Genomic DNA, 56653 nt, shown 5'->3' with positions numbered 1-56653 from the left:
GGTCGGGACGACGATGATCCGGCCGCTGTGCCCTCCGACGCCGGCGCCGCCGCCGTTGGGCAGGATCAGCTCGCGGCGCCCGTCGCCGTCGAGGTCGCCGGGCCTGGCGGGACGGTGGCCGGTGGCGGCCGTGACCTCCGCCGCCGACACATGGGACCCGTCCAGGGCGGCGAGCGTGACGGCGGATCCCGCCACCAGGGCTCCCGCGGCCAGCGAACCGGCCGCGGCGAGCGTGCGTCTTCTCATGCGGAACTCCTGTCTCCGGGGTGGGACGGGGGTCGCACACCACCCCCGCGTATGTGGTCGCGCGAAGATCGACTCCGGTTCGCGCCGTGGCCGTTTCGTGATCGCGACGCGGACTCCCCACCCGGACGGCTCCGGCGGATTACGGTGGTCGGGTGAGCATGCCGAGCGCACCCGACCGCCGCCCCTCGCTGCCGACCCGACTGGCCCGGCTCGGCTTCGGCGACGCGGCAGGGGCCGAGCGGCTGCTGGCCGAGGCGGGGCCCGCGGTCACGGCCGAACTGCTCGATGACCTGGGCACCACGTCCGATCCGGACCTCGCGCTGCGCGGCCTGCTGCCGCTCCTCGCGGGCGCCGAGCGGGCCGGGGAGGCCGCGGCCCTGGCGACCGCGCTCGCCACCGAACCGGCCGTCCGGGAGCGGCTGCTGGCCGTCCTCGGCGTGTCGTCCGCCCTGGCCGACCACCTCGCCCGGCACCCGTCCCATTGGCGCGTCCTCCGAACCCCAAAAGGCCCGCCCGAAACCCCCACCCCAACCGCCCCCGCCACCCCGAGCGACGCCGCCACGGATCCCGCCCCTCCGGACGAGGCCGCTGCGGACGCCGCCGCTCCGGACGAGGCCGATGCGGACGCCGCCGCTCGCAGCGATGCCGCCGAGGCCGCCGCGGCTCCGGGTGCGCCCGCCGAGAGCGTCGCCGACCCGAGCATGAACGCGGACGCGACCGCCAACGCGGACGCGGACGCCTCCGCCAACGCCAACGCGACCGCCAAGGCGGACGCGCACGCGGGCGCGGGCGCGGGGGGCGTGGTTGCGCTGGACGTGCCGGTCCCGGCCGTCCCTGGTGCGGGTGAGCAGGACGAGACTTCGGCCGAGGGGTTGGAGGCGCGGCGGGAGTTCCTGGTCGCCGTGGGGGCGGATCCGGACGCGGCCGAGCCCGTCGCCCGGGACGCGTCCACGGACACGCTGGTGGACCTTCGGGTCGCCTACCGGAGGCGGGTGCTCATGCTCGCCGGATGCGACCTCACCGGCAGGCTGGACGTCGCGCAGGTCGCGGCCGAGCTCGCCGACCTGGCGTCCGCCGCGCTCACGGCGGGGATGGCGATCGCCCGCGCGGAGGTTCCCGAGTACGCGGACTGCCGCCTCGCGGTGATCGGGATGGGCAAGTGCGGCGCGCGCGAGCTGAACTACGTCAGCGACGTGGACGTGATCTTCGTCGCGGAGGCGCGCGAGGGCCGTCCGGAGGACGCCGCGCTGCGCACCGCCACCCGTCTCGCCGCCGCGACCATGCGGGCGTGCTCGGCCAGCACCCCCGAGGGCGCGCTGTGGGAGGTGGACGCGGCGCTGCGGCCCGAGGGCAAGTCCGGCCCGCTGGTCCGGACGCTCGCCAGCCACCGCGCCTACTACGAGCGCTGGGCCAAGACCTGGGAGTTCCAGGCGCTACTGAAGGCACGTCCGGTCGCGGGGGACGCCGAGCTGGGCGCGCAGTACGCCGAGGCGATCGGCCCGATCGTGTGGCGGGCCGCCGAGGGCGAGAGCTTCGTCGAGGACGTCCAGGCGATGCGCCGCCGCGTCGAGGCCGACCTGAACCAGCGGACCGCCGAGGCGGAGCGGCAGCTCAAGCTGGGGCCGGGCGGGCTGCGCGACGTCGAGTTCGCCGTCCAGCTGCTCCAGCTCGTCCACGGGCGGTCGGACGAGTCGCTGCGCGCCCGCGACACGCTGACCGCGCTCGCCGAGCTGTCCGAGGGCGGCTACGTCGGACGCGACGACGCCGCCGCGCTGGCCGCTGCGTACCGGTTCCTGCGCCGCGTCGAGCACCTGGTGCAGCTGCACCGCCTGCGCCGCACCCACCTGGTCCCGGACGACCCGGCCGACCTGCGCCGCCTCGGCCGCGCCCTGGGCCTGCGCACCGACCCGGTGGGGGAGTTCACCGCGCTGTGGCGGCGGCACGCCCGCGAGGTCCGGCGCATCCACGAGAAGCTGTTCTACCGGCCACTGCTGCGCGCGGTGGCGCGGCTGCCCGAGGAGGAGGTCCGCCTCACGCCGGACGCCGCGCGCGCCCGCCTGGAGGCCCTCGGCTACCGCGACCCGGCTGGAGCGCTCCGGCACATCCAGGCGCTGACGTCCGGCGTGTCCCGGCGCGCCGCGATCCAGCGGACGCTGCTTCCGGTCATGCTCGGCTGGTTCGCCGACGCGCCCGACCCGGACGCGGCGCTCCTCGGCTTCCGGCAGGTCAGCGACGCGCTCGGCACGACCCCCTGGTACCTGCGGCTGCTTCGGGACGACGTGACCGTGGCCGAGCGCATGGCACACGTCCTCGGCTCCAGCCGGTACGCCACCGACCTCCTCCTGCGCGCCCCCGAAGCCGTCGCCATGCTGGGCCGCGAACCCGAACCAAGACCGCGCCCCGCCCTCTCCCTCCGCACCGAAGCCCTAGCCGCCGTCCGCCGCCACACCGCCCCCCCACCAAACCCCACCCCCTCCCCAACCACCACACCGTCCCCGGATGCCGCGCGGCCGCCGGGCGCCGCGCCGTCGCCGGGCGCTGCGTCCTCACCGGGTGCTGCGCCGTCCCCAGGTGCCGCGTCCGCGCGGGGCCCTGCTCCGTCGCCGGGCGCTGCGTCCTCATCGGGCGCTGCTCCGTCGCCGAATGCTGCGCCGTCCCCGAGCACCGCGTCCTCGCCGCCCGCCGCGCCGCCGCCGAGCGCCGCGCCGTCCCCACAGACCGCACCCTCGCCGGATGCCGCGCCGTCCCCGAACGCCGCGCCGTCGCCGGGCGCCGCGCCGTCGCCGCGCACCGCGCCCTCGCCGAACGCCTCGCCGTCGCCTGACACGACGGCCTCACCGAACACCGCGTCCTCGCCCAACGCCGCGCCATCCCCGAACGCCGCGCCATCCCCGAACACCGGGGCTTCACCGCGCACCACGGGCTCGCAGCGCACCGCGTCCTCGCCGCGCCCCGCCGCCTCACCGCGCCCCGCCGCCTCACCGCGCCCCGCGGCCGTCGCCGTCTCTGCCGAGGACGCGGTGACGGCGGTTCGGGCCGTCCGGCGGCGGGAGCTGTTCCGCGTGTCGGTCGCCGACCTGCTGGGGCACCTCGACCCGGTCGCGGTCGGGGAGGCGCTGACCGACATCGCCGCGGTGACGCTGGAGGCCGCGCTCCAGGCCGCGATCGGCAAGATCGAGGTGGAGCGGCGCGGGCCGCTGCCGACCGCCATGGCGATCGTCGCGATGGGCCGGTTCGGCGGGCACGAGCTCGGCTACGGCAGCGACGCGGACGTGATGTTCGTGCACGACCCCCGTCCCGGCGCGGACGACCGGGACGCCGCGTCCGCCGCGCACGCCGTCGCCGAGGAGCTGAGGCGGCTGCTCGCGCTGCCCGCCCCGGACCCGCCGCTCAAGATCGACCCGGACCTGCGGCCCGAGGGCAAGGCCGGGCCACTCGTGCGCAGCCTGGCGTCCTACGCGGCCTACTACGGCCGCTGGTCGGAGCCTTGGGAGAGCCAGGCTCTGCTCCGCGCCGACCCGCTGATCGGCGACCCGGCGCTGTGCGAGCGGTTCCGCGCGGTCATCGACCCCGTCCGCTGGCCCGAGGACGGCGTCAACGACGACGCGGTCCGGCAGATCCGGCGGCTCAAGGCCCGGATGGAGTCCGAGCGGCTGCCGCGCGGCGTGGACCGCCGCCAGCACCTCAAACTCGGCCCCGGCGGGCTCTCCGACGTGGAATGGGTGGCCCAGCTCGTCCAGCTCCGGCACGCGCACGAGACGCCCGCGCTGCGCACCACCCGCACCCTCGCCGCGCTGGACGCCGCCGTCGCCGCCCGCCTGCTGGACGCCGACGACGCCGTCGAACTCGCCGCCGCCTGGCGCCTGGCCACCCGCATCCGGTCCGCGATCGTGCTGGTCAGGGGCCGTCCGTCCGACCTGCTGCCGACCGACCACCACCTGGAGCGCAGCGCCGTCTCGCAGGTGCTCGGCTACCCCACCGCCGGCGACATGCTGGAGGACTACCGCCGCCACGCCCGCCGCGCCCGCACAGTAGTGGAACGTACCTTCTACGGCGAACCAGAAGGCTTCTCCCACCTCCCATAGCCCCAAACAGGCGCGCCCACTACGTCCGAGCCCGGCCGCGCCCGGACGCGCTGACACCCGGGCGCACCCGACGCGCAAACCCCGTGTCGCCCACGCCCCGCTGAGCCAGGACGCGTCCGTCGCGCTGGCGCCGGGGCGCGTACAGCGCAGCGGGCTAACGCCAGGACGCGTCCGGCGCGAACGCCAGGGCGCGCACAGACGCGCTGATGCCAGGGCATGGCCGTCGCGCTGGCGCCGGGGTGTGTGCGGCGTGCTGGCGCCAGGGTGGGCTGCGGGTGCAGGCAGGGGTTAGCCGCAGGCTTCTCGGCCGGGGGAGCGGCGGAACCAGAGGACCAGGACGCGGGCGCCGCCGTAGGCGAGGACGAGGCCGAGCGCGCAGGCCGTCGCGCCGCCCACGGCGTCCAGGAGGTAGTGGTTGGCGGTGCCCATGATCACCAGGACCGTGGCGACCGGGTAGAGCGCGGCCAGGACGACGGCCCAGCGGCGCCGGGTGATCAGGATGATGGAGGCCGCGCACCACATCGACCAGGCGGTGTGCATGGACGGCATCGCCGCGTACTGGTTCGACACCGATGCGGTAGGCCCGGAGTCGTAGATGCCCCACGTGTGGAAGCTGATCACGGTGTCGTTGAAGCCCGCCAGCATGCGTGGCGGGGCCAGCGGGTACAGCCAGAAGCCGGCCAGGCCGATCAGCGTCATGATGAACAGCGCGCTGCGGCTCACCCGGTAGGCCTCGGGATGTCGCCAGTACAGCCACACCAGGACGCCGATGGTCATGATGAAGTGCATCGTCGAGTAGAAGTAGTTCGCCGGGACCGCGATCCACGCGTGGTCGACGAACAGCCGGTTCAGCGAGTACTCGACGTCGAAGCCGATCTTGGTCTCGGCGTTCAGCAGGTCGTGGCCGTGCTGGAGCGCCAGCGCCCGCTCGGTCGGCACCAGGTTGCGGATGAACTCGTAGGCGAAGTAGCAGATCAGGACGATCGCGAGCTCGGACCACAGGCGCGGCCTGGCGACCGTCCCCGCCGGGCCGCCCGGCCGGGCCGGGCCCGGTCCGGTCCCCGCTCGGTCCGCCGTCCTGGCCATGATCCCAGCATCTCAGACACGATCCGCGGACCCGGCACCGGCCACCGTCCGAAGTCGAACCATTACCCTCGTTCGACCCGTTCGCACCCTGGACCCCACCCGCGCGCGGGCCCGGACCAGGACCTCCGGCGTCCGCCGGTACAGCACCCAGGACACGGCGAGCGAGCCCACGATGAGCGCGATCCCGATCACCGCGTCCAGGATGTAGTGGTTCGCGGTCGAGAGGATCACCAGCACGGTGGTGACCGGGTAGACCACGCCGAGCGCCTTGACCCACTTCTGCGTGCCCAGCCGGACCAGGACGAACCCGCACCAGAGCGACCAGCCCGCGTGCATCGACGGCATCGCCGCGTACTGGTTGGTCATCGTGCCCGCGGAGTCGCCGGAGTACAGGCCGAAGGTGTGCAGCGCGGTCACCGGGTCGACGAACCCGGCGCCGCCGAGGAAGCGCGGCGGGGCCAGCGGGTACAGCCAGAATCCGATCAGCGCCAGCCCGGTCGCGATCATCACCGCCGCGCGCAGCCACCGGTACTCCGACGGCCGGTACCGGTACAGCCAGACCACCAGGCTCAGCGTCACCACGAAGTGCATGCTCGCGTAGAACAGGTTCGCGGCCTTGGCCAGCCAGTGGACGTCCAGCAGCCACCGGTTGAGGTCGAGCTCCATGTCTATGCCGAGCGTCCGCTCCAGATTGAGGATGTCGTGCGCGTGCTGGAACGCCGGGCCCGTGCCGTCCTGGGTGAGGACGATGCGGGTCAGCGTGTAGGCCGAGTAGAACAGGGCGATCAGCACGAACTCGCGCCAGAGCGGGGGCGCGGTGGAGTAGCCGGTGCGCAGGACGCGCGCGAACCGGGTGAGGCGGCCGGCGGACGGAGGGGTTTCCGCCGTGTCCCGGCGCGGCCTGGGCACGCGCCCGGTCGGGGCGGCGGCCTCCTCGGTCTGGCCGCGGGGAGCTGCTGGGGCGGTTTGGGCCATGCTACCTATCTTTGCCGCGCGGCCACCTGTTTGAGATCACCGCGACGAATGGTCTTCATCTCAGCCTTGAGTAGTACGTCCCGGCGGGCGATTCCGGACTTCAGGGTGAGGGGCCCTGGCACCCGCAGGCGGCGCGAACTCGACCTGATCGGGAGTCAGCATAGGAGCCCAGGGGTAGATCATGGATCGCCCCCCGCGGAACCACTGGGGGGACGAATGTTGCAGAAGGTGCCACTGAGGCAGGCCGGGGCGGTTATCACCCTCGTCCTGGCGGGTTTCGGCCTGTCCGGATGCAAGGGAGGGAAGGACGCCGCTACACCGTCCGGCAGCGGGCGCGCCTCGTCCGCTGAGGGGAGTTCCGCCGGGAGTTCCATGCCGTCCCCGTCCAGTCCGTCCGGCGGCGGCACCGCGGCCGCGCTGCCCGCCTCGATCACCGGGCAGCGCCCGGCCTGGGCGCCCTGCACCGGGATGCCCGCCGACGCGCCCGCCAGCAGCGGCCAGAAGGGCGCGCCGAGCTGCGCCAAGATCAAGGTGCCGCTCGACTACGCGCACCCCGGCGGCGGAACCGTCGACCTCGCCCTGCTCCGCTTCCCCGCGACCGACCCCGCCCACCGCATCGGCTCCCTGCTGTTCAACTTCGGCGGCCCCGGCGCGAGCGGCACCGACACCCTCGGCCAGGCCGCCGGCCAGTTCCAGAACCTCGGCAAGCGCTACGACCTGGTCGGGTTCGACCCGCGCGGCGTCGGCCGCAGCACCGCCGTCCGCTGCCTGGACGACCGGGCCCTGGACAAGTTCACCTCGTCCGACTCCACCCCGGACGACGCGTCCGAGGAGAAGGCCCTCACCGACGAGGATGCCGCCTACGTGCGGAGCTGCGCCAGCAACTCCGGCACACTTCTTCCGCACGTTGGAACATTGACGGCGGCCCGCGACATGGACGTCATCCGGTCCGTCCTGGGCGACGCGAAGCTGCACTACTTCGGCATCTCCTACGGCACCTGGCTCGGCGCGAACAACGCCCACCAGCTGCCCGGGAACGTCGGGCGGGCCGTCCTGGACGGCGCCGTCGACACCAAGATCAGCGGGATCGACCTCGCGCTGCAGCAGTCCGCCGCGTTCCAGCGCGCCCTGGGCAACTTCGCCGCGTACTGCGCCGGCCTCGGCCGGGCGCAATGCCCGATGGGTACCGACAAGAACGCGGTCGTCGCGTCCGTCCAGAAACTCCTGGACGGCCTGGACGCGCACCCCGTGAACACCCAGCAGCGGCGGCCGCTCACCCAGTCCCTCGGCGAGACCGGCGTCTCGGCGGCGCTCTACGACCAGACGTCCTGGAAGATCCTCGCGGCCGGGCTCGACCGCGCGGCCAAGGGCGACGGCACCCTTTTGCTCACGCTCGCCGACCTTCAGAACGGCCGCGACGAGAACGGGCACTACTCCAACCTCCTGGCCGCCTACACGGCCATCAGCTGCGCCGACACCACCGAGCGCTACACCGTCCAGGACGTCAAGCGCGAGCTGCCCCGGTTCCGCAACGCCTCGCCTATCTTCGGGCCGTCCGCCGCGTGGGGCCTGCTGAGCTGCAGCGGCTGGCCGTACAAGGGGGACGACGCGGCGAAGGAGGTCTCCGCGCCGTCCGCCGCGCCCATCGTCGTCGTCGGCAACGAGGGCGACCCGGCCACCCCGTACGCCTGGGCCCCGGCGCTCACCAGGGAGATCGGCGGCCGGGCCGTCCTGCTCACCCTCAAGGGCCAGGGCCACGGCGCCTACCTCACCGGCGACCGCTGCATCGTGAACGCCGTCGACTCCTACTTCCTCGACGGCAAGGTCCCGCCCCCCAACACCACCTGCACCTGACCACACCCGGGGTGAGTGAACACTCACAACCAACAAGTGTTCACTCACCCCACCTGTCCGCACTCCCAAACGAGCACCCACCCACCACAAGTGAGCATTCACCCACCACAAGTGAACACACTCACCCCAGCGCTTCACCTCGGCCCGGTGTCTCATCGGGGCCTGGCGCCTCACGGCGGCTCGGTGTCTCACGGCGGCTGGGTGTCTGACCGCGGCTGAGTGCCTCACCTCAGCTGAGGGGAGGCGCTGCTACCTGGTGCCTCACCGCGGCTCGGCGTGGCAACCTGCCCCGGTGCCTCACCGCGGTTGGTCAGTCGACGGGGACGATCTGCTCTACGGTCATCGGCTCCTTGAGGGCGTTCCCGACCGTGCAGTACTTCTCGTGCACGCGCTTGGCGACGGCCTGCAGCACCTCGGCGGCCTTCTCGTCGCCCTCGGGCAGCTCCACGTCGTACGTGATGGTGATCGTGCCCAGCTTGCTGGTCTCGATCTTCTCCGCCTTGACGTCCGCGGCGAGGCGCACCATCTGATGCCCGCGCTTGGCGGTCAGCGGCTCCACGGTCACCAGCTCGCACCCGGCCAGCGCCGTCAGCAGCAGCTCGACCGGTGTGAACACGCCGTCCTCGTCGCCGCTCCCGATCGCCACGGACGCACCGCGCCCGTTCGTCCCGACGAACCCGCCGTCCGCAGTCCGCTCGACCCGCACCTCGGCCATGGCGTTCTCCTTGATCGTTCCAATATCCGTCCCATCCCAACACGAAGCGCCCCCGAGAAGTTCCCGGGGGCGCTCCAAGCAGACGAACCACGCCACTTCAACGCCCGGATCGACCACCCTGACCCGTGCGCCGGGCGGCCCTCGCCGTCCGGCGGCCGGGTGGCCAAGCCGTTCCGGTGGCCGGATGGGTCTCGCCGTCCAGCGGCCGGGCAGGCAGCAGGCCAGCCCGTTCCAGCGGCCGGGCGGGCCAGCCCGGGTTCAGCGGTCGGATCGGTCTCGCCGGTCCGGACGGGTGGGGCGGTTCTTAGACGTCGTAGTAGAGCTCGAACTCGTGGGGGTGGGGGCGGAGGCGGATGGGGTCGATCTCGAAGTCGTGCTTCATCGAGATGTAGGTCTCGATGAGGTCCGGGGTGAAGACGCCGCCTTCCAGGAGGTAGTCGTGGTCGGATTCCAGGGCGGACAGGACGGCCTCCAGCGAGCCCGGGACCTGCGGGATGGCGCGGGCCTCCTCCGGCGGGAGCTCGTAGAGGTCCTTGTCCACCGGCTCGGCCGGCTCGATCTTGTTCTTGATGCCGTCCAGGCCGGCCATCAGCATGGCGGAGAAGGCCAGGTACGGGTTGCAGGACGGGTCCGGGACGCGGAACTCGATGCGCTTGGCCTTCGGGTTCGAGCCGGTGATCGGCACGCGGATGCAGGCGGACCGGTTGCGCTGCGAGTAGACCAGGTTCACCGGGGCCTCGAAGCCCGGCACCAGGCGGTGGTAGGAGTTCACCGTCGGGTTGGTGAAGGCCAGCAGGGACGGCGCGTGCCGGAGCAGGCCGCCGATGTAGTAGCGGGCGTTGTCGGACAGGCCCGCGTAGCCGACCTCGTCGTAGAACAGCGGCGAGCCGTCCTTCCACAGCGACTGGTGGCAGTGCATGCCCGAGCCGTTGTCGCCGAAGATGGGCTTCGGCATGAAGGTCACCGTCTTGCCCGCGGCGCGCGCGACGTTCTTGACGATGTACTTGTAGAGCATCAGGTTGTCGGCGGTCTTCAGCAGCGTGTCGAAGCGGAAGTCGATCTCTGCCTGGCCCGCCGTGCCGACCTCGTGGTGCTGCATCTCGACGTGGATGCCGGACCGGAGCAGCTGCTCGACCATCTCCGACCGCAGGTCGGTGTAGTGGTCCATCGGCGGGACGGGGAAGTACCCGCCCTTGTACGGGGGCTTGGCGCCGAGGTTGCCCTCGGCCTCCTCGCGGCCGGTGTTCCACGCGCCCTCGACCGAGTCGAGGTAGTAGTAGCCCGCGTTCTGCTTGGTCTCGAACCGGACGTCGTCGAAGATGTAGAACTCGGCCTCGGGGCCGAAGTAGCACGTGTCGGCGAGGCCGGTGCCGCGCAGGTAGTCCTGCGCCTTCTTCGCGACGTTGCGCGGGTCGCGGCTGTACGGCTCGCCGGTGAGCGGGTCGTGCACGAAGAAGTTCAGGATGAGCGTCTTGTGCTGGCGGAACGGGTCGAGCACGGCCGTCCCCGGGTCGGGGAGCAGCAGCATGTCGGACTCGTGGATCTCCTGGAACCCGCGCACCGACGAGCCGTCGAACATCAGCCCCTCGGTGAAGACGCCCTCCCCGAAGCTCTCCACGGGGAAGGTGAAGTGCTGCATCTTGCCGGGCAGGTCCACGAACCGGCAGTCCACGAAGCGGACGCCCTCGTGGTCGATAAAGTCCAGGACCTCTTTGGCGCTGCTGAACATTCAGCCTCCTTCGGGGCGCTCTTGGCTTCCGCACCATCCCAGGGAGCCGTTACCCGTCCATGTCCCATGTGTTTCAGCTGTGTTAAGCGTCACTCGGTGATGTCGGTCACATCCGGTCAGAACGCCCGTGCCGACCCGCATCCGGACGGCTCCGGGGACCGGATAGCGTAGGGGCATGGCAAGCGGTAAGCAGCGGGAGGCCACCGGCACGCGGTGGACCCAGACGTGGCTCGGCGGCGCGGCGTCCGCCGGGGTCGACCTCGGCACCCCGGGGGCCCGGCTCGGGCTGCCCAAGGAGGGGCCCGGGGCCGTCGCGACCTACGGGCGCCGGATCGTCGCGCTGCTCGTCGACCTGCTCGTCGCCGCGCTCGTCGGCGCCCTTTTCGCCAAGGCGCTGCACTGGAGCCCCGCGACCCGCTCGATCGCCAACACCGGCGTGTTCGCCGCCATGGTCTGGCTCCTCACCGCCACCCTCGGCGTCACCATCGGCAAGCGCCTCTGCGGCCTGCGCGTCGTCCGGCTGGACGGCCGCCCGGTCGGCTTCCTGTGGGGCCTCGTCCGGACGTTCCTGCTCGTCCTGGTCGTCCCCGCCCTCATCTGGGACCGCGACTACCGCGGCCTCCACGACCGCGCCGCCAACACCGTCGTCGTCCGCGCCAAGTAGCCGCCCATCGTCCGCACCAACCGGTCGGACGGCGTGCGCGCCAACCGGTCGGACGGCGTGCGCGCCAACCGGTCGGACGGCGTGCGCACCGACCGGCGTGCGCGGCAACCGGTCGGACGGCGTGCGCACCGACCGGCGTGCGCGGCAACCGGTCGGACCGCGTGCACGGCAACCGGTCGGGCAGCGTGCGCGCTGAGTGGACGATCGTCACCCGCGCCGAGTGATCGGTCCTGCGTGCGCCGAGCGGGTGGGCGTCGTCCGCGGCAGTGGTCGGTCTCGTCTGCGGCGAGTGGTCCGGGCGGTGCGCACCAACCGGCATGCGAAAACGGGAGGGCTCCCCGAGTGGGGAGCCCTCCCGTTCGGTTGGTGCAGGGGCTCAGCGGGTTTTGGGCTTGGGGCCGCGGGGCATGCGGGCGCCCTTGGGCATGGGGCCCTTCGGCATCTGCATCGCGCGGGGGAGCGCGGACAGGCGGCTGTTGACGTCCGAGACCTGCGCCTTGGTCAGGTTGCGGGGGAGCTTCATCAGGTGCCGCTGGAGCTTGTCCACCGGGATCTGGCCCTCCTCGTCCCCGACCTGGATGTCATAGATCGGGACGGACGGGACGGCGCGCGAGATGCGCTTCTTCTCCGCGCCGAGCAGCGGCCCGACCCGGCTGCGCGGGCCCTCGGAGACGATCACGACGCCGGGGCGGCCGACCGCGCGGTGCACCATGTCCAGGTTGCGGTTGCCGGAGACGGCCTCGGTGACCGTCCAGCCGCCGCGGGTGTTCTTCAGCACCGCCGCGGCCGCGCCCGGCTGCCCGGCGATCACCGAGTACTGGGCGCGCTGCGCGAGCTGGCCGAACACGATCATGCCGACCGCGACCGCCGCGAGCACGCCCAGCGGGATGAAGAACCACAGGCTGCCGACGAACAGCCCGATGGCGACGACGACGACCAGGGTCCCGAGCGCGGCGGCGAACACGATCGGGAGGGCCTTGGGGTTCGCCTGGTGGAGCACCTGGGCGACCATGCGGATCTGCTTGAGGCGGCCCGGACGCTCCTGGGCCCCGTCCGTGGGCTTGTTCGACATGTCTCTAAGGATAGTGCTCGTGCTCAGCGCTCTCGCGCCTCGACGGCCTGCTTGTAGAGCCGTCCGGCCCGGTAGCTGGACCGGACGAGCGGGCCCGACATGACCCCGGCGAACCCGATCTCCTCGGCCTCGGCCGACAGCTCGACGAACTCCTCCGGCTTGACCCAGCGCTCGACCGGGTGGTGCCGCGGCGACGGGCGCAGGTACTGCGTGATCGTGATCAGCTCGCAACCCGCCTCGTGCAGGTCGCGCAGCGCTTCGGAGACCTCCTCGCGGGTCTCGCCCATGCCGAGGATGAGGTTGGACTTGGTGACCAGGCCGTCCTCGCGCGCCCGCGTGATCACTTCGAGCGACCGCTCGTACCGGAAGCCGGGCCGGATCCGCTTGAAGATCCGCGGGACGGTCTCGACATTGTGCGCCAGCACCTCGGGCCGCGAGGAGAACACCTCGGCGAGCTGGTCCGGGTCGGCGTTGAAGTCGGGGATCAGCAGCTCGACTCCGCAGCCGGGCACGGCCGCGTGGATCTGCCGGACGGTCTCGGCGTACAGCCAGGCCCCGCCGTCCTCCAGGTCGTCGCGGGCGACGCCGGTGACGGTCGCGTACCGCAGGCCCATCGTCGCGACGGACTCGGCGACCCGGCGCGGCTCGTCCCGGTCGAACTCGGCGGGCTTGCCGGTGTCGATCTGGCAGAAGTCGCAGCGCCGCGTGCACTGGTCGCCGCCGATGAGGAAGGTGGCCTCGCGGTCCTCCCAGCATTCGAAGATGTTGGGACAGCCCGCCTCCTGGCAGACCGTGTGCAGACCCTCGGATTTCACCAGCTGGGTCAGCTCGCGGTACTGCGGGCCCATCTTCAGCCGGGTCTTGATCCAGTCCGGCTTGCGCTCGATGGGGGTCTGGCTGTTCCGTACCTCGATGCGGAGGAGCTTGCGCCCCTCGGGTGTCGCCGTCGTCACCCCCACAGGGTACGTCCCGATCTCCAAGCCCCGCACCTCGCCCGTCCCGCCGGGGGTTGCGGGCGGGGCCGCGGCGGGTAGGAGGGGGGCGCGGCGGCGGACGGAAGGGGAGCCATGCTGATCAGCACGATGAACGACCTGCCGGGCTACGAGGTGACCGAGGTGCTCGGGGAGGTGTTCGGGCTGACCGTCCGCAGCCGGCACCTGGGGTCGCAGATCGGCGCGGGCCTGAAGTCGATGTTCGGCGGCGAGCTCAAGGGCATGACCAAGATGCTCGCGGAGAGCCGGATCGAGGCCCAGAACAGGCTCATCGAGGCCGCGCAGGAGCGCGGCGCGGACGCCGTCCTGGCGATGCGGTTCGACGCGAACGACCTCGGCGACCTCGGCCAGGAGATGGCCGCGTACGGCACCGCCGTCAAGGTGCGCAAGCTCACCTGACCCCCGCCGCCGAAACCGCCCGGTTTCCGCGCCGAAGCCCGCCCAGGGGTGCGCACCGAAGCCCGCCCGACGCCCGGTGCCGAGCCCGCCCGACGCCCGGTGCCGAAGCCTGCCCGATGCTCGGTGCCGAACCCGTCCGAGGCTGGGCGCCGAGGGGCGGCCGAGGTTCCGTGCCATAGCCCATTCGCGCTTCTGCCGAAGCGGATTCGCGCGTTTCCACCCTGTGTAGCCGTGGATCTCTTAAGGTGACAGCCTGTCGCCGCACGCAGTCGCAAGTGGAGAGTAGGGCCGTGGTGGGTCTCGCGTTGTCGTATCTGAGGGTGCCGCCCGTGCTGGAGGGGGAGACCGACCCCGCGCGGATGGCGGCCGCGTCGGTCGCCGGGGACGGCCCCGGCGACGGTCACGACGGCCGCGCCCTCGATCTCGGCGGCGACTGGCAGGTGCTGCACTGGCTGCTCACCGGGGACGCCTGGGACGGCCGCCAGCCCGAGGCGGACGTGGTCTGCGGCGGCCGCCTGCTCACCGAGGACGGCGCGGACGCGACCGGCGCCGATGTGATCTACCTCGCGCCCGAGCGGGTCAAGGCCGCCGCGGCGCACCTGGACGCGACGCCCTTCGCGTCCCTCGCCGAGCGCATGGACGCCGCTGCGATGATCGCCGCGGGCGTCCAGGACGCCGAGGTTCCGGACCCGGCGGCCCGCCTGCGCCCCGCCTACGCCCGCCTGACGGCGTTCTTCCGCGCGGCGGCGGGCGAGGGCCAAGCCGTCCTCAAGGTCCTCCGCCAACCCTGACACCGGAGCGCGCAGACCCGGCAACCCTGACACCGGAGCGCGCGGATCCGCCAACCCTGACGCCAAGCGAACCCTGGCAACAGGACGTGCGGACCCGGCTGCTCTGTCCGAATTCGCGCGTCCGGGGACGTCCAAGAGGCTGAACGGTGTCCGGGCGGGCATGCGGCCCGGCCCGGACGGGGGTTCAGACGGAGAGCTGGGCCGTGGTGCGGTGCAGGACCTCGGTGGCGCCCAGGAGCGTGCCGAGGTGGCGCTCGACCTGCGGGACGACCTCGGCGACCGTCACCGGGCGGCCGAGCTCGGCGCTGAGGCTGGTGGAGCCGGCGTCCCGGATCCCGCACGGGACGATCCGGTCGAACCACGACATGTCGCAGTCGCAGTTGAGCATGAAGCCGTGCATGGTGACGCCGCGCGAGACCCGGATGCCGATCGAGCCGATCTTGCGGTCCGGGGCGCCGGGCACCCAGAGGCCGCTGCGTCCCTCGACGGTGGTCGTCTCCAGGCCGAAGTCGGCGCAGACGTCCATCATCATGCGCTCCAGCAGCCGGACGTAGGCGACCACGTCCACCGGGTCGGGCAGCCGCAGGATCGGGTAGCCGGTCAGCTGGCCCGGACCGTGCCAGGTGATCTTGCCGCCGCGGTCCACCTCGACGACCGGCGCGCCGGGGTCGCCGAACGGGCGGTCCAGCGGCTCGGTGCGCTTGCCCGCCGTGTAGACCGGCCGGTGCTCCAGCAGGAGCACGGTGTCGCCGATCTCGCCGTCGGCGCGGCGCGCGTGGGTGCGGCGCTGGAGCTCCCAGCCCGCCTCGTAGTCCACCGCCGCGGTGCCGAACCCGGCGTGGACGACGGTCAGCGCGTCGATGTCGAAGCTCGGCAGCGACGGCGCGGGCCGTTCGCCCTCGGGAGCGGCCCCCCGCCCGGCCCCGCGCCCGGCGTCGGCGGGCGTCGCGCGGTCGGTCGCGGGGGCGGCCACCGAGATGACCTCGGGAGCGGCCGCCGGGGCGGCTTCGGGAGCGGCCGCCTGGGCGGTCACGGGAGCAGCGGCACGTACGTCAACATCGCTCACGCCGCCAGCCTATGTCGTTACTCGCGGGTCAGGAGCCGGGGCTCGATCCGGCTCTCCTTGACCCGGCCGGGGCCGTCCGCGTCGATCCGGTAGGCGCCCTTGCCGTCGGTGAACGTCACGGCCTGGACGAACTCGGTGCCGACGTAGTGCAGCGCGGTGTCCTCGTCCGCCGCGAAGCCGCCCGGCAGGACGCCCTCGCCGACGAGCTTCTGCAGCAGCGGGCGGCGCTGCGGCTCGCTGTCGTAGTGCACGCCGCAGGAGTAGGGCAGCAGCCCGAGGCCGCCCGCGAACGGCACGAGCTGCGGCCCGAACGAGTCGGTGTTGCCGCCCATGTGCCAGCACAGCGCCCCGGCGCTCTGCCCGGACAGCACCACGCCCTCGTGCCACGCCTCGCGCATGATCTCGTCCAGGCCGTGCAGCCGCCACAGCGCCATCAGGTTCGCGACGCTGCCGCCGCCGACGTAGACCAGGTCCTGGGAGAGCAGGTGCTCGCGCATGTTCGCGACGTTCGGCATCGGGAACAGCGCGAGGTGGCTGACCTCGGCGTCCAGCATGCCGAACGCGGCGTAGGAGCGCGCGACGACCTCCGGGCGGTCGCCCATGGCCGTCGCGAGGAAGCAGATCCGCGGCCGGTCCTGCCCGGTCAGGTCGCAGGCGTAGCGGAGCAGCGGGCTCGGCCTGACGCCGTCGCGGCCGTCCCGGATGTAGCTTCCGCCGCCGATCGCGAGGATGTGCGGCTGGCCGTCCGTGCTCATCTGCTCCCCCTCCTCATGGACGCGCTTCCCGGACGTCGTGGATCGCGTTCACCGATCACGGTACGGGTCGCTATGGCCGCGATCCCCGTTTTTGAAGATTCTTGGCAAGGCCGCGCCCAGTTCGGGGTCGGCGAACCGGAAACCGGCCTCCGCCAGCCGCCGCGGGACGACCCGTTGCCCCGGCAGGATCGCCTCCCGCGCGAACCCCGGCAGCGCCATGCGCAGGGCGAACGCCGGGACGGGCAGGGGAGTGGGCCGGTGCACCGCGCCGCCCAGCTCGCGGGTGAACTCGGCGTTCGTCACCGGGTTCGGGGCCGCCAGGTTCACCGGCCCGGACAGCTCGTGGTCGATCAGGAAGCGCAGCGCGGCGACCTCGTCCGCGAGGGTGATCCAGGACCAGTACTGGTGGCCGGATCCGAGCCGTCCGCCCAGGCCGAGCCGGTAGAGCGGCAGGAGTTTGGCGAGCAGGCCCCCGCCCGCGCCCAGGACGTTCGAGGTGCGCGCGAACGCCACTCGCGCGCCCGCGTGGGAGGCGGGCGCCGCCGCGTCCTCCCAGGCCTGGACGAGGTTGGCGAGGAAGCCCGTGCCGTTCGGCGCGTCCTCGTCCACCTCGCGGTCGCCCGTGTCGCCGTAGAAGCCGATCGCCGACCCCGACACCAGCACCGGGACGCCCGCGTCGGCGACCGCCTGCGCGATCGTCGAGGTGCCCTGGACGCGGCTCAGCAGCAGCGTCCGGCGGTAGCGCGGCGTCCAGGGCCGGTCGCCGATGCCCGCGCCCGCGAGGTGGACGACCGCGCCGACCCCGTCAAGATCGACAGGCCCGCCCGACGGCTCCCAGCGCCGCTCGTCCGGCCCGGACGGCTCGCGCCGCACCAGCCGGACCACCTCGTGCCCGTCGTCCGCCAGCGAGGCGGTGAGGGCCGAACCGATGAATCCCGAAGCTCCCGTGACCGCGACCTTCATAGAGCCCACCCTAGGTCCCGGCCCGTCCCGGCCCGGCGATAGCCTCCGGGACATGGCAAAGATCCCCACCGCGGCCGTGGCCGCCACCGGTCTCGTCGGCGGTTACGCCGCCGCCCGCTTCACCCGCCGCCGTCCGCTCGGCGGCGCCGTCCTGGCGGCCGCCGGGGCGTACTGCGCCCGCGAGTGGCGCAAGACCGCGGGCCCCAAGGGCACGGCCGCGCTGCTCACCGTCTACGTCGCGGGCTTCGGCGGCTCCCACCCGCTCGCGAAGAAGATCGGCGCCTGGCCGTCCGTCCTGAGCGTCGCGGCCCTGTCGGCAGGCACCGCCTACGTCCTCTCCGACCGCAAAAGCTGACCGCAGGGACGCGTGGCTGACGAAACGGCCGAGGTGGTCGACTCGCTCGATCTCCCAGCCCTGCGCGCCGAAGCGGTTCATCATCGCCTCGTCGACCGACGCGTCCGCCGACCACACCCAGCGTTCCGCGCCCGGTTCCGGCCCGGGCGCGCCCTCGGCCTCCGCGCTCTCGGCGAACTCGGCGGCGAAGCGCACCGCCGGGCCGAACTCGTCCTCCGGATCCGCGCCGGACTCGGCCACGTGGCCCGACAGCTCGGCGATCAGCAGCCCGATCCGGTCCTCGGCGACGCCGAGTCGCCGCAGCGCTTCTGCCGGCTCGTCGAAGTAGCGCTCGCTCATGCCTCGCCCCCGGTCAGCAGCCCCCGGACGGCCGCGTGGAACTCCAGCCAGGACGCGCCCTGCTCGTCCAGGGCCGTCCGCCCCGCGTCCGTGAGGCGGTAGTAGCGGCGTCCGGGGCCGCGCTCGGCTGCCCGGAACTCGGCCTGGACGAGTCCGGCCGCCTCCAGCCGGTTCAGGACCGGGTAGAGGGTGCCGCCCTTGATCTGCCCGAGGCCCGCCTGGTCCAGCGCCTTGGCGAGCTCGTAGCCGTAGCTCTCGCCGGGCCGCAGGCTCGCCAGGACGGCCAGGTCGAGCACCCCCTTGAGCCAGTTCGTGCGCGGGTCGGCCGCCATCAGCGGCGCCCGCCGCGAGAGGCCGCCGCGAGGACGGCCGCGACGGCCAGCACGACCGCGCCGACCCCAGCGATGACCCCGGAGGCCGTGGTGGACGCGTCGCCTCCGCCGGTGGACGCGCCGACCGCGTAGACGGCTCCGGAGACCGCGAGCGCGCCGAGGCCGGCCAGCGCGGCGCGGAAGGCGGCACGACGGGCCGAGTGGCGCTGCGGCGCGTCCGCCTTCCAAGTCGTCCGGTAGGCCACGACCGCGCCCAGCAGCACCCCGGTCCCCGAGACGGCCGCGGCGAGCGGCCCGTGGAACAGGACGACACCGAGGGCGGTCCACATGCCCGCGAGCGGCAGCAGCGCGATCGCGGCCTGCGGGCGGGGGCCGGCGGCGGACGGTCCGTTCAAGGTCGCTCCCTAGGTGGTGCTCGATGCCACCTAGACGATAAGGCCACCTAGTTAGGAATACAACCTAGGTAGGGACGGAGAAACGGTGAAACCCGCCGCCGCGGAACGCGGACGGCGGGTTTCGGCTGCCGAAGGGCTGCCCGGAGGCTGCCGGAGGGCTGTGCCTCCTGGCGTGCCCGGAGGCGGAGGTCAGAGGCCGAGCTCGGCCTCGAAGTTGCCCTCCTCCAGGCGGTGCTTGACGGTTCCCAGGAAGCGGGCCGCGTCCGCGCCGTCGATGAGGCGGTGGTCGTAGGTCAGCGCCAGGTAGGCGATGGACCGGACGGCGATGACCTCGCCCAGCTCCGGGTCGTCGATGACGGCCGGGCGCTTCACGACGGCGCCGGTGCCGAGCATGCCGACCTGCGGCTGGTTCAGGATCGGGGTGTCGAACAGCGCGCCGCGGCTGCCGGTGTTCGTCAGCGTGAAGGTGCCGCCGGACAGCTCGTCCGGGCTGACGCGGTTGGTCCGGGTGCGGTCGGCGAGGTCGGCGATCCGCTGCGCGAGGCCGCCGAGGTTCAGCTGGCCCGCGTTGTGGATGACCGGGACCATCAGGCCGCGCTCGGGCACGTCCACGGCGAAGCCGAGGTTCTCCACGTCGTGGTAGGTGACCTCGTCGCCGTTGATGACCGCGTTCAGCTTCGGGTGCTGCTTGAGCGCCTCGATCGCCGCGACCGCGAAGAACGGCATGAAGGACAGCTTCACGCCCTCGCGGGCCTCGAAGTCGGCCTTCGCCCGCTCGCGCAGCCGCGCGACCTTGGTGACGTCGACCTCGACGACCGTGGTGAGCTGCGCCGAGACCTGGAGCGACTCGACCATGCGGCGGGCGATGGTCTGCCGGATCCGGGACATCTTCTCGGTCTTGCCGCGCAGCGCGAGCTGCTCGGCGGGCGCGGCGAACGACACCGGGGCCGGGGGCGCCGGGCGGGCCTGGCCGGACGGCGCGGCGGCGGGCGCGGCCGGAGCCGGGGCGGCGGCGGCCTCGCGGGCGGCGCGGGCGGCCTCCAGGACGTCCTGCTTGCGGATCCGGCCACCGACGCCGGTGCCCTTCACCGCGTTCAGGTCGACGCCGTGCTCGGCGGCGAGCTTGCGCACCAGCGGCGTGACGTACGGGCCCTCGCCGGTGCCCTGGCCGTCCTGGGACGGGGCGGGCGCGGACGGCGCGGACGGCGCGGACGGCGCCTGCGCGGCCGGGGCGGGCTCGGGCGCGGACGGCGCGGGAGCCGGAGCCGGAGCGGCGGGCTGCTGCGGCGCGGGCGGCGGCCAGGACGACGGCGGCGGGCCCTGCGGGGCCTGCGCCTGCGGCTGGGACTGCGGCTGCGCCGGGGTGGCCGGCTCCTCGGCCTTCGGCTCCGGCTCGGGCGCGGCCTTGGCCTCGGGCTCCGGCGCGGGCTTGGCCGCCGGGGCGTCGCCCTCGTCGCCGATGACGGCGAGCTCGGCGCCGACCTCGACGGTCTCGTCCTCGGCGACGGTGATGCTGGTCAGGATGCCGGACGCGGGAGAGGGGATCTCGGTGTCGACCTTGTCGGTCGAGACTTCGAGAAGCGGCTCGTCGGTCTCGACGCGCTCGCCCTCCTTCTTCAGCCAGCGGGTGACGGTGCCCTCGGTGACGCTCTCGCCGAGCTGGGGCATGGTGACGGAGACCGGCATGGCTCTCAGATACTCCTTCGAGATCTCAAATTCCCGGCGCGGCGGTTCAGCCGTGCACGTGCAGTGGCTTGCCGGCGAGCATCAGGTGCGCCTCGCCGACCGCCTCGGACTGGGTCGGATGCGGATGGATGAGCTGGGCGACCTCGCTCGGCAGGGCCTCCCAGTTGTAGATCAGCTGACCCTCGGTGACCAGCTCGCCGACCCGCGCGCCGACCATGGACAGGCCCAGCACGCGGCCGCCGCGCTCGGCGATCACCCGCACCTCGCCCTGCGTTCCGAGGATCTTGCTCTTGGGGTTGCCGGCCAGGTCGTAGACCGCGGTGTCGATCTCGTACCCGCGCTCGGCGGCGACCTTCGAGGTGATGCCGACGGAGGCCACCTCGGGGTCGGAGTAGGTGATCCGGGGGACGCCCTCGTAGTCGATCGGCGCCGGGTCGAGCCCGCCCAGCCGCTCGGCGACCAGGATGCCCTCGGCGAAGCCGACGTGCGCGAGCTGCGGGGTGTCGACCAGGTCGCCGACGGCGGAGACGGTCGGGACGGCGGTGCGGCACAGCTCGTCCACCTTGACGAAGCCGCGCTCCAGCGCGATCCCGGCCTCCTCGAACCCGAGCCCGGACGAGACCGGACCGCGGCCGACCGCGACGAGCAGCAGCTCCGCGTCGAGGGTCTTGCCGTTCTCCAGCGTGACCGAGACACCGGCGTCGGTGGTCTTGACGCCCTGGAACCGGACGCCCAGCTCGTACTTGATGCCGCGCTTGCGGAAGGCGCGCTCCAACCGCTTGGAGCTGCTCTCCTCCTCCAGCGGCAGCAGGTGGGGGAGCGCCTCCACGATCGTGACCTCGGCGCCGAACGAGCGCCACACGCTCGCGAACTCGACGCCGATGACGCCGCCGCCGAGGATCACCACGGACAACGGGACGCGGCCCAGCGTGAGCGCGTGGTCGCTGAAGATGACCTTGTCGCCGTCCACGTCCAGGCCGGGCAGGGTGCGCGGGACGGACCCGGTGGCGAGCACGATGTGCCGCCCCTCCAGCGTCCGGGTGGAGCCGTCGGCGGCGCGGACCTCGACCGACGTCGGGGACGCGAGCCGCCCGTCGCCCTCGACGACCTCGATGCCGCGCGACCTGATCAGCCCGGACAGGCCCTTGACGGTGCCGGTGACGATCTTGTCCTTGTAGGCCTGGACGCCGTCGATGTCGATGCCGTCGAAGGTGGCCTTGATGCCGAACGTCGCCGCCTCGCGCGTCTGGTCGGCGACCTCCGCCGCGTGCAGCAGCGCCTTGGTGGGGATGCAGCCGCGGTTCAGGCAGGTGCCGCCGAGCTTGTCGCGCTCGACCAGCGCCACGCGCATGCCGAGCTCGGACGCGCGCAGCGCGCAGGCGTACCCGCCGCTCCCGCCGCCCAGGACCACGATGTCGAAGGGGCCGCTGTCAGCCAATGTCGCTCCCTTTCCGCCTTCCGCGCCTACGGCAGGTGTGCCCGGCGCCCTCGCGGACGCGGCTGGTGCGCCGCCCGCGATCACCCGGCGGCGGGACGGGGTGACGGCCCGCCGTCAGGGAAAACCTATTCCCTTGTACGCCGGGCGGGACCGCTCGGGGTCCCGCCCGGCGGAAAAAACGTCAGAGCTCGCCGGCCGCCAGCGCCTCGGCGACCGCGACCAGCGTGCGCACGGCGGCGCCGGTGCCGGCCTTCGGCGTGTAGCCGTACGGCTCGCCCTTGTTGTAGGACGGGCCGGCGATGTCGAGGTGCGCCCAGCGGACGCCGTCCGGCACGAACTCCTTCAGGAACACGCCCGCGACGAGCATGCCGCCCCAGCGCTCGCCGCTGATGTTGGCGATGTCGGCGACGGCCGAGTCCAGGCCCTTGCGCAGCTCCTCCGGCAGCGGCATGCCCCAGGACGGCTCGCCCGCGGCGACGGCCGCCGCGACGACCTTCTCGCGGACGTCGTCGTCGTTGGCCATCACGCCGGTGGTGCGGGTGCCGAGCGCGACCAGCTGGGCGCCGGTCAGCGTGGCGACGTCGATGAGCAGGTCCGGAGCGTCCTCACCGGAGCGGACGATCGCGTCGGCCATGACCAGCCGGCCCTCGGCGTCGGTGTTCAGCACCTCGACGGTCTTGCCGCCGTAGACGCGCAGCACGTCGGACGGGCGCTGGGCGGTGCCGGACGGCATGTTCTCGGCGAGCGCCAGGTAGCCGACGACGTTCACGGCGGGCTTCAGCGCGGCGATCGCGGCGAGCGCGCCGAGCACGGCACCGGCGCCGCCCATGTCGGACTTCATCCAGTCCATGCCCTCGGCGGGCTTCAGCGAGAGGCCGCCCGAGTCGAACGTGATGCCCTTGCCCACGAGCGCGAGCGTCTTGGCCGCCTCGGGGTGGGTGTAGGAGAGGCGGACCAGCCGCGGCGGGTTCGCCGAGCCCTGGCCGACGCCGACGATGCCGCCGTAGCCGCCGTCCACCAGCTCCTTCTCGTCCAGCACCTCGATGGCGAGGCCGCCGTCGGCGGCGACCTTGGTGGCCACCTCGGCGAAGTCCTCGGGGGACAGGTCGGACGGCGGGGTGTTCACCAGGTCGCGGACCAGGGTGATCGCGGACGAGAGCGTCTCGGCGCGGCGCACCGCGGCCTCGTCGCCGGCGCCGACGAGCACGATCTCCTCGACCGGGCCGGGCTTCTCGGAGGTGCGGTAGGCGGCGAAGCCGTAGTTGCCGAGCAGCGCGCCCAGCGCGACGGCCTCCAGGTCCGCGGCGGACGCGGCGGGCAGCGCCACCGCGACCTTGGTCTTGCCCGCGAGCGCGCGCAGCGCGGCGCCGGCGGCGCGGCGCAGGCCCTCGGCGTCCAGGTCGGCGGCGTCGCCGAGGCCGACCGCGACGATCAGGGCGGCGGGCAGGGCGCCCAGCGTGGGCAGCTTGACGACCTCGCCGGCCTTGCCGGTGGCGCCCAGCGCCGTCAGGGAACCGGCCAGCCGGCCGGAGAGGGCGGCGTCGATGTCGTCGGCCCCGGCGGGACGGACGCCGTCCTCGGCCGGGTGGACGCCGACGACGATCGCGTCGGCGTCGAGGGCGGTCAGGACTGCGCTGTCAAGACTGATGGTCGTCACGTCCTCCGATGTTAGTCCTACGAGTGACCGGTTTCGCCCTTATCGATCAAGCTCGGGCCGGGCGCCGCCCTCAGCGGACGGCCTGCGCGAGCAGGGCGGCCGCCGTCGCGGCCTCCACGAGCGCGCCCAGCACGTCCCCGGTGACCCCGCCGAGCCGCCGGACGGCGTGACGCAGCGTCGCGAGCGCCGTCCCGAGCGCCACCACGACCGCCGCGCCCGCCCGCGCGAGCCCGCCGGGCCCGTCGGTCGCGAAACCGAACGCGGCGGCGGCCACCAGGACCGCCACCGACACGACCGCGACCGCTCTGACCGGCACGGATCCGGCGACGAGCGCCCCCAACCCGCCCGGACGCGCCGACGGGACCCCGGCCCGGCACGCCCACGGCAGCGCGAGCCGCCCGGCCACCGCCGCCACCAGCACGGACACGGCCGGCGCCGGGGCCGACGCCAGCGCCGCCACCTGGATCAGGAGCGTTAGCACCAGCGTCGCCACGCCGAACGGCCCGATGTCCGACTTCTTCATGATGTCCAGCGCGCCCTCGGCGGGCTTGCGGCTGCCGAGCCCGTCCGCGAGGTCGGCCAGGCCGTCCAGGTGCAGCGCCCGCGTCAGCGCCGCGCCGACCGCGACCGCCAGCGCCGCGCCCAGCAGCCGGCTGAACCCGAGCCACCCCGCGACCAGCAGGACGACCGAGCCTGCGCCCCCGACTATGAGCCCCACCGCCGGCGCGAGGACCATCGCCCGCCGCGCCGCCTCCCGGTCGACCCGCTCGGCCCGCACCGGCACGACGCTGAGCAGCGTCACGCCCAGCCGGGCCCCGGCCTCCCAATCCCGCAGGCTCACGGGAGGTCCAGGACGCGGCCGGCGACGACCAGGGCGACGTCCTCCGACTCGGCGGCGAGGCGCTGGTTCAGGGTGCCGAGGACGTCGCGGAAGGCCCGTCCCACCCGTGTCGTCGGCACCAGCGACATCCCGACCTCGTCGCTGACCGCGACCACGCGGGCGGACGTCGACCGCCACGCCTCGACAAGCTCGTCCAAGCGGCCCTGGACGCGCGACGGGTCGTCCCAGGCGTCCGCCTGCTCCATGGCCGCCGCGACCCACGAGCCGATGCCGTCCACCAGGACGGAGCCCGAGGCGGAGCCGAGCGCCTCCGCCAGATCGGTCGTCTCCAGCGTTTGCCACCAGGCCGGGCGCCGTTCCCTGTGGGCGTCGATCCGGGCCGTCCACTCGGCGTCGGACGGGTCGCCGACACCGGTCGCCACGTACGTCACGTACGGCTGGGCGACCAGACGCATCTCGGCCTCGGCCGACTTGCCCGACCGCGACCCGCCGAGGACCAGCGACCGGTGCGGCCCGTCGAACGGCTCCGTCCAGTACCGCAGCCGCCGCTCAAGCTCGGCGGGCGAACCCACCCGGTGATCCACGTGGACGGCCCGCACGTCGGTCTCGTCCGACACGGCGCCCTCGCGCCGCAGCCGTCCCAGGTGCTCGGGCGCGCCGACCAGGTCCAGCAGCACCGCGTCGTACACGACCCCGCCCGCGGGCTCCGGCCGCTGCCCGACACCCGCCGCGACCAGCACGCGGTGCCCGAACGGCACGTGGACGTCCCATCCGCCCGGCACGTCCAGCCGGGGGCAGTCCTCCAGGGGCACCCCGTTGATCAGCACCACGGTCGGCTCCAGCGACACCCCCGCGGCCCGGGCCCGGGCGCACGACGCGCACCGGCACCCCGCCGCGGGCCATCCCGCGGGGCCGCCGCTCCCCATGACTTCGATCTCCATCCCACCCCGACCCTATTGGCCGCCTCTCACCGGCGTCGCCCGAGTCCGACGGGTTACCCTCACGGCTACGGGGCTGGTCGATGCGGCGGAAGGGCAGTGGCGATGACGTGGAGCTGGCGACTGGAGAAGGACGACGGCCGGGAGGCCGGGACGTCCGGGCAGAGCGAGGAGGAGACGTTCGGGACGCAGGCCGCCGCCGAGACGTGGCTCGGCGAGCACTGGCGCGAGCTGCGCGAGAGCGGCGTCGGCCAGGTCGTCCTCCTGGACGGCGAGAACACCGTCTACAAGATGAGCCTGCTCGACCCCGAGTGACCCCCGGGCCGGCCCTGCGCCCCGAACCGCAGGGCCGTCCCCGCCTACGGCGCGCGCGCCCGCTCCGACCCCGGCTTCGCGCGCGAGGCCGCGTTACGGGCGTGAGGCGGCGCTACGGGCGTGAGGCGGGGCTCACGGTGCGGGAGGGGTCGCGTTCCACGACGGGGGCGATGATCTCGTCGATGCGCGCGAGGACGTCCGGTTCGAGCTTCACCCCCGCCGCCTTCACGTTGTCGCGGACCTGCTCGGGACGCGACGCGCCGACGATGGCGGCCGAGACGTTCGGGTTCTGGAGCGTCCAGGCGATGGCGAGCTGCGCCATGGACAGGCCCAGTTCGTCCGCGATCGGGCGGAGCTCCTGGACGCGGCGCAGCACCTCGTCGTCCAGGTAGCGGGCGATCATGTTCGCGCCGCCCTTCTCGTCGGTGGCGCGCGAGCCCGCCGGGGCGGCCTGGCCGGGCAGGTACTTGCCGGTCAGCGCGCCCTGCGCGATCGGCGACCAGACGATCTGGCCGATCCCCTCGCGCTCGCACAGCGGGACGACCTCGGACTCGATGACCCGCCACAGCATGTTGTACTGCGGCTGGCTCGACACGATCCGGTCGAGGCCCATCTCGTCCGCGATCTTGAGCGCGCGCTCGATCTCCTCCGCGCGCCACTCCGAGACGCCGATGTACAGCACCTTGCCCTGCCGGACGAGGTCGTCGAACGCGCGGAGGGTCTCCTCCAGCGGCGTCTCGTAGTCGAACCGGTGGGCCTGGTAGAGGTCCACGTAGTCGGTCTGGAGCCGCTTGAGCGAGCCGTGGATCGACTCGAAGATGTGCTTGCGCGACAGGCCCCGGTCGTTCTGCCCGGGGCCTGTCGGCCAGTACACCTTCGTGAAGATCTCCAGGCCCTCGCGCCGCTGCCCCTTGAGGGCGCGGCCCAGCACGTCCTCCGCCCGCGTCCCGGCGTAGACGTCGGCGGTGTCGAACGTGGTGACGCCCTCGTCGAGGGCCGCCGCGACGCAGGCGCGCGCGGCGTCCTCCTCGACCTGGGAGCCGTGGGTGAGCCAGTTGCCGTAGGCGATCTCGCTGATCTTCAGGCCGCTGCGGCCGAGCCGTCGGAATTCCATGATCCCGACTTTAGGGGCCCGGACGGACGGCCCGGGGACTCCAGGGGCCCGGGGACTCCCGGGACTCCAGGGGCCCCGGGGCGGCTCAGGGCTTCCAGTCCTTCTGGCCGATGCGGACCTGCGGGGCCGGGACGCGGAGCCGGCGGATCTGCATGGCGCGCATGGCGGCGTAGAGCCCGAGGCCCTTGCGGTCCTCGTCCGGGTGGTGCTCGGCGGCGAGCTTGTTCACCCCGCGGGCGAGCAGCAGGCCCTCGACGAACACCACGAGCAGCAGCACCGGCGGCGCGAACAGCATCGCCAGCCGGACGGCCGGGATCGGCATGAAGTTCAGCACGACCAGCGCCAGCAGCAGGTACATCAGGTACGAGCCGACCGTGCGGCGCGAGTCGACGTAGTCGCGGGCCATCCGCCGGACGGGGCCCTTGTCGCGCTTGAGGAGGTACCGCTCGTCGCCCTTGGCCATGCCGTCGCGGGCCTTGGCGCGGTCGGTCGCCTGCTTGTCGCGCAGCCGCTTGTACGCCTCCTTGCGGTTCTGCGGCGCGGTGATGGGCTGGCGCCGCCGCTTCTCGGCGTCCTTGCGCTTGGGCGTAGGACGGCCCTTGCCCCCCGGCTTGGCCACAACTTCCGGAGGAGCCTCGGGGGCTTCTGAAGTACGACGTCGGAACACGTGGTTCACCCTACCGGCTGCGAACATCGTGGCTGCCTCGCGCGTTAACGCGTAGGGTGATAAGAACCCCAGCAGTGGTCATTGGGCCCAGCATTGACTGGGCCAGCCAGCAGGAAGGGACCGGCGCCGCGCGATGAGCGTGATGAAGCGAATGTCGATGATCTTCAAGTCCAAGGCGAACAAAGCCCTGGACAGGATGGAAGATCCTCGGGAGACCCTGGACTACTCCTACCAGCGCCAGCTGGAGATGCTGCAGAAGGTCCGGCGGGGCGTGGCGGACGTCGCGACCTCGCGCAAGCGCCTGGAGCTCCAGATCAACCAGCTGGAGCAGCAGCAGAGCAAGCTGACCGACCAGGGCCGCAAGGCCCTCCAGGTCGGCCGCGAGGACCTGGCCCGCGAGGCGCTCACCCGGCGCTCCGGCCTGGACTCCCAGCTGAACGACCTGCGCGCGCAGTACCAGCAGCTCCAGGGCGAGGAGGAGAAGCTCACCCTCGCCTCGCAGCGGCTGCAGGCCAAGGTCGACTCGTTCCGCACCCGCAAGGAGACCATCAAGGCCACCTACACGGCGGCCGAGGCGCAGACCAAGATCAACGAGGCGTTCTCCGGCATCTCCGAGGAGATGGGCGACGTCGGCCTCGCGATCCAGCGCGCCGAGGAGAAGACCGAGAACATGAAGGCCCGCGCCGGGGCGATCGACGAGCTCCTGGCGTCCGGCGCCCTGGAGGACTTCTCCGGCCCGCGCGACGACATCCAGGCCGAGCTCGACCGGATGGGCTCCGGCCCCGGTGTCGACGCCGAGCTGGAGGCGCTGAAGGCCGAGCTGGGCCAGGGCACGCCGCAGAAGGAGCTGAACCCCGGCAACCAGCAGCAGGGCGCCCCGGCCCCGCAGCAGCACCAGCAGGGCCAGCCGCAGGGCGGGTTCCCGCAGCAGCCGGGAGGCCACCAGTGATCGTCCGGATCATGGGCGAGGGCCAGCTCGACGTCGCCGACGCCGACCTGGCCGTGCTGAACACGCTCGACGACGCCCTGGAGGCGGCGATCGAGTCGGGGGACGAGGACACCTTCCGCCAGGCGCTGCACAGCCTGCTGGAGAGCGTCCGCAAGGTCGGCAAGACGCTGCCCGAGGACAGCCTGGAGCCGTCGGAGCTGATCCTGCCTCCGGCCGACGCCAGCATCGACGAGGTGAGCGCCATGCTCGGCGACGAGGGGCTCATCCCCGACTAGGGCGGCGTCCCGGTCCCGGCACGAATGCCGGGGCCAGGACGTTGTACCGATGAGTACGACTGGGGACGGGAGAGAAGAGATGGCCCGCACGCGTTACGCCTCCGACCGGGGTCTGACGTCGCGCATGCTCGTGACGATGTTCCTGCTGGGGCTGGTCTACGTCGCGTTCGTGACGGCGTTCTTCGTGATCTCCCCGAAGCTCGGCGCGATCGGCCTCGCCGTCGCGCTGGTCTTCCTGTTCGTGCAGTACTTCTTCTCCGACAAGATCACCAAGTTCGCGATGCACGCCCGCGAGGTCTCCCCCGAGGAGGCCCCGGAGCTGCACGGGGTGGTCGACCGGATCTGCGCCATGTCGGACGCGCCCAAGCCGCGGGTCGCGATCGCCGACACCGACGTGCCGAACGCCTTCGCGACCGGACGCAACCAGAAGAACTCGGTCGTCTGCGTCACCACCGGGCTGCTGCGCCGGCTCGACCCGGTGGAGCTCGAAGGCGTCCTCGCGCACGAGATGGCGCACGTCGCGCACCGGGACGTCGCGGTCATGACGATCGCGTCGTTCCTCGGCATCTGCGCCGGGCTGCTGACCCGGATCGGGCTGGAGTTCGGCCTGTGGGGCGGCTTCAACCGGCGCAACAACGACAACAACATGGCGCTGATGGTGATGGCGGTCGTGGCGGTCAGCGCCGTCGCGTACGCGATCAGCTTCCTGCTCACCCGCGCCCTGTCGCGGTACCGCGAGCTGTCGGCCGACCGCGCCGCCGCGCTGCTGACCGGCCGGCCGTCCGCGCTGGCCAGCGCCCTCACCAAGGTCACCGGCGAGATCGCGCGGATCCCGACCAACGACCTGCGCGCCGCCCAGCCGTTCAACGCCTTCTTCTTCACCCCGGCGTTCGGCAAGGGCTTCAGCGTCTCGCAGCTGTTCTCCACGCACCCGACGCTGGAGAAGCGGCTCGACCAGCTCAACAAGATCTCCGGTGAGCTCAGCAGGGGAGTGTGATGGGGTTCCTGGACGCCCTGCTCGGCCGGTCCAAGCCGGTCAAGCCGGACCTGGACGCGCTGTTCGGCCTCACCACCGCGGCCGTCACGCTGGAGGCCGCCGCCGGGTTCACCCCGACCGGCCTCGGCTCGGTCTGCTTCCGCGCCGCCGAGGGCGGCGCGTTCGCCCAGCTCCAGAAGGACGCCGTGGAGCTGCTGAACTCGGGCGACACGCCGAAGGTCGAGGTCAGCCAGGATTCCTACGGCTACACCTGGCTGCTGTCGCGGCACGACCCGGACGACGTCGCCGGCCTGGTCACCGACCTGCACGCGGTGAACGCCACGCTGGAGGCGGGCGGCTTCGGCCCGCACCTGCTGTGCTCCCTGGTCGGCTTCAAGGGCCCGGACGGGCAGCGCCTCGCGCTGGTCTACCTGTACAAGCGCGGCACGTTCTACCCGTTCGCGCCGCTGCCCGGCGACCGCCGCGACAACGCCCTGGAGATCCAGGCGCGCGGCTCGGTGGGCGCCGACCTGAAGTTCGAGGACGACCTGGGCCGCTGGTTCCCGGTCTGGGGCGCCCCCGGCCTCTGAACCCGCCTGACCCGCTTGATCCCCGCCTGACCTGCCTGACCCCGCCTGAACCCGTCTGATCCGATCCGCCGGCCCGGAGGACGCCTCATGTGGACGCACGAGCGGTACTGCGACGAGACCGAGCGGGAGGTCGCCGCGTTCGCGGCGGGGCTGGAGGAGGCCGAGCTGGGCGCGCCCGTGCCGTCCTGCCCGGGCTGGACGGTCCGGGACCTGCTGCGGCACCTCTCCACCACGCACCGCTGGGCCGAGGGCCTGGTCCGCACGGCGGCGGCGCGTCCGCGCAGCCCCCGGCACTTCGCGGGGGAGCCACCCCAGGCGGACGGCGAGCAGCACGCGTGGTTCACCGAGGGCGGCGCGGCGCTGATCGAGACGCTCCGCAACGCCGACCCGGACGCGGAGATGTGGTCCTGGGGCGGCGACCAGCATGCCCGGTTCTGGTCGCGCCGCATGCTGTACGAGACGATCGTCCACCGCGCCGACCTGGACATCACGCTCGGCCGCGACGTCGCGCTGGACGCCGAGACCGCCGCCGACGGCATGGACGAGATGCTCGTCAACCTCCCGTACGCGGCGCCGTTCGCGCCCAACGTGGAGAACCTGCGCGGCGACGGCGAGACGCTCGCGTTCACCGCCGCCGACACCGGCGACCGCTGGACGGTCGAGCTGGACAAGGACCGCTTCGGCTGGCGCCGGTCCAGCGCCGCCGACGACGTCCACGCGGACGCCGCCGTCCGGGCGCCCGCGTCCGACCTGTACCTGTTCCTCTGGGGCCGCCGCAAGATCGACGACCCCGCCGTGGCCGTGGCCGGCGACCACGGCCTGCTCGTCCGCTGGGTCGAGAACTCCGCCCTCTGACCGCCCGCCCGAGGACCCCCGGCTCCGGACCGTCCGCCCGAGGCTCCGGCCCCGGACCGTCCGGCCCGGGGGCGGGCGACCGGCCAGAGGGCCGGTCGGCTAGGGGAGGGCGAGCATCTGGTCGAGGGCGGCGCGGGCGTAGTGCGCGGTCTCCGCGTCCACCTCGATCCGGTTGACGACCTCGCCGCGCACCAGGGACTCCAGCGACCAGACCAGGTGCGGCAGGTCGATCCGGTTCATGGTCGAGCAGAAGCAGACCGTCTTGTCGAGGAACATCACGTTCTTGTCCGGATGCGCGTTCGCCAGCCGCCGGACGAGGTTCAGCTCGGTCCCGACCGCCCAGGACGACCCGGACGGGGCGTTCTCGATCGTCTTGATGATGTACTCGGTCGAGCCGATCTGGTCGGCGTTGGTGACGACCTCGTGCTTGCACTCGGGGTGGACGAGCACGTTCACGCCGGGGACGCGCCGCCGGACGTCCTCCACCGAGTCCAGGCTGAACCGGCCGTGCACCGAGCAGTGCCCGCGCCACAGGATCATCCGGGCGTCGCGGAGCTGCTGCCCGCTCAGCCCGCCCTCGGGCCGGTGCGGGCTGTAGACGACGCAGTCGTCCAGCGAGAGGCCCATCTCCAGGACGGCGGTGTTGCGGCCGAGGTGCTGGTCGGGCAGGAACAGCACCTTCGAGCCCTTGGCGTAGGCCCAGTCCAGCGCGCGCTTGGCGTTGGACGAGGTGCAGACCACGCCGCCGTGCCGTCCCACGAACGCCTTGATGTCGGCGGAGGAGTTCATGTAGGTCACCGGGACGACGTCATCGGCGATCCCGGCGTCCTCCAGCACCTCCCAGCACTCCTCGACCTGGTCGAAGGTGGCCATGTCGGCCATGGAGCAGCCCGCCGCCAGGTCCGGCAGGATCACCTGCTGGTGGGCCGCGGTGAGGATGTCGGCGGACTCGGCCATGAAGTGCACGCCGCAGAACACGATGTGGGGCGCCTCGGGGCGGGCGGCCGCCTGCTGGGCGAGCTTGAACGAGTCGCCGGTGACGTCCGCGAACTCGATCACCTCGTCCCGCTGGTAGTGGTGGCCGAGCACGAAGACGCCGTCGCCCAGCGCGGCCTTGGCGGCGCGGGCGCGCTCCACCAGCTCCGGGTCGGACGCGGGCGGCAGCTCGCCGGGACAGTCCACACCGCGCTCGCTGGACGGGTCGGAACCGGTGCCGAGCAGCAGCAATGGAAGATCGCGTACTGGGGTGGTCACGGGGATGCTCCCTCCTGCGACGGAGCCTTATCGTCGCTCTGACGACTAATCCTCGCACATCCGCGGCCCGGCGGACCCGGGGTGTGAGCGAGGTCTCCCCGGGAATGACCTGCCGGGCAAGGAATGGGCATGAGCCGAGGTACGTTGTCCTACGAACAGGAGACTGCGGAAACGCCGGGAGCGGATCCGCCGGCCGTCCTTCAGGACAGGTGAAGACAACGTCGCCACGGCGGCGCAGTGAGACCCGGGAGCTGACCACATGACGGTTTCAGGCGAGACCACGCAGGAGACCACGCAGCAGGGCGTGGTGCTGACCGACGCCGCCGCCGAGAAGGCGAAGGGCCTGCTGGAGCAGGAGGGCCGCGACGACCTCGCGCTGCGTGTCGCCGTGCAGCCGGGCGGCTGCTCGGGCCTGATCTACCAGCTGTTCTTCGACGAGCGCGAGATGGACGGCGACCAGGTCCAGGACTTCGACGGCCTCTCGGTCCGCGTGGACCGGATGAGCGCCCCGTACCTGGGCGGCGCCACCATCGACTTCGTCGACACCATCGAGAAGCAGGGCTTCACGATCGACAACCCCAACGCCTCGGGCTCCTGCGCCTGCGGCGACTCGTTCAACTAGGACGATCCGGAGAGGGCCGGTACGGGCGGTGAGCCCGCACCGGCCCTTTTCGCGTGCCCGGATGTCCCGAGACGGACGTGCCGCGCCGGTTGCGCGCGCGGCCGTCCCGGGAAGTAGCCTCTTGGGGTTCCTACAGCCGGTGACAAGCCGGACGCCACACCACGAGGAGAGCGACGCCGTGCGCATCGCCGTAACTGGCTCCATCGCGACCGACCATCTGATGACCTTCCCGGGCCGCTTCACCGACCAGCTGATGCCCGACCAGCTCGACAGCGTGTCGCTCTCGTTCCTGGTGGACGAGCTGGAGATCCGCCGCGGCGGCGTCGCCGCGAACATCTGCTTCGGCATGGGCAGCCTCGGCCTGACGTCCTACCTGGTCGGCTCGGTGGGCGACGACTTCGCCGACTACCGCTCGTGGCTGGAGCGGCACGGCGTCGACTGCGCCTCGGTGCACATCTCCGAGCTGCACCACACCGCGCGGTTCCTGTGCACCACCGACCAGGACCAGAACCAGATCGCCAGCTTCTACACCGGCGCCATGAGCGAGGCCCGCGTGATCGAGCTGCAGCCGGTCGCCGACCGCGTCGGCGGGCTGGACCTCGTCCTGGTCAGCCCGAACGACCCGGAGGCCATGCTCCGGCACAGCGACGAGTGCCGCACCCGCGGCATCCCCTTCGCCGCCGACCCGTCCCAGCAGCTCGCCCGGATGGACGGCGCGGACGTCCGCCGCCTCCTCGACGGCGCCGCGTACCTGTTCACCAACGAGTACGAGAAGGCCCTCTGCGAGGAGAAGACCGGCTGGTCCGACGCCGAGATCCTGGCCCGCGTCGGCGTCCGCATCACCACCCTCGGCGCCAAGGGCACCGTCATCGACCGCAAGGGCGAGGAGGGCCTGCACGTCCCCGGCGTCGCCGTGGACAAGGTCGTCGACCCCACCGGCGGCGGCGACGCGTTCCGCGCCGGCTTCCTCACCGCCACCGCCTGGGGCCTCCCGCTGGAGCGCGCCGCCCAGGTCGGCAACCTCGTCGCCGCGCACGCCCTGGAGGTCCCCGGCGGGCAGGAGTACACCATCGCCAAGGACCGCTTCCTCACCCGCCTCACCACCGCCTACGGCGAAGCCGCCACCGCCGACGTAACCCCCCACCTCACCTAACCCCAACCCCCGCCCAGGGCAACGCGTGAGGTGCTTGGTTACGCGCTGCGCCGCGGCCCCCTGGGCCGCGGCGCAGCGCTTTGTAGTGGGGGCCGCTTTTAGTAGGAGCGGCGGATGTGGAAGCCCCAGCCGCCTGCGGGGAGGGTTTCCTCCCAGACGAACTCTTGGGACTTCATGCGGCACCAGGCGGGGACGTCGGTGTGGGCGGCGGGGTCGTCGGCGAGGACGGCGACGATCTGGCCGACGGGGATCTCGCGGATGCGCTCGGCCAGCATGATGATCGGGATGGGGCACTTGCGGCCCAGCGCGTCGATGACCAGCAGCGGGGGAGCGGCTCCGGGCGGGGCGGCCGGGGGCGGCGGGGCGTCCTGCGGGGGCGCGTCGTCCTTGCGCGAACGACCTCGGAACCTCATGGGAGCGGCCGCCTTCCCGTCCTCGCGGTGAACTTCGGTGTCATGCGCCGGTCACCCCGGCGGCGGCGCGCAGCCGCGCCACGGCGTCCGGCAGGACGGCGAGGAACCGCGCCACCGCGGACGGCTCCGCGTCCCGCGGCAGCGATACCCGCACGTTCCCGTGGGTAATCACGCCCATCGCCTCCAGCACATGGCTCGGACGCAGCGTATCGGCCGTGCAGGAGCTGCCGGACGAGACCGCGAAACCCAGCCTGTCCAGTTCGGTCAGCAGCGCCTCGCCCTCCACGTAGAGGCACGAGAAGGTGACCAGGTGCGGCAGCCGCCGCTCAGGGTCGCCGACGACCTGGACGTCGGGCACCAGCTCCGGCACCCGGGTCCTGATCATGCCGACCAGGTCCGACAGTTCCGGGGCCGCGGTGGCCATGTCGGCGGCGAACGCCTCCAGCGCGGCGGCCGCCGCGACGATCGCGGGGACGTTCTCGAAGCCGGGGACGCGCCGCCCCTCCCGCTCGTCCTCGGGCAGCGGGGAGCGCCAGCGGGTGCCCTTCCGGACGACCAGGACCCCCACGCCGGCCGGCCCGCCCCACTTGTGCGCGGACGCCGTCAGCAGCGACCACCCGGACGGGACGGGCATCCGGCCGACCGACTGCGCCGCGTCCACCAGCAGCGGGACGCGGGCCGCACGGCACGCCTCGGCGGCCTCGGCCACCGGCTGCACCGTTCCGACCTCGTGGTTCGCCGACTGGAGGCAGGCGAGCGCGGTGTCCGGACGCAGCGCCGCCGCGAACTCGCCCGGATCGACCCGCCCGGTCTCGTCCACCCCGACGATCGTGACCTCGCCGCCGTCCCGCTCGTGTGCCTCGGCGGCGTGCAGGACGCTGGAGTGCTCCACCGCGCTCACCACCAGGTGCCGCCCGACACGCCGACGGGACCGGAGCGTGCCGAGGATTCCCAGCTGCACCGCCTGCGTCCCGGACGTGGTGAACGCGACCTCGTCGGGCCGGACGCCCAGCACGGCGGCCACCCGGGCGCGGGCGCGGTCGAGCTCCACCCGGGCCGAGCGCGCCGCGCCGTACAGCCGCGCCGGGTCGGCCCACGCCGAGTCCAGGGCGCTGACCAGGGCGGACCTGGCGGCCGGATGGAGCGGCTCGGTGGACGCCGCGTCGAAGTACCCGCTCATCGCGTCCCGCCCCCGCCGGAACACGCCGGAACCCTTGCGCAGGCGAAACTCGTCCGGCCGGGCGGGACGGCGGGACGGACGGCGCGAACTGGAGCCACGCCAGAAGGCTAACCGGGCACCCCGGCGGGGGAGTCGCGGACCCTCGCGCTAATGTGTCCCCCAAACGTGTGACAACTGATCTCACCGCCCGGGAGTTCCCTGGGCTCTCATCCGTGGGGAAGGCATTCCGTGAGTCCGACCCGCTCTGGGGAGCGGCGTACGCCTGTGCGCAGTCGCCGCGCAATCAAAAGCGCCGGCGCGCTAGGTCTGCTGGCGCTGTCCGCGACCGCGTGCAGCGGTCGAGCGTCCCGCCTGGGCATGCCCGAGCCGATCAGCGACCAGGCCGAGCGCATGCTGAAGCTCTGGCAGGGCTCCTGGATCGCCGCGTTCGCGGTCGGGGCCGTCGTCTGGGGACTGATCATCTGGGCGGTGCTGTTCCACCGCAAGCGCTCCGACGACCTGCCGCCGCAGGTCCGCTACAACATGCCGATCGAAATCCTGTACACGGCCGTGCCGTTCGTGATCATCGGCGTGCTCTTCTACTTCACCGCGCGGGACGAGTCCTACGTCGAGAAGACCACCAAGAACCCGGCGGTCACCGTTGACGTGACGGGCTTCCAGTGGAGCTGGCAGTTCGACTACAAGGAGAAGCAGGGCGGTCAGGAGCAGACCGTCGCCTCCGTGGTCGGCACCCCGGTCGCGCCGAACGCCCCGGCGGGCGCCAAGCCCGTCATGGTGATCCCCTCGGACCGGACGATCCGCGTGCGGCTGCACGCCAACGACGTCATCCACTCGTTCTGGGTGCCGGCGCTCCTCTACAAGAAGGACGTCATGCCGGGCTACACCAACGAGTTCGAGTTCACGGCGCGCAAGCAGGGCCTCTACGAGGGCCGCTGCGCCGAGCTCTGCGGTGTGGACCACAGCCGGATGCTGTTCCAGCTCCGGGTGGTCTCGCCCGACCAGTACAACACGTGGCTGGCCGACCAGAAGGCCAAGGCGGCGGGGGGTGTCAAGTGACCGCGATCAGCCACGCGCCGACCGCGACGGTCGCCGCGTCCAGGACCCGCAAGGGCCGGATCATCGCCGACTGGATGTCGACGACGGACCACAAGAAGATCGGGTACCTGTACCTGATCACGTCGTTCATCATGTTCCTGTTCGGCGGCCTGCTGGCGCTGGTCATGCGGGCCGAGCTGTTCAAGCCGGGCCTGCAGATCACCAGCAACGAGCAGTTCAACCAGCTGTTCACCATGCACGGCACGATCATGCTGCTGATGTTCGCGACCCCGCTGTTCGCGGGCTTCGCCAACGTCATCATGCCGCTGCAGATCGGCGCGCCGGACGTGGCGTTCCCGCGCATGAACATGCTGGCCTACTGGCTGTTCCTGTTCGGCTCGCTGATCGCCGTCGCGGGCTTCCTGACCCCGGGCGGCGCGGCCAGCTTCGGCTGGTTCGCCTACTCCCCGCTGTCGGACGCGGTCCGCTCGCCGGGCATCGGCGGTGACATGTGGGTGATGGGCCTGGCCATGTCGGGCTTCGGCACGATCATGGGTGCGGTCAACTTCATCACCACCGTGCTGTGCATGCGGGCGCCGGGCATGACGATGTTCCGGATGCCGATCTTCGTGTGGAACGTCCTGCTGACCTCGATCCTGGTCCTGCTGGCGTTCCCGGTCCTCGCCGCCGCGCTGCTGGCGCTGGAGGCCGACCGCAAGTTCGGCGCGCACGTCTTCGACGCCTCGCACGGCGGCGCGCTGCTCTGGCAGCACCTGTTCTGGTTCTTCGGGCATCCCGAGGTGTACATCATCGCGTTGCCCTTCTTCGGCATCGTGACCGAGATCCTCCCGGTGTTCAGCCGCAAGCCGGTCTTCGGCTATATCGGCCTGGTCTTCGCGACGATCTCCATCGCGGGCCTGTCCATCACGGTGTGGGCGCACCACATGTTCGTGACCGGCCAGGTGCTGCTGCCGTTCTTCTCGTTCATGACGTTCCTCATCGCGGTCCCGACCGGTGTGAAGTTCTTCAACTGGGTCGGCACGATCTGGCGGGGGCAGCTCACGTTCGAGACGCCGATGCTGTGGTCGCTGGGCTTCCTGGTCACCTTCCTGTTCGGCGGCCTGACCGGCGTCATCCTGGCGTCCCCGCCGATGGACTTCCAGCTGTCGGACTCCTACTTCGTGGTGGCGCACTTCCACTACGTCGTGTTCGGCACCGTGGTGTTCGCGATGTTCGCGGGCTTCTACTTCTGGTGGCCGAAGTTCACCGGCAAGATGCTGAACGAGCGGCTCGGCAAGGTCCACTTCTGGCTGCTGTTCATCGGCTTCCACGGCACCTTCCTGGTGCAGCACTGGCTGGGCGCCGAGGGCATGCCGCGCCGGTACGCCGACTACGCCAGCGAGTTCACCGGGCTGAACCAGGTCTCCTCGATCTTCTCGTTCATCCTCGGCGCCTCGATGCTGCCGTTCTTCTACAACGTGTACATCACGTGGAAGAAGGGCAAGCGCGTCGAGGTGGACGACCCGTGGGGCTACGGCTCCTCGCTGGAGTGGGCGACCTCGTGCCCGCCGCCGCGGCACAACTTCAACTCGATCCCCAAGATCCGTTCCGAGCGTCCGGCGTTCGACCTGCACCACCCGCACGTCGGCGCCAAGGGCGAGCCGATCAACATGTCGAACCGCGCCCAGCTGGTCGCGGAGGCGCCGGCCGGCGACCACGCCAAGGAAACGGAGGAGTAGCCGATGCGCGTTCAGGCGTTCATGTTCTACGGGTGCGCGGTCTTCTTCCTCGCCACCGACGTCGTGTACTGGCTCTGGTCGAAGGACTGGACCGGCACCACGGCGCTGGCCCTGGCCATCGGCCTGGCCGGCCTGATCGGGTTCTACATCCACTTCACGATCCGCCGCCTCGAAGGCGCCAACGGCGGCCCGCTGTACGAGGACGACCCGGAGGGCGAGGTCGCGGACGCCGCGGGCGAGCTGGGCTTCTTCAGCCCGCACTCCTGGTGGCCGCTGTACATCGGCGGCTCGGCCGCGGCCGTGTCGCTCGGCATGGTGTTCGGCTGGTGGATGGTGCTGCTCGGCGGCGCCGGGCTGCTGCTCTCCACGATCGGCCTGGTCTTCGAGTACTACCGGGGCCACTTCGCGCACTGAGCGGGGTGAATCGCGGCCGGACTCCGGCCGGACTCCGGCCGGACTGTGGCTGATTCCCGGCTGGTTCCCGGTTGATTTCGAGGGCGGCTGAGCCGTCCGCGCCGTCCGGATTAGTGATCCGGTAAAGCGATCTTCAAAGGGGCCTGTGCCCGCGTCATGCGGGCACAGGCCCTTACATAATTGGGCGTCGTCCGGGGTACGGCACTCAGCGGACAAGATCGTATACGGACGGTGACATGCGGGGGTTCAGACGGTGCGGGTCGGCATTGCTGTGAGAACGGGCCGGCGCCGCCCGGCCACATGGGGGCTGGTCGGGCGGACGGCGGCGTGCGGCGCGCTGGTCGCCGCGGGGCTGGCGGGCTGCGGGGACGGCGCGACGGACCTGAGCAGGAACGCGGTGCGGCTGAACGTGTCGCCGGGGGACGGCGGGGACCGGCTGCGGCCGGACTCGGCGATCCAGGTCGCCGCGGAGAAGGGGACGGTCGAGAACGTGACCGTCACGCACAAGGGGCAACCGGTCGAAGGCGAGCTGAGCGCCGACCGGACCCACTGGAAGTCCCGCTGGACGCTCGATCCGGGCACCGACTACTCGGTCACCGCGACGGCGCTAGGCCGGGACGGCAGGACCAGGACGGTCACCAGCGGTTTCAGTACCGCGAAGGTGAGCAAGACGATCGACGGGTCGCTGGAGGGGCCGTTCGACAAGGAGACGGTCGGCGTCGGCATCCCCATCGTGGTCAAGTTCGAGCAGAACGTCGGCGACCGCGCGGCCGTCGAGCGCGCGATGGACGTCAAGGCGGACAAGCCGGTCCAGGGGGCCTGGCACTGGTTCGACAACCAGACCCTCGTGTTCCGGACGCGGGAGTACTGGCCGGCCCACACGAAGGTGTCGTTCCAGGCGCACCTGAGCGGCGTCCACGCTGGCAAGGGCCTGTGGGGCGCGAGAGACGTCAAGGCCGACTTCCGCGTCGGGGACTCGCACATCACCAAGGCGTCCGCCACGACGCACATGATGTACGTGCGGCGGAACGGGAAGCTCGTCCGGACGATCCCGGTGAGCATGGGGCGCGGTGGCGAGGAGAAGTACACCACCACCAACGGCGCGCACCTGACCATGGAGAAGGAGGACCCGGTCATCATGGACTCGTCCACGACCGGGTGCGGGCCGGGCTGCCCCGGCTACTACCGGGAGACGGTCTACGCGGCCGTCCGGATCTCCAACAGCGGCGAGTACGTGCACAGCGCGCCATGGTCGGTGGGCGACCAGGGCAACAGCAACGTCAGCCACGGCTGCGTGAACGCCAGCCCGGAGGACGCGCGCTGGTTCTACAACTTCTCCTACCGCGGCGACCCGGTGCGCATCACCGGCACGTCCCGCGAGCTGGAGCCCGACAACGGCTGGGGCTTCTGGCAGCTGCCATGGGACAAGTGGGTCGCCGGCAGCGCGCTGAAGCAGGCGGTGAGCGTCTCGCCGCAGGGGAGCTCGCCCGTGGCGCCGGACAGCGCGCCGCCCTCGACCCAGGCGGGGCCGAGCCAGGCGCCGCCTACGCCGAGCGCCGCGCCGACCGCCCAGGGAGCGGCCCGTCCAGGCCACTGACCTGCGGAGACATCGGAACAGCGGAAGGGCCGCCCGGACATCCGGGCGGCCCTTCCGCTGTTCTACAGGCGTCCTCAGTGGTGGACGAGCGGGGGCGGCGCCGGGACGTGGTGCATCCGTGCCCAGTCCCGCGCCATCGCGATCCGCTCGGGCCCTGTGGGGTGGTCGGACCAGAGCTGCGTCTCCAGGACGTCCGGTGTGAGCGTCGAGATGTTCCGCACGGACAGCTCGTGCTGCATCGTCGCGAACGTCATCGGGTCGCGGGTGAGGTTCAGCGCGTGCGCGTCGGCGCGGGCCTCGATGTGGCGGCTCACCAGGTTCTGCACCGGCCCCTCGACCTGCGTCGCCACCGCGATCAGCGCGAGGACGAGCGCCAGCGCGCGCGGGTCGGCCGCTCCCCGGTTCCGGACGGACGGGTCGCGCGCGGCCTCGTCCTTCGACGGACGGCGCGCGGCGGGCGGGCCGACCCCGGCTCGGCGCAGCAGCCAGGGCGAGGTGAGCAGCAGGTACAGCAGGCAGATGCCGCCCGCCGCGCCGAGCGCCCCGATCAGCGTCCCGTGCAGCACGTCGTCGTTCTTGGCGTGGCCGAGCTCGTGCGCGACGATCGACTCGATACGCGGCGTGGACATCGAGGTCAGCAGCGTGTCGTAGACGACGATCCGGCGGGTGGAGCCGAACCCGGACACGTAGGCGTTCAGGGAGGTCGTCCGGCGGGACGCGTCGGCGACCAGCACGTCCGACACCGGGACGCCGTCGTTGCGGGCCATGTCGAGCAGGTCGGTGCGCAGCTTCCCGGCGGGCAGCGAGTGGAACTTGTTGAAGAGCGGCTCGACCATGACCGGGTAGGCGAACGAGGCGGCGACGACGAGCACGCATGCTCCGGCCGCAGCGCCCGTCCACCAGTAGCGCGGGAAGCGGCGGACCAGCCCGACGAGCAGCAGCAGCGCCACGGTGTAGGTGATCCAGGTGACGCCGAGGGTCTTGAGCTGGTCGACCAGCCAGCTGGGCCAGCTCTGCGTGGACAGGCCGTAGTCGGTGAGGATCGACTCGCCCCAGGCGGCGAACGGCATCGAGACCAGCCAGGTCAGCGAGGTGAGCGCGACCGCGCCGATCAGCACGTCCAGCGGCCACCGGCGCGTCCGGGCCGTGAGCCGGCCGAGCAGCCGCGCGCCGAGCGGGCTGAACCCCAGGCCGAGGATCACCACGAGGACGGCGACCAGCCGCGCGTAGGCGGGCCAGTTGAGCGCGTGGTCGAACGCGGCGGCCCGGTGGATCTCGGCGGGCGTGAAGTCCGGCGCCGGGTCGGCGGCGACCCGTCCGCCGGGAACGTTCCCGGGCAGCGGGTTCCAGGGCGTCGTCACGGCGATCACCACCGCGACGGCCGCGAACAGCACCACCGCGGCGATCGCGGCCGCCACCCGGGGCCTCCGGTAGGCGGCCCGCACCCTGTCCCCGTCGCCTTCCGGGCCGTCCTGGGCAGGGGCCTGGGCCGGCACGGGTTCTGCCGGCACGGGCTCCGGAGGCACGGGTTCCGGAGGCGGCGGGACGGGTTCGGACGGGTCCCGCGGGTCGGCGGTGGCGTCGGTCATGAGAGCTCCTTGCGGAGGTAGTCGCGCCAGTCGGCGGTGAAGGCGTCCGGGGAGAGGCCCAGGGTCCGGCGCAGCGCGGCGGCCTCGGGCTCGCGCCCGGCCGCCCGGTAGAGCCGGACGAGGGTCGCTTCACCGTATCGGTCGGCGACCATCCGGCAGGCGAGCCACGCCTCCTGGTAGGCCTGGGAGAGCCGTCCGGACGCGCCGTCGAAGTCGGCCCGGGACGGCAGCGCGTCCGGGAGGCGCCCGGCGGACGCGTCGGCGGCCAGTTCGCGCGCGGCCGACTTCACCGCGACCTTGGCGCCGCGGTAGCCGACGTAGTCGGCGAAGCCCTCGATGAGCCAGATCGGGGTGCGGCCGTCGCGCGCGCCGCCGGTGGCGACGTGCGTCAGCTCGTGGGTGAGGACGACGTCGCGCCCGAGCGCGTTGAGGCGCCCGAACGTGGGGGAGACGACGATGCGGTCCTGGCCGGGGGAGCCGTCCGGGCCGGGGGCGACGACGGCGAGGGCGGCGAACTGGGCGACGTCCTGGCCGCCTCCGGCGATGCGTCCGGCGAGGGCGGCGTCCGCGGGGGCCAGGGCGACGGCCCGGCGGGCCCAGGACGTCCCGACGACGCCTGTGACGGCGGGGACGGCCGAGGCGAGCCGCCGGGCGATCTCGTCCAGCCCGGACGCGTCGCCGACGACCAGTGCGGGGCCCTTCCGGACGACCGTGAGCGGGCCCGCGTCGAGGATGTCGGCGTCGTCGGCGAGCCGGGCGGACGAGCCGTCCCCGGTGATCGTCCAGGAGCCGGAGCGGGGCGCGAAGGCCAGGTAACGGGTGCGGGCGACCGGACCGCCGTCGAAGCCCGCGATCCGGTACCGCATCGTGACCTGCACCACACCGGACGAGCCGTGCGGCTGCCCGGGGCGTTCCTCCCAGCCGTCCAGGGGGATCTTGAGCAGGTTGTCGAAAAGGCGCGCCTGGGCCTGCTGGAACGCGGCCGGGGCGTCGGCGACGGTGGCGAGGAAGGCGATCCGGTTCCGCTCCCGGACGGCCCGGGCCCGGTTGGCCAGCACGGCCGCCACAGCCTGCGGGTCGGGCGTCCCCACGGGCGAGGCCGAAGGCTCGTCCGGCGACGAGCCACCCTGGTCCCGCGTCAGGGCGTAGATCCCGCCTCCGGCGGCGAGGAGCGCCGCGCCACCGGCCGCGAGCAGCCCGAGAGCCCGCCTCCGCGATGCGGAAGCGGGCTCTCGGGGCGGTCCGCCGCCCTCGGCGGCGGGGCTGCCGCCGTCAGGCGCGGACGGTGTCTCCTCGGCCCGCTGGTCGCTCATGCGGCGATCCTAGGGCGCGGCCGGGAGTGGACGTCACTTGGAGTAGTCGGGGTACCCGTAGCCGACGACCGTGCTGGACGGGCGGGTCTTGACCTCGACGGCGCCGCCGCCGGTGTTGCCCTCGACGGTCTTGATCGTGCCGTCGCCGTTGTCCTGGATGACCATGCCGACGTGCTGGATGTCGTCCAGGCTCTTGCCGCCGCCCCAGGAGAAGAAGACGATCGCGCCGGGCTTGGGCGCGGTGCCCCAGCGGCCCTGCTGCTGGAACCACTTGGCGTGCGCGACGGTCCAGGCGTCCGAGCCGAACTGGTCGGTGAAGCCGACCTGCTGGCCGACCCAGGAGACGAACATGTCGCACCACTCGGCGGCGGCGTACTCGCCGAGCGAGCCGCCGTCGCGGGCGAGGGTCTGCTTGGCGCGGTCGGTGCCCATGTACCACTGCTGGAACTTGGTCCGGCCGCCGCCGTCCTCGCTGACGCCGACCTGGGACGTGGCCATCTTGATCGCCTGCGCGGCGGTGGGGACCTTGGTCCGCGCGGCGGGCTTCTCGGCGCCCTTGGCCTGCGCGGCCTCGGGCTTGTTCGCGACCTCGCGCGGCGCGGCCTTCTTGGCGAACGACAGGGTGTTCTCGGCCTTGGCGGCGTCCGCGAGGCGCATGGACGCGGCGGACGGCTTGGCCGCGGTCGGCTCGCCGGTGGAGGCGTGCGCGGCGGTCGCGGCGATCGTCCCGACGACGGCGGCGCCGGCGACGAGGCCGCCGGTGGTGCGCAGGGACAGGAACAGCGGGTTCTTGCGGTGCTTGCCAGTCAAGACTGTTTCTCCTCGGCTTCCATGCCGCCTACCGGGTTAGCTGTCGGGTTCGGGCGTGGAAGCTGCCCTACGACCTGGCCGGTCGATTCACCCCGGTGAAAGTGGGTCCCCGGCTCCCTCCGGGCATGCCGCGGACGGCGTGCGAGGGAGAGGACTCGGCGGCGAACGCCCTCAGACGAGGCGCGTTCGGTACTGGATGGACTGTCCCTTGACGGGACGGCTCGCGCTGGAAGGGCGAGCGGGGAAGGAAGGCCCGGCGGCGGCGGGGGACCACCGCCGGGCCCTGCGGACGGCCGTCCTAGTAGGGACGGACGGCGCCCGCGAAGGTCTTCTTGCGGTAGCTGTCGAGCTTGACCACGCGCACGTGGTCGCCGGTGTGCGGGGCGTGGATCATGTAGAGCGTCCGCCCCTTCTTCTTGTAGACGATGCCCACATGGCCCTTGCCGTTGAAGAACACCAGGTCACCGGGTGCGAGGTTCTTCCAGGCGATCTTGTTGTGCACGGCGCGGTACTGCGCGGTGGTGACGCGGGGCAGCTGCACCCCGGCCTTGCGGTAGGCCCACTGGACGAGCCCGGAGCAGTCGAAGGCGTTCGGGCCGGCCGCGCCGTAGCGGTACGGCTTGCCCTTCTTGGACGCCGCGTACTTCAGCGCCTTCTGGGCGAGCACCTCGCGCTGGGCCCAGGTCTTGTGCTTGGCCTGCTTGACCACGGTGGCCACAGGCCTGGCGGTCGAGGCGTGCGCCGGGGTCGGACCGGCCATGACGACCGGGGTCGCGACGGCGGTGGCGACGGTGAGGCCGCCGATCACCCGCACGCATCGGGCTCTGCTGCTGACAGCGTTGCTGGACAGGGGTTTCTCCTTCTTCCAGACGCCTACCGGGTTAGCTGTCGGGTTCGGGCGTGGAAGCTGCCCTACGGAGGTCCCTTGCCAAGGCCCTTGCGGGCCGTGTCTGGGGGCGAGACCGCCGATTCACCCCTGCGCCGCCAAGCTCGTCCGGACATGTTCGGGACGGCTGTGCGCTGGTGGGTCCCCGGCTCCGCGCTCAGCGCGGACTCGGCGCTGCCGACTCGTCCCGAGGCGCGATGGGGCCGGACGACGGGACCCTGATGTCCCGCGTGCGGACGAGCGGCGTGAATTGTGGGAAAAGCGGGCCCGGTATGACGGGCCTCACTGGGGCAGGGGCCGGGTTCTGGATCCGCCGTGGCGCGCGTTCAGCGCCATGCACGCTGCTCTGCGTGCGCACGGGCGGGCCGGGCCTGCCGGGGGACGCGGCGCGTGGGATGCGTCGCGCTGAGGGCGGCGGCGCCTGGACGGCGTCCCCGCCGGGTCCGCGGCACGTGGAGGGCGCCGCGGCTGGGACGGCGCCTGGAGAGCGCCGCGAGTGCCCACAAGGTAGCAAACTTCAATCAGAAGGCAAATCATTCCAAAAACGCCATCGGCCCAGGTCAGGAACCTGGACCGATGGCGTCAGCGGCGTCAAACCGCCTGAAAGGCCTTGCTGCTGGGGCCTGCGGCCCCGTCTGCCGGGGGCGTGCGGCCCCGGCAGCTACGGGCGGGCGGCCCCGTAGAAGTTGGACTGGTAGTAGCCCGAGGAGATGTCGGCGATCTGGACCACGGTGCCGGTGTGCGGCGCGTGGATCATCTTGCCGTTGCCGATGTACAGGCCCACGTGGCCGAGGCTGTTGAAGAACACCAGGTCGCCCGGCTGCAGGTCGCTCCGGCTGACGTGCTTCAGGTTGCCCCACTGGGCGTAGGTGTCGCGGCCGATGTCGACGCCCGCCGCCGCCCACGACTTCTCGGTCAGGCCGGAGCAGTCGAAGGAGTTCGGCCCGTCGGCGCCGTACACGTACGGGCTGCCGAGCTTGGAGTAGGCGTAGTTGATCGCCGTGCGGGCGTTGCCGCTGGCGGGGCCGTTGTAGGTGCCGCCGCCGCCCTTGTTGTTGTCGGTCGGGTCCTGCCCGCCGAGCTTGGCAAGGAGCTTGCGCTGCTCCTTGACCTGCTTGTCCAGGTCGGCCTTCTGGCTCTTGAGCTGGTTCAGCTTGCCGGTCACGTCGTCCAGCGTCTGCTGCGCCTGGGCCTTCTCCCGCGCCACGCGCTGGGCGGCGGCGAGGAACTGGGCGAGGGCGCCGGTGCGGTTGCGCGACAGCTGCGCGATCACCGCGGCCTGGTCCAGGACGACCTGCGGGTTGCCCGCGGAGACGAACCCGGTGACCGAGTCGGTGTCCCCGTTCTTGTAGGCGGTGGCGGCCATCTGCGCGATCTGCTTGCGCTGGCCCTCGTAGCTCTTCTGCTGGTCGTCGGCCGCCTTCTTGGCCGCCGCCAGCTTCTTCTTCGCCGCCTTCAGGGCGCCCTGGGTCTTGTTGTACTGCTGGACCGCCTGGTCGACCTGCTCGTTCAGCTTGGTGAGCTTCTTCTTGACCTCGTCGGCGCTGGGCTTGGCAGGGGCGGCGCTGACGAAGGCCGGGGGGAGGGTGAGCGAGGTCGCCACGGCGAGGCAGGCTGTCGCCAGCACACGGCGCGTCGTGGTGCCACGCTTGGGAACACTGGCCACGTTCGATATGCCCCTCTCGTCCAAGACGTCAGCGGACGACATTAGCGAGGGGCCACACCAGTCACAACCGATTCCTAACTATCTGAACTAGTTGCGCCCGTTTTGCACACCAAGAGTCACTGCATGATCACGATGCGCGCGGGATGCGCCCCCGGCGCAGCGGCGCCACCAGGCCCAGCTCCGCGAGGAGCAGCAGGGCCCGCCGCTCCAGGGCGTCCAGCGGGACGCGCTCCTCGACGATGCCGTCCGACACGTACGCCACGACCTGCTCCGGAGCCTGGTCCGGGCTTTCTTCCAGCAGGGCCGACACGACGCATTCCTCGCAGCCGCTCGCACGCCCCCGGCATTCCCCGCACTCGATCAACACCACGCCACTCCCTTCCGAAATTCGGACGATTCCGACGTCAATCGACGCTACGCCGGGGGTGTGACAGAACTCTCCGGAACGATCACGCGCTGTCGGGCGTGTCGGACGAGTGCCCAGGTCGGCCGCGGTGGGGCTAGGAGCGGCCCAGGCGGCGGAGGAGGAGCTGGGACGGCACCGGGCGGGCGCCGGCGCGGCGGGCGGCGTCCTGGACCTCCCGGTCGGACGAGACGACCACCACGGCCCGGCCGCCCGGCTCGGCCCGGACGATCTCGCCGATCAGCTCGTCCGCGGTCTGGCCGGGCTGGCTGAACAGCACCCGGACGCCCCGCGGCGCGACGGTGGCGACCGGCGCGTCCAGCTCGGCGCCGTCGAAGACGCAGGTGACCTCGGCGCGGGTCTGGGCCGCCAGGCCGCCGAGCCCGGACAGGATCCGGGACCGCTGGTCGGCCAGCGGCAGCTCGCCGTAGCCGGTCTTGGTGACGTTGTAGCCGTCCACGACCAGGTGGACGCCGGGCAGCTGGAGCAGCCGGTCGAGCAGCTGCGGGTCGCCGTCGGACAGGGCCCGGCCGGGCAGCGCGCGGTGCGGCGGGGGCGCGGCGTCGCCGCCGGTCACCAGGTCGGCCGGGCGCCCGATCGTGGACGGCAGGGCCAGCTCCCGCCGGACGCCCTGGGCGGCGTCGGTGAGCGCGTCCAGCAGCATCCGCAGCCGGACGTCGTCGATGTTGCGGCCCTCGCGCGCGGCGCGCTTGGCGGCCTCGGCGCCCGCCTCGGCGCGGTCGAGCTTGGCGCGCAGCTTGCGCAGCTCCTTGTCGGCGGCGGCGCGCGCCTCGCGGGCCTCGGTCAGCTCCCGTTCGGTCCGCTCGGCGAGCGCGTCGGCGCGGTCCCGCTCGGCCTTGGCCTTGGCGCGGGCCTCGTGCAGCTTGCGGCGCAGCTCGGCGATCTCGGCCTTGGCGTCGCGCAGCTCGCCGCGGGCGCGGTCGAGGTCGGCGCCGCGGCTGGCGCGGGCGGCGCCGAGCTCGGCGCGCAGCTCGGCGATGCGGCGCTCGGCCCGCTCGCCCTCGGTCAGCGACGCGGACCGGTCGATCTCGGCGCGCGCGTTCTCGACCAGCGCCTTCCAGCCGTCCGGGCGGAGCAGGTAGCCGATCGCCGCGACCCGGACCGGGTCGGCGGCGGGCGGGACCGAACCGTCCGCGACGGCGGCGGCGAGGTCGGGGTGGGTCTCCCGCTCGGCCTCGGCGACCCGGGCCCGGAACGCCTCGTCCCGCTCCAGCAGCGCGGCGATGTGCTGCCCGGCGAGCTTGGCGCGCTTGCGCCGCTCGAACCGGGCGAACCTGCGCAGCGGCGGCGGCACCTCGTCCAGCGGCAGCGCGCCGAGCAGCTCCGCGGCGGTCTCCACCACGTTCTGGCGGACCGCCTCGGGCAGGGGGCGGGGCGGGCCGTCCGCCGCCTCCGGGCCGCTGTCGATGATCTGCTCCTTCGTGCCGGACGCTGTTGAAAGACTGTTTCCCGAGGTCACCCGCCTCAACCGGGGGAGACCGGCGGAGAACGGGGCCAAGCCTAGCGGTCCGGACCCGCCGCGTCCGGAGCCGAAGCCCGCCACGCCCGCCGCGACGCGCCCGCCGGATGCTCCGTTCGTGCGATGCGGCGGGTGTTCTGTCGGTGCGATGTCCTACGGTCGCCGACATGACGTCCGCGCACCACGTACCCGGGTCGGTCCCCCTGCCGGCGGAAGCGTCGCCACCCGGGCCGGGCGCCGTCCCGGACGTCCCGCGGCAGGCCGTCCCGGAGCAGGCCGGGCCGGCGCCGCAGGCCGTGCCCGTGCAGGGCACCCTGGACGACCTGGGCACGCCGCTCTCCGACGTCACCTTCGTCGTGGTCGACCTGGAGACGACCGGCGGCTCGCCCGCCGAGTCGGCCATCACCGAGATCGGCGCGGTGAAGGTGCGCGGCGGCGAGCACCTCGGCGACTTCGGCACGCTGGTCGACCCCGGCGGCCCGGTGCCGCCGTTCATCACGGCGCTCACCGGCATCACCACGCAGATGGTGATGGCCGCGCCGCGGATCGAGCGGGTGCTCCCGGCGTTCCTGGAGTTCGCGCGCGGCAGCGTGCTCGTCGCGCACAACGCGCCGTTCGACATCGGGTTCCTGAAGGCGGCGTGCGCGAAGCTGGAGTACGCCTGGCCCGCCTTCCCCGTCGTCGACACGGTCGACCTCGCGCGCCGCGTGATGACCCGCGACGAGGTGCCCAACCACAAGCTCGCCACGCTCGCCCGGTACTTCCGCACGTCCACCGAGCCGTGCCACCGCGCGCTCGCCGACGCCAAGGCCACCGTGGACGTCCTGCACGGCCTGATCGAGCGGCTCGGGTCGTTCGGCGTGACGTCCCTGGAGGAGCTGAAGGGCTTCGCGAAGGCCCCGACACCCGAGCAGCGGCGCAAGCGGCACCTGGCCGACAACGTGCCGAGCGCGCCCGGCGTCTACCTGTTCGAGGACGCGGGCGGCGAGATCCTCTACGTCGGCAAGTCCACCGACCTGCGGACGCGCGTCCGGTCGTACTTCACCGGTTCGGAGACCCGCTGGCGCGCGCGGGAGATGGTCGGGCTCGCCGAGCGCGTCCGGACGATCGTGTGCGCGACCGGGCTGGAGGCCGAGGTCCGCGAGCTGCGCCTCATCGCGGCGCACAAGCCGCGCTACAACCGGCGGTCCAAGTTCCCCGAGCGGGCGATCTGGCTGAAGCTGACGCAGGAGCAGTTCCCGCGGCTGTCGATCGTGCGCGAGGCCCGCGACGACGGCGCGGTCTACCTCGGCCCGCTGTCGTCGTCCCGGCAGGCCGAGGAGGCGAAGGCGGCCGTGCACGAGGCGATCCCGCTGCGGCAGTGCACGCAGCGGATCACGCTGCGGCTGGTCGAGCGCGGCAAGGCCCGGGTGTGCGCGCTGGCGGAGATCGGGCGCTGCGGGGCCCCCTGCGTCGGCCGCGAGGGCCTGGACGAGTACGCCGAGCACGCCGACGCCGCCCGCGCGGTCATGCGCGGCGACGTCCGGCCGGTCGTGGCGGCGGCGCGGCGGCGCATCGCCCGGCTCGCCGACGTGTACCGGTACGAGGAGGCCGGGGCGCAGCGCGACCGGCTCGCCGCGTTCATCCGGGCGGCGGCGCGCGGCCAGCGGCTCGCCGCGCTCGCCAAACTGCCGCAGGTCGTCGCGGCGCGTCCGGCGTTCGACGGCGGCTGGGAGCTGTCGGTGGTCCGGTACGGGCGGCTCGCCGCCGCCGGGACGGTCCCGCCGCGCGCCGCGCCCCGCCCCTACGTGGACGCGCTGATCGCGACCGCCGAGACCGTCCTGCCGGGCGCGGGCGGCGCGCCGGGCGCGATGACCGGCGCGGGCGGGACGGGCGCGGAGGAGATGGAGTGCGTGCTGCGCTGGATGGACTCCCCGGGCGTCCGGCTGGTCGAGGTCGAGGGGGAGTGGACCTGCCCCGCCTACGGCGCGGAGTCCCTGCGCGGCTGGATCGACAACGCCTACACCCCCGTGGACACCTCGGACCGCTAGGCTGTGTTTACGCAGTCACGGCCCACTGCGCTCGCCTAGCGGCTCGCTCCGTGACCGTGCCTGGGCGAACGCGGCATCGCTTCGCGATCAGCGCGGTGCCGCTCGCCTCCGGCGTCGCGGCACCGCGCTGGTCACGCGTTCGCGCGCGTGGCCGAGGCCACTTCGAAACAGGCCCTAGGCCACCTCGGACCGCCAGGTCTGTCCCGGGCCGCCAGGACTTCCCGGCCGCCAGGATCTTCCGGACCGTTAGGGTTTGGCCCACCTCGCCCGGTAATGTCACGGCCCCGAGATAGTCGTCGCCAGCCGCCGGACCAGCCGCCGCCTCCCGATCAGGACGCCTCCACACATGGCACTGCCCCTCTACGACAGTCAGCCCGCCCGGCGGGTCCCCTGGGTGACCTACCTGCTGGTCGCCGCGAACGTGCTGGTGTTCCTGCTCACGCCGATGGCGCACTTCGCCACCTGGTACGGCGAGAACGAGGTCCGGCAGTGCAAGGCGGCCCAGTTCACCATGGAGTACGGGGCCGTCCCGAAGGAGCTGACGACCGGCGAGCAGCAGCCGATGCCGGCGAACATCGCGCACGAGTGCGGGCCGTCCACCTTCACCAAGTCGCCGTGGACGTCCGCGTTCACCTCGATGTTCCTGCATTCGAGCTGGCTGCACCTGCTGGGCAACCTGGTGGTGCTGTTCGTCGTCGGGATGGGCGTGGAGGACCGGCTGGGGCGGCTGAGATACCTGCTCAGCTACCTGTTCTTCGGGCTGGTCGCGGTGTACGGGTTCGCCTACACCTCGCCGGACTCCAACGTCCCGCTGATCGGGGCGTCCGGGGCGATCGCCGGGGTGCTCGGCGCCTACCTGGTACTGAACCCGCGCGGCCGGATCGTGAGCTGGGTGGCGCCGGTCATCTTCGTCCGGCTGCCCGTGTGGGTGGTGCTCGGATACTGGTTCGTCCTGCAGTGGTTCTCGCTCGGGGACAAAGAGAGCAACGTCGCTTACGTGGCGCATATCTACGGTTTCGTGAGCGGCATGCTGTTCGCGTTCCTGGCGCGCCGCGCCGGAGCCTCGCGCGGTATCGCAGCGCTGTCCAGGGGCTGATTTCCTCCGGCCCTCCCTCCGCGATTCCCGGATTTTGTCGTACCCCCTTGGGATGATTGCGGCATGTCGAACGAGGACGCGGATGACCTCGCGTGGGAGCGGTCCGCCGTGGTGCGGGTGACGCCCTCCGCCAAGGCGCGGAAACTGGCGAAGGTGCCCTTCGTCGAAATGGCCGACGGACGCCTTCAGGGCGTGGTGTCGAGCGGTTCCGACATCGCCCGGGTTTACGTTTCGTCCATTGCCGCCGAAACGCACGCCTTCAGCTGCAGCACCAACAACAACCGACCGTGCGGAGGACTGACCGGCGGTTATATGTGCAAGCATCTCCAGTCGCTTGTCGCGGAGGCCGTACTGCAATACGGAAACGAACGCGTCGGGCAGTTCCTCGGCATCGAGGGCGACGATCTGAACGCGGGCCTGCGCGACGGAAGCAAGGAGAGCGCCCCGGCCGCCGTCGTGTTCAACCGGTTCCTGCGCCACCTGGCCTACCTGGAGCTGCCGGCGCGCAACGCGCCGGTGCCCGAGATGCAGTGGTTCCCGGCCGGGGCGGTGGGCTGATGCTGAGCATGCACCTCGCCGCCCTGACCGACGGCCTCCCGGACGGTGTGGACGACGCGTCCGCGCTGGTCGACGGCTTCGACGACGCCCTGACCCACGGCCTCGGACGGCTCGGGGAACCGCAGGCCGCCGCGCTCGAAGCCCTCGCCGCGGCGCTGTCCGCCGCTCCGCTCGGGCCGGCGATCGCCGAGGCCGCGGCGAAGGCCGGCAGCGGCTCGCCCTCCGAGGACGGCCTGGGCCTGCTCGCCGCCGGCCGCGCCGCGCTGCTCGGCGCCGTCCACGACGCCCTGCTCGGCCGCTTCGACACCGCCGCGGGACGCGTCCGGGCCGCGTGGGACGAGCCCGCGCCGGAACCGCCAGGTGGCACAAACCTGCTGGCCGGAGCCCGGTCCTGGCTGCACGAGGTCGCCGTCACCGGCTGGCGCGGCGTCGGCCACGACCTGGTGTCGGCGGTCGACCCGACCGTCGAGGCGCTGCTGGCCGACCCCGGCTCGCGCCGTATCGCCGCTCTGATGGACGGCCTGGCCGCCGAGCTGCGCGCGTCCAGCCCGGTCGCGACGATGGCCCGCGTCCCGGCCCGCCGCTGGGGCGACCTGTGGTCCCGCCCGATGCTCCTGACCTGGCAGGACGGTGCGTCCGGCGGGCGGGCCGAGCCGGTTTCGGGGCGGCTGCTGCCGCTCGGCGTGGACGTCCACGAGCATCCGACCGCCGTGCAGATCCAGGTCCACGGCGTCCTGGAGAGCGGCGAGGGCAAGCGGCTCGTCCGCGCGAGCGTCTCGGCCGGGAAGGTCGACACGATCGTCGGGCCCGCGATCTGGCGGCTCCTGGACGACTTCCCCGTCCTGCTGGCCGCGCTCGCCGGGCAGCGCGCCGTGGAGATCGACGGCATGCCGCTCCTCCCCGGCGGCGACCTGCTCTGGTCCGAGGACGCGGCCGACCTCGGCGAGTCCGCCGACCCGTTCGCGACCGCCCGCCTCCAGCTGGACGAGGCGACCGCGCCGCCCGTCCCGCCGCTGGAGCGGCACCCGGTCCGCATCGCCGAGCCCGTCCTGCTGGAGGGCTACCGCGTGGACGGCGGCGATCTCGTCCTGGACGACCACCGGCTGCGGATCGAGACCGGCAACCTGCCCGGCAGCGGCCCGCTCACCCCCGAGCTCGTCCGGGCCTCCTCGACCTGCGTCGGGCTCGTCCGCTGGGACGCCGCGGGCTGGTCGCTGCGGCCGCTCGCCGTGCAGGCGGTGGTCAAGAAGAAGCCCGTCACCGCGCACGGCGGCGAGTGGGCGCTCGGCCCCACCGATCCGAAGATCGTCAAGGCGCAGGCCAAGTCCGGCGACGCGGTCGCGGTGCTGCGCGAGCGAGCAGGGCGGTTGCTGCGCAAATGACCGAGTCCACAGAGGAAGACCGCACCCACGAGAACCGCAGGCAGGCGCTGTACTGGCGGCTGATGGCCCGGATGTTCGACGCCGAGGAGCAGCCGGCCCTGGAGTCGGCCGGCGTGGCGGTGGTCGACGCGGTCGGCCTGCCCCCGGCGCTGCTCGACCCCGGTGTGTCCATGGACACCCTCCTCCAGCGCTTTCCCGACCTCGCGCCGGAGTTCGACGGCCTGTTCGCGGCCCGCCCGTCCGACGAAGGAGCGGCGTCGGACCGGTCCGTCCGCAACGCCGCGCTCGTCTCGAAGCTGCTGCTCAACGTCTTCCAGACCGGGCAGGGCAACGTCACGGCCGAGCAGCTCGCCGCCTGGCAGCGCGACGCCACCCGCCTCCGCCGAGCCCTCTGCGGCGGAGGCGGCGAAGGCGCGGGCGCAGGCGGCTCGTCCGCGGGCGGTGCCGGAGCAGGCGCGTCGGACGGAGGCCCGGGCGGCTCAGGCTCAGGCTCGGACGGATCGGGGCCGGGCGGGGACGCTGGCGCGCCCGGACCGCACTCCGGTGGAGGCTTCGGCCCGGCTCCCGGCGGGTCCGGCTTCGACGCCGGGGACATCGAGAAGATCCTCGCGAACATCGAGGGCGACCTGGTCAAACGGATGCGGCTGCGGGAGGTGCTCGCCGACCCGAAGCTCGCCCGGCAGCTCACCCCGAGCATGTCGCTGATCGAGCAGCTGCTGCGCGACAAGGCGAACCTGTCCGGTGTGGCGCTCGCCAACGCCAAGGCGCTGATCCGCCGCTACGTGGACGAGGTCGCCGAGGTCCTGAAGACGCAGGTCCAGCAGACCAGCGCCGGCACGCCGGACCGGTCCGTCCCGCCGAAGCGGGTGTTCCGCAACCTCGACCTCGAACGGACGATCTGGAAGAACCTCACCAACTGGAGCCCGGAGGACGAGCGCCTCTACGTCGACCGGCTCTTCTACCGGCACACCGCCAAGCGGACCACCCCGGCGCGCATGATCGTCGTGGTGGACCAGTCCGGCTCGATGGTCGACTCCATGGTCAACTGCACCATCCTCGCGTCGATCTTCGCCGGGCTGCCGAAGGTGGACGTGCACCTGATCGCCTACGACACCCGCGCGATCGACCTGACGCCCTGGGTGCACGACCCGTTCGAGGTGCTGCTGCGCACGAAGCTGGGCGGCGGCAACGACGGGCCGGTGGCGCTGAACATGGCCCGTCCCAAGATCAGCGACCCGCGGAACACCGTGCTGGTGTGGATCTCGGACTTCTACGAGTTCGACCGCTCCCAGCCGCTGTTCGACGGCCTCCAGTCGCTGCACCGGTCCGGGGTGAAGGTAATCCCGGTCGGCTCGGTGACCAGCTCCGGGAGCCAGATCGTCAACCCCTGGTTCCGGCAGCGCTTCAAGGCGATGGGCACGCCGGTGATCTCCGGAAAGATCCGCAAGCTCGTGTCCGAACTCAAGAACTTCCTCGACTAGGAGCCTTCAGATGACCGATGGAATGCTGCGCGCGCCCGCCGAGGTCAAGTACGCCGACGAGCTGGACTACCTGGAGTCGGTGGACGACGGGCCCAAGCCGTTCTCCTGGCGGCTCAGCCCGAAGATGGTCCGCACGTTCGTGCTCGGCTCCGAGCGCGGCGACGGCCTGGACCGCGAGATCCCGCAGAAGTGGTTCGGCGACCGGACGTTCGTGGAGCGGAGCATCGTCACCCTCGCGTCCGACCGCGGGCTGCTGCTGATAGGCGACCCGGGCACCGGCAAGAGCTGGCTGGCCGAGCTGCTCGCCGCCGCCGTCTCGCGGAACTCGACGCTGGTCGTGCAGGGCACCGCCGGCACCACCGAGGACCACATCAAGTACTCCTGGAACGTCTCGATGGTGATCGCCAAGGGGCAGTCCCGGGAGTCGATGATCCCGTCCCCGATCATGACCGCGATGGAGCGCGGCGTGATCGGCCGGTTCGAGGAGCTGACCCGCTCCACCAGCGACGTGCAGGACGCGCTGATCTCCATCCTGTCCGAGAAGTACGTCTCCATCCCCGAGCTGGACGACGACAACACCGTCTTCGCCAAGCCCGGCTTCTCGATCATCGCGACCGCCAACAGCCGCGACCGCGGGGTGAACGACCTGTCGTCGGCGCTGAAGCGGCGGTTCAACTTCGTCCGGATCCCGGTCGTGACGAACAAGAGGAGCGAGGCGGAGATCGTCCGGTTCCGCACCACCGAGCTGCTCCGCCGGCACCGGATCGAGCTGGAGGTCCCGCCCACGCTGCTGGACATCCTGCTGCAGAGCTTCGCCGACCTGCGCACCGCGGCCGCCGCCGCGACCAGCGACGACGAGAAGCTGGAGTCGGCGCTGTCCACCGCCGAGCAGATCGGCGTGCTGGAGGACGCGATCCTGCACAGCCGCTTCTTCGGGGACGACACGCTCCGCGCGACCACCCTGGCGTCCTCGCTGGTCGGCTCGCTGGCCCGGCGCAGCCCGGAGGACCTGGCGATCCTGAACAAGTTCTGGCACGGCGTGGTCGAGGGCCGCAGCAAGAAGGAGGGCGGCGAGTGGAAGGGCTTCCTGGAGGGCGGCCGCGAAGCGATCGCCACCCTCTCGTGAGCCGCCCGGTGACCAGGACCCCGACCGGGGAGGGAGCAATGCCGAAAGCCGAGACCGCACCCGACGGCGGCGGCGCGTTCGCGGCGCTGCGCGGGCAGCTCCAGGACGCGGCGGAGCGCTTCGCCGACGCGCCCGGAGCGGCCGCCGAGATCCTCGCGGGCATGGTGGACGACGTCGACCGCGCCCTGGCCGAGGAGCTGGAGATCTTCCCGGTCTGCCACCACTCGCCGTCGTCCGCGCTGGCGATGGCGCGGCGGCTGCGGGAGAAGCGGCCCAAGGTCGTCTACCTCGAACTGTGCGAGGACATGCGGC

The 56653-nt window shown here is 72.6% G+C and carries 54 protein-coding genes and 2 riboswitches (2 of these 56 running past the window's edge); of the genes, 25 read left to right on the top strand and 29 right to left on the bottom strand.

Features of this window, described 5'->3' with window-relative positions:
- Positions 1-246: the start of an FG-GAP-like repeat-containing protein gene (locus FHU30_RS19175; RefSeq protein ID WP_253877517.1), read on the bottom strand. Its footprint begins 1209 nt before the window's first position; the window shows 246 of its 1455 coding nt (coding positions 1-246); its start codon is at positions 244-246; its stop codon lies off the left edge, out of view.
- A 158-nt stretch (positions 247-404) separates the two neighbouring features.
- Between FHU30_RS19175 and FHU30_RS19170 the strand changes: the two genes are divergently transcribed.
- On the top strand, positions 405-4331 hold the full coding sequence (locus FHU30_RS19170; RefSeq protein WP_253878057.1) for a bifunctional [glutamine synthetase] adenylyltransferase/[glutamine synthetase]-adenylyl-L-tyrosine phosphorylase: 3927 nt from the start codon (positions 405-407) through the stop codon (positions 4329-4331).
- Positions 4332-4619: 288 nt separating this feature from the next.
- Here FHU30_RS19170 and FHU30_RS19165 read toward each other — a convergent pair whose 3' ends face one another.
- Both FHU30_RS19165 and FHU30_RS19160 read right to left on the bottom strand, forming a co-directional pair.
- Entirely contained in the window at positions 4620-5417 is a 798-nt protein-coding gene (locus tag FHU30_RS19165; protein WP_253877516.1) for a phosphatase PAP2 family protein, read from the bottom strand.
- A 12-nt stretch (positions 5418-5429) separates the two neighbouring features.
- Positions 5430-6392: a phosphatase PAP2 family protein gene (locus tag FHU30_RS19160; RefSeq protein ID WP_253877515.1), complete on the bottom strand. Its 963-nt coding sequence runs from the start codon at positions 6390-6392 to the stop codon at positions 5430-5432.
- A 228-nt stretch (positions 6393-6620) separates the two neighbouring features.
- Here FHU30_RS19160 and FHU30_RS19155 point away from each other — a divergent pair, with 228 nt between their 5' ends.
- Positions 6621-8246, top strand: coding sequence for an alpha/beta hydrolase (locus tag FHU30_RS19155; protein ID WP_308211337.1), 1626 nt, complete (start codon positions 6621-6623; stop codon positions 8244-8246).
- Between the two features lie 310 nt (positions 8247-8556).
- Here the strand turns inward: FHU30_RS19155 and FHU30_RS19150 are convergent, their stop codons facing one another.
- Together FHU30_RS19150 and glnA are read right to left on the bottom strand one after the other, a co-directional pair.
- Positions 8557-8961: an OsmC family protein gene (locus tag FHU30_RS19150; protein WP_253877514.1), complete on the bottom strand. Its 405-nt coding sequence runs from the start codon at positions 8959-8961 to the stop codon at positions 8557-8559.
- A gap of 304 nt (positions 8962-9265) precedes the next feature.
- Positions 9266-10690 carry a type I glutamate--ammonia ligase gene (glnA, locus tag FHU30_RS19145; protein WP_253877512.1) on the bottom strand — a complete coding sequence of 475 codons (1425 nt, stop codon included), beginning with the start codon at positions 10688-10690 and terminating at the stop codon, positions 9266-9268.
- Between the two features lie 175 nt (positions 10691-10865).
- Between glnA and FHU30_RS19140 the strand changes: the two genes are divergently transcribed.
- Positions 10866-11354 carry an RDD family protein gene (locus FHU30_RS19140; protein ID WP_253877510.1) on the top strand — a complete coding sequence of 163 codons (489 nt, stop codon included), beginning with the start codon at positions 10866-10868 and terminating at the stop codon, positions 11352-11354.
- Positions 11355-11730: 376 nt separating this feature from the next.
- Here the strand turns inward: FHU30_RS19140 and FHU30_RS19135 are convergent, their stop codons facing one another.
- Together FHU30_RS19135 and lipA are read right to left on the bottom strand one after the other, a co-directional pair.
- A complete protein-coding gene (locus FHU30_RS19135) occupies positions 11731-12426 on the bottom strand; it encodes a DUF4191 domain-containing protein (protein ID WP_253877509.1) in 696 nt (231 codons plus the stop codon).
- Between the two features lie 23 nt (positions 12427-12449).
- Positions 12450-13379 (bottom strand): lipoyl synthase, encoded by a 930-nt coding sequence (lipA, locus tag FHU30_RS19130; protein ID WP_253877508.1) that lies wholly within the window; start codon positions 13377-13379, stop codon positions 12450-12452.
- A 114-nt stretch (positions 13380-13493) separates the two neighbouring features.
- Between lipA and FHU30_RS19125 the strand changes: the two genes are divergently transcribed.
- On the top strand, positions 13494-13817 hold the full coding sequence (locus FHU30_RS19125) for a YbjQ family protein (protein ID WP_253877507.1): 324 nt from the start codon (positions 13494-13496) through the stop codon (positions 13815-13817).
- A gap of 329 nt (positions 13818-14146) precedes the next feature.
- The gene (locus FHU30_RS19120; protein ID WP_253877506.1) at positions 14147-14608 is read left to right on the top strand and encodes a YfbM family protein; all 462 of its coding nucleotides are present in this window, start codon (positions 14147-14149) and stop codon (positions 14606-14608) included.
- A gap of 184 nt (positions 14609-14792) precedes the next feature.
- Here FHU30_RS19120 and lipB read toward each other — a convergent pair whose 3' ends face one another.
- The 3 genes from lipB to FHU30_RS19105 form a co-directional block, all read right to left on the bottom strand.
- Positions 14793-15461, bottom strand: a complete 669-nt coding sequence (gene lipB / locus FHU30_RS19115; protein WP_301323397.1) for a lipoyl(octanoyl) transferase LipB — start codon at positions 15459-15461, stop codon at positions 14793-14795.
- Positions 15462-15691: 230 nt separating this feature from the next.
- A complete protein-coding gene (locus FHU30_RS19110) occupies positions 15692-16429 on the bottom strand; it encodes a Type 1 glutamine amidotransferase-like domain-containing protein (RefSeq protein WP_253877505.1) in 738 nt (245 codons plus the stop codon).
- A gap of 48 nt (positions 16430-16477) precedes the next feature.
- Complete coding sequence (locus tag FHU30_RS19105) at positions 16478-17392, bottom strand: TIGR01777 family oxidoreductase (protein ID WP_253877504.1); 915 nt, start codon at positions 17390-17392, stop codon at positions 16478-16480.
- A gap of 52 nt (positions 17393-17444) precedes the next feature.
- Between FHU30_RS19105 and FHU30_RS19100 the strand changes: the two genes are divergently transcribed.
- Complete coding sequence (locus FHU30_RS19100) at positions 17445-17747, top strand: hypothetical protein (RefSeq protein ID WP_253877503.1); 303 nt, start codon at positions 17445-17447, stop codon at positions 17745-17747.
- Positions 17748-18082: 335 nt separating this feature from the next.
- On the opposite strand, the gene FHU30_RS19095 is transcribed toward FHU30_RS19100, so the two are convergent.
- From FHU30_RS19095 to FHU30_RS19065, 7 genes are all read right to left on the bottom strand, one after another.
- Positions 18083-18418, bottom strand: a complete 336-nt coding sequence (locus FHU30_RS19095) for a PadR family transcriptional regulator (RefSeq protein ID WP_253877500.1) — start codon at positions 18416-18418, stop codon at positions 18083-18085.
- Entirely contained in the window at positions 18418-18813 is a 396-nt protein-coding gene (locus FHU30_RS19090) for a hypothetical protein (protein WP_253877499.1), read from the bottom strand. Before FHU30_RS19090 ends, FHU30_RS19095 begins: the two co-directional genes overlap by 1 nt.
- 189 nt (positions 18814-19002) lie before the next feature.
- Positions 19003-20499, bottom strand: coding sequence for a 2-oxoglutarate dehydrogenase, E2 component, dihydrolipoamide succinyltransferase (sucB, locus tag FHU30_RS19085; protein WP_253877497.1), 1497 nt, complete (start codon positions 20497-20499; stop codon positions 19003-19005).
- Between the two features lie 46 nt (positions 20500-20545).
- Positions 20546-21937, bottom strand: coding sequence for a dihydrolipoyl dehydrogenase (lpdA, locus tag FHU30_RS19080; protein WP_253877495.1), 1392 nt, complete (start codon positions 21935-21937; stop codon positions 20546-20548).
- Positions 21938-22118: 181 nt separating this feature from the next.
- Entirely contained in the window at positions 22119-23594 is a 1476-nt protein-coding gene (locus tag FHU30_RS19075) for a leucyl aminopeptidase (protein ID WP_253877493.1), read from the bottom strand.
- Positions 23595-23664: 70 nt separating this feature from the next.
- A complete protein-coding gene (locus FHU30_RS19070; RefSeq protein ID WP_253877491.1) occupies positions 23665-24435 on the bottom strand; it encodes an adenosylcobinamide-GDP ribazoletransferase in 771 nt (256 codons plus the stop codon).
- Positions 24432-25376 (bottom strand): bifunctional adenosylcobinamide kinase/adenosylcobinamide-phosphate guanylyltransferase, encoded by a 945-nt coding sequence (locus tag FHU30_RS19065; protein WP_253877489.1) that lies wholly within the window; start codon positions 25374-25376, stop codon positions 24432-24434. The genes FHU30_RS19070 and FHU30_RS19065 overlap by 4 nt, the downstream gene beginning before the upstream one ends.
- A 102-nt stretch (positions 25377-25478) precedes the next feature.
- Between FHU30_RS19065 and FHU30_RS19060 the strand changes: the two genes are divergently transcribed.
- Entirely contained in the window at positions 25479-25688 is a 210-nt protein-coding gene (locus FHU30_RS19060) for a hypothetical protein (RefSeq protein ID WP_253877487.1), read from the top strand.
- A gap of 112 nt (positions 25689-25800) precedes the next feature.
- Here FHU30_RS19060 and FHU30_RS19055 read toward each other — a convergent pair whose 3' ends face one another.
- Together FHU30_RS19055 and FHU30_RS19050 are read right to left on the bottom strand one after the other, a co-directional pair.
- Positions 25801-26802, bottom strand: a complete 1002-nt coding sequence (locus FHU30_RS19055; protein WP_253877486.1) for an aldo/keto reductase family protein — start codon at positions 26800-26802, stop codon at positions 25801-25803.
- A gap of 85 nt (positions 26803-26887) precedes the next feature.
- Positions 26888-27421 carry a DUF3043 domain-containing protein gene (locus FHU30_RS19050; RefSeq protein WP_253877484.1) on the bottom strand — a complete coding sequence of 178 codons (534 nt, stop codon included), beginning with the start codon at positions 27419-27421 and terminating at the stop codon, positions 26888-26890.
- A gap of 181 nt (positions 27422-27602) precedes the next feature.
- Between FHU30_RS19050 and FHU30_RS19045 the strand changes: the two genes are divergently transcribed.
- The 5 genes from FHU30_RS19045 (at position 27603) to FHU30_RS19025 (ending at position 31114) form a co-directional block, all read left to right on the top strand.
- Positions 27603-28418, top strand: a complete 816-nt coding sequence (locus FHU30_RS19045) for a PspA/IM30 family protein (protein ID WP_253877482.1) — start codon at positions 27603-27605, stop codon at positions 28416-28418.
- Positions 28415-28693, top strand: a complete 279-nt coding sequence (pspAA, locus tag FHU30_RS19040; RefSeq protein ID WP_253877480.1) for a PspA-associated protein PspAA — start codon at positions 28415-28417, stop codon at positions 28691-28693. The genes FHU30_RS19045 and pspAA overlap by 4 nt, the downstream gene beginning before the upstream one ends.
- A gap of 79 nt (positions 28694-28772) precedes the next feature.
- Positions 28773-29690, top strand: a complete 918-nt coding sequence (htpX, locus tag FHU30_RS19035; RefSeq protein ID WP_253877478.1) for a zinc metalloprotease HtpX — start codon at positions 28773-28775, stop codon at positions 29688-29690.
- Complete coding sequence (pspAB, locus tag FHU30_RS19030) at positions 29690-30259, top strand: PspA-associated protein PspAB (RefSeq protein WP_253877476.1); 570 nt, start codon at positions 29690-29692, stop codon at positions 30257-30259. The genes htpX and pspAB overlap by 1 nt, the downstream gene beginning before the upstream one ends.
- A gap of 87 nt (positions 30260-30346) precedes the next feature.
- Complete coding sequence (locus FHU30_RS19025; RefSeq protein WP_253877474.1) at positions 30347-31114, top strand: maleylpyruvate isomerase family mycothiol-dependent enzyme; 768 nt, start codon at positions 30347-30349, stop codon at positions 31112-31114.
- 99 nt (positions 31115-31213) lie between these two features.
- Here the strand turns inward: FHU30_RS19025 and nadA are convergent, their stop codons facing one another.
- Positions 31214-32368, bottom strand: a complete 1155-nt coding sequence (gene nadA, locus FHU30_RS19020) for a quinolinate synthase NadA (protein ID WP_253877472.1) — start codon at positions 32366-32368, stop codon at positions 31214-31216.
- A gap of 259 nt (positions 32369-32627) precedes the next feature.
- Between nadA and FHU30_RS19015 the strand changes: the two genes are divergently transcribed.
- Both FHU30_RS19015 and FHU30_RS19010 read left to right on the top strand, forming a co-directional pair.
- Positions 32628-32990 (top strand): HesB/IscA family protein, encoded by a 363-nt coding sequence (locus FHU30_RS19015; protein WP_253877470.1) that lies wholly within the window; start codon positions 32628-32630, stop codon positions 32988-32990.
- 178 nt (positions 32991-33168) lie between these two features.
- Positions 33169-34143 (top strand): carbohydrate kinase family protein, encoded by a 975-nt coding sequence (locus tag FHU30_RS19010; RefSeq protein WP_253877468.1) that lies wholly within the window; start codon positions 33169-33171, stop codon positions 34141-34143.
- Between the two features lie 98 nt (positions 34144-34241).
- Here FHU30_RS19010 and FHU30_RS19005 read toward each other — a convergent pair whose 3' ends face one another.
- Positions 34242-34556 (bottom strand): sulfurtransferase TusA family protein, encoded by a 315-nt coding sequence (locus FHU30_RS19005; protein ID WP_253877466.1) that lies wholly within the window; start codon positions 34554-34556, stop codon positions 34242-34244.
- 40 nt (positions 34557-34596) lie between these two features.
- Positions 34597-35736, bottom strand: coding sequence for a cysteine desulfurase family protein (locus FHU30_RS19000; RefSeq protein ID WP_253878051.1), 1140 nt, complete (start codon positions 35734-35736; stop codon positions 34597-34599).
- A 228-nt stretch (positions 35737-35964) separates the two neighbouring features.
- Here FHU30_RS19000 and ctaC point away from each other — a divergent pair, with 228 nt between their 5' ends.
- The 4 genes from ctaC to FHU30_RS18980 all read left to right on the top strand — a co-directional run bounded on the left by ctaC (position 35965) and on the right by FHU30_RS18980 (position 40521).
- Entirely contained in the window at positions 35965-36792 is an 828-nt protein-coding gene (gene ctaC / locus FHU30_RS18995) for an aa3-type cytochrome oxidase subunit II (RefSeq protein WP_443612892.1), read from the top strand.
- A 74-nt stretch (positions 36793-36866) separates the two neighbouring features.
- Positions 36867-38510, top strand: a complete 1644-nt coding sequence (ctaD, locus tag FHU30_RS18990; RefSeq protein ID WP_253878049.1) for an aa3-type cytochrome oxidase subunit I — start codon at positions 36867-36869, stop codon at positions 38508-38510.
- 3 nt (positions 38511-38513) lie between these two features.
- On the top strand, positions 38514-38924 hold the full coding sequence (locus tag FHU30_RS18985) for a cytochrome c oxidase subunit 4 (protein ID WP_253877462.1): 411 nt from the start codon (positions 38514-38516) through the stop codon (positions 38922-38924).
- A 253-nt stretch (positions 38925-39177) separates the two neighbouring features.
- Entirely contained in the window at positions 39178-40521 is a 1344-nt protein-coding gene (locus FHU30_RS18980; protein WP_253877460.1) for a L,D-transpeptidase, read from the top strand.
- 74 nt (positions 40522-40595) lie between these two features.
- Here the strand turns inward: FHU30_RS18980 and FHU30_RS18975 are convergent, their stop codons facing one another.
- The 7 genes from FHU30_RS18975 to FHU30_RS18945 form a co-directional block, all read right to left on the bottom strand.
- Complete coding sequence (locus tag FHU30_RS18975; RefSeq protein WP_253877458.1) at positions 40596-42110, bottom strand: M48 family metallopeptidase; 1515 nt, start codon at positions 42108-42110, stop codon at positions 40596-40598.
- Positions 42107-43423 carry a basic secretory family protein gene (locus tag FHU30_RS18970; protein ID WP_253877456.1) on the bottom strand — a complete coding sequence of 439 codons (1317 nt, stop codon included), beginning with the start codon at positions 43421-43423 and terminating at the stop codon, positions 42107-42109. Before FHU30_RS18970 ends, FHU30_RS18975 begins: the two co-directional genes overlap by 4 nt.
- A 33-nt stretch (positions 43424-43456) precedes the next feature.
- Positions 43457-44233 (bottom strand): C40 family peptidase, encoded by a 777-nt coding sequence (locus tag FHU30_RS18965; protein ID WP_253877454.1) that lies wholly within the window; start codon positions 44231-44233, stop codon positions 43457-43459.
- 9 nt (positions 44234-44242) lie between these two features.
- Positions 44243-44376, bottom strand: a riboswitch (cyclic di-AMP (ydaO/yuaA leader).
- A 155-nt stretch (positions 44377-44531) separates the two neighbouring features.
- On the bottom strand, positions 44532-45047 hold the full coding sequence (locus FHU30_RS18960; protein ID WP_308211335.1) for a C40 family peptidase: 516 nt from the start codon (positions 45045-45047) through the stop codon (positions 44532-44534).
- Between the two features lie 40 nt (positions 45048-45087).
- Positions 45088-45303: riboswitch (cyclic di-AMP (ydaO/yuaA leader) on the bottom strand.
- A gap of 477 nt (positions 45304-45780) precedes the next feature.
- Positions 45781-46722: a C40 family peptidase gene (locus FHU30_RS18955; protein ID WP_253877452.1), complete on the bottom strand. Its 942-nt coding sequence runs from the start codon at positions 46720-46722 to the stop codon at positions 45781-45783.
- Positions 46723-46912: 190 nt separating this feature from the next.
- Entirely contained in the window at positions 46913-47095 is a 183-nt protein-coding gene (locus tag FHU30_RS18950) for a hypothetical protein (protein ID WP_253877450.1), read from the bottom strand.
- 190 nt (positions 47096-47285) lie between these two features.
- Positions 47286-48668: an NYN domain-containing protein gene (locus tag FHU30_RS18945; RefSeq protein ID WP_253877448.1), complete on the bottom strand. Its 1383-nt coding sequence runs from the start codon at positions 48666-48668 to the stop codon at positions 47286-47288.
- Positions 48669-48835: 167 nt separating this feature from the next.
- On the opposite strand from FHU30_RS18945, the gene FHU30_RS18940 reads away from it, so the two are divergent.
- The 7 genes from FHU30_RS18940 to FHU30_RS18910 form a co-directional block, all read left to right on the top strand.
- The gene (locus FHU30_RS18940; protein ID WP_253877446.1) at positions 48836-50698 is read left to right on the top strand and encodes a DEDD exonuclease domain-containing protein; all 1863 of its coding nucleotides are present in this window, start codon (positions 48836-48838) and stop codon (positions 50696-50698) included.
- Positions 50699-51044: 346 nt separating this feature from the next.
- On the top strand, positions 51045-51794 hold the full coding sequence (locus tag FHU30_RS18935; protein ID WP_253877444.1) for a rhomboid family intramembrane serine protease: 750 nt from the start codon (positions 51045-51047) through the stop codon (positions 51792-51794).
- 63 nt (positions 51795-51857) lie between these two features.
- Positions 51858-52352: a hypothetical protein gene (locus tag FHU30_RS18930; RefSeq protein WP_253877442.1), complete on the top strand. Its 495-nt coding sequence runs from the start codon at positions 51858-51860 to the stop codon at positions 52350-52352.
- Positions 52352-53734, top strand: coding sequence for a hypothetical protein (locus FHU30_RS18925; protein WP_253877441.1), 1383 nt, complete (start codon positions 52352-52354; stop codon positions 53732-53734). Before FHU30_RS18930 ends, FHU30_RS18925 begins: the two co-directional genes overlap by 1 nt.
- Positions 53731-55215 carry a VWA domain-containing protein gene (locus FHU30_RS18920; RefSeq protein ID WP_253877439.1) on the top strand — a complete coding sequence of 495 codons (1485 nt, stop codon included), beginning with the start codon at positions 53731-53733 and terminating at the stop codon, positions 55213-55215. The genes FHU30_RS18925 and FHU30_RS18920 overlap by 4 nt, the downstream gene beginning before the upstream one ends.
- Positions 55216-55225: 10 nt before the next feature.
- A complete protein-coding gene (locus FHU30_RS18915; RefSeq protein WP_253877437.1) occupies positions 55226-56341 on the top strand; it encodes an ATP-binding protein in 1116 nt (371 codons plus the stop codon).
- A gap of 38 nt (positions 56342-56379) precedes the next feature.
- A protein-coding gene (locus FHU30_RS18910; protein ID WP_253877435.1) for a DUF5682 family protein crosses the window boundary here: on the top strand, positions 56380-56653 show its start. The gene runs 2606 nt beyond the window's last position; only the first 274 of its 2880 coding nucleotides appear in the window; the start codon lies at positions 56380-56382; its stop codon lies off the right edge, out of view.

Origin of the sequence: Actinomadura rupiterrae (genome assembly GCF_024172125.1) — a bacterium.
Lineage (GTDB): Bacteria > Actinomycetota > Actinomycetes > Streptosporangiales > Streptosporangiaceae > Spirillospora > Spirillospora rupiterrae.
The sequence above is the reverse complement of the archived record's forward strand: the minus strand, read 5'-3'. Positions and strand labels throughout refer to the sequence as shown.

What these genes read in the sequence shown, in the direction of transcription:
- FHU30_RS19170 (WP_253878057.1), top strand. Translation starts at nt 405, where the DNA reads ATGCCGAGCGCACCCGACCGCCGCCCCTCGCTGCCGACCCGACTGGCC.
- FHU30_RS19165 (WP_253877516.1), bottom strand. Translation starts at nt 5,417, where the DNA reads ATGGCCAGGACGGCGGACCGAGCGGGGACCGGACCGGGCCCGGCCCGG.
- FHU30_RS19160 (WP_253877515.1), bottom strand. Translation starts at nt 6,392, where the DNA reads ATGGCCCAAACCGCCCCAGCAGCTCCCCGCGGCCAGACCGAGGAGGCC.
- FHU30_RS19150 (WP_253877514.1), bottom strand. Translation starts at nt 8,961, where the DNA reads ATGGCCGAGGTGCGGGTCGAGCGGACTGCGGACGGCGGGTTCGTCGGG.
- glnA (WP_253877512.1), bottom strand. Translation starts at nt 10,690, where the DNA reads ATGTTCAGCAGCGCCAAAGAGGTCCTGGACTTTATCGACCACGAGGGC.
- FHU30_RS19140 (WP_253877510.1), top strand. Translation starts at nt 10,866, where the DNA reads ATGGCAAGCGGTAAGCAGCGGGAGGCCACCGGCACGCGGTGGACCCAG.
- FHU30_RS19135 (WP_253877509.1), bottom strand. Translation starts at nt 12,426, where the DNA reads ATGTCGAACAAGCCCACGGACGGGGCCCAGGAGCGTCCGGGCCGCCTC.
- FHU30_RS19125 (WP_253877507.1), top strand. Translation starts at nt 13,494, where the DNA reads ATGCTGATCAGCACGATGAACGACCTGCCGGGCTACGAGGTGACCGAG.
- FHU30_RS19110 (WP_253877505.1), bottom strand. Translation starts at nt 16,429, where the DNA reads ATGAGCACGGACGGCCAGCCGCACATCCTCGCGATCGGCGGCGGAAGC.
- FHU30_RS19105 (WP_253877504.1), bottom strand. Translation starts at nt 17,392, where the DNA reads ATGAAGGTCGCGGTCACGGGAGCTTCGGGATTCATCGGTTCGGCCCTC.
- FHU30_RS19100 (WP_253877503.1), top strand. Translation starts at nt 17,445, where the DNA reads ATGGCAAAGATCCCCACCGCGGCCGTGGCCGCCACCGGTCTCGTCGGC.
- FHU30_RS19095 (WP_253877500.1), bottom strand. Translation starts at nt 18,418, where the DNA reads ATGGCGGCCGACCCGCGCACGAACTGGCTCAAGGGGGTGCTCGACCTG.
- sucB (WP_253877497.1), bottom strand. Translation starts at nt 20,499, where the DNA reads ATGCCGGTCTCCGTCACCATGCCCCAGCTCGGCGAGAGCGTCACCGAG.
- FHU30_RS19065 (WP_253877489.1), bottom strand. Translation starts at nt 25,376, where the DNA reads ATGGAGATCGAAGTCATGGGGAGCGGCGGCCCCGCGGGATGGCCCGCG.
- FHU30_RS19060 (WP_253877487.1), top strand. Translation starts at nt 25,479, where the DNA reads ATGACGTGGAGCTGGCGACTGGAGAAGGACGACGGCCGGGAGGCCGGG.
- FHU30_RS19055 (WP_253877486.1), bottom strand. Translation starts at nt 26,802, where the DNA reads ATGGAATTCCGACGGCTCGGCCGCAGCGGCCTGAAGATCAGCGAGATC.
- FHU30_RS19045 (WP_253877482.1), top strand. Translation starts at nt 27,603, where the DNA reads ATGAGCGTGATGAAGCGAATGTCGATGATCTTCAAGTCCAAGGCGAAC.
- htpX (WP_253877478.1), top strand. Translation starts at nt 28,773, where the DNA reads ATGGCCCGCACGCGTTACGCCTCCGACCGGGGTCTGACGTCGCGCATG.
- pspAB (WP_253877476.1), top strand. Translation starts at nt 29,690, where the DNA reads ATGGGGTTCCTGGACGCCCTGCTCGGCCGGTCCAAGCCGGTCAAGCCG.
- FHU30_RS19025 (WP_253877474.1), top strand. Translation starts at nt 30,347, where the DNA reads ATGTGGACGCACGAGCGGTACTGCGACGAGACCGAGCGGGAGGTCGCC.
- FHU30_RS19015 (WP_253877470.1), top strand. Translation starts at nt 32,628, where the DNA reads ATGACGGTTTCAGGCGAGACCACGCAGGAGACCACGCAGCAGGGCGTG.
- FHU30_RS19005 (WP_253877466.1), bottom strand. Translation starts at nt 34,556, where the DNA reads ATGAGGTTCCGAGGTCGTTCGCGCAAGGACGACGCGCCCCCGCAGGAC.
- FHU30_RS19000 (WP_253878051.1), bottom strand. Translation starts at nt 35,736, where the DNA reads ATGAGCGGGTACTTCGACGCGGCGTCCACCGAGCCGCTCCATCCGGCC.
- ctaD (WP_253878049.1), top strand. Translation starts at nt 36,867, where the DNA reads ATGTCGACGACGGACCACAAGAAGATCGGGTACCTGTACCTGATCACG.
- FHU30_RS18985 (WP_253877462.1), top strand. Translation starts at nt 38,514, where the DNA reads ATGCGCGTTCAGGCGTTCATGTTCTACGGGTGCGCGGTCTTCTTCCTC.
- FHU30_RS18975 (WP_253877458.1), bottom strand. Translation starts at nt 42,110, where the DNA reads ATGACCGACGCCACCGCCGACCCGCGGGACCCGTCCGAACCCGTCCCG.
- FHU30_RS18970 (WP_253877456.1), bottom strand. Translation starts at nt 43,423, where the DNA reads ATGAGCGACCAGCGGGCCGAGGAGACACCGTCCGCGCCTGACGGCGGC.
- FHU30_RS18940 (WP_253877446.1), top strand. Translation starts at nt 48,836, where the DNA reads ATGACGTCCGCGCACCACGTACCCGGGTCGGTCCCCCTGCCGGCGGAA.
- FHU30_RS18935 (WP_253877444.1), top strand. Translation starts at nt 51,045, where the DNA reads ATGGCACTGCCCCTCTACGACAGTCAGCCCGCCCGGCGGGTCCCCTGG.
- FHU30_RS18930 (WP_253877442.1), top strand. Translation starts at nt 51,858, where the DNA reads ATGTCGAACGAGGACGCGGATGACCTCGCGTGGGAGCGGTCCGCCGTG.
- FHU30_RS18925 (WP_253877441.1), top strand. Translation starts at nt 52,352, where the DNA reads ATGCTGAGCATGCACCTCGCCGCCCTGACCGACGGCCTCCCGGACGGT.
- FHU30_RS18920 (WP_253877439.1), top strand. Translation starts at nt 53,731, where the DNA reads ATGACCGAGTCCACAGAGGAAGACCGCACCCACGAGAACCGCAGGCAG.
- FHU30_RS18915 (WP_253877437.1), top strand. Translation starts at nt 55,226, where the DNA reads ATGACCGATGGAATGCTGCGCGCGCCCGCCGAGGTCAAGTACGCCGAC.